General features: G+C 74.0%; 50 protein-coding genes (2 of these 50 cut by a window edge). 35 read left to right on the top strand and 15 right to left on the bottom strand.

Features of this window, described 5'->3' with window-relative positions:
* A protein-coding gene (locus tag GA0070613_RS01535; RefSeq protein WP_089010633.1) for a TetR/AcrR family transcriptional regulator crosses the window boundary here: on the top strand, nucleotides 1-299 show its 3' portion. It extends 295 nt beyond the left edge of the window; the window shows 299 of its 594 coding nt (coding positions 296-594); its start codon lies off the left edge, out of view; the stop codon is at nucleotides 297-299.
* 101 nt (nucleotides 300-400) lie between these two features.
* The gene (locus GA0070613_RS01530) at nucleotides 401-3,901 is read left to right on the top strand and encodes an ATP-binding cassette domain-containing protein (protein WP_089010632.1); all 3,501 of its coding nucleotides are present in this window, start codon (nucleotides 401-403) and stop codon (nucleotides 3,899-3,901) included.
* A 31-nt stretch (nucleotides 3,902-3,932) separates the two neighbouring features.
* Here GA0070613_RS01530 and GA0070613_RS01525 read toward each other — a convergent pair whose 3' ends face one another.
* The 4 genes from GA0070613_RS01525 to GA0070613_RS01510 form a co-directional block, all read right to left on the bottom strand.
* Nucleotides 3,933-5,000: an NADH:flavin oxidoreductase/NADH oxidase gene (locus GA0070613_RS01525; protein ID WP_089010631.1), complete on the bottom strand. Its 1,068-nt coding sequence runs from the start codon at nucleotides 4,998-5,000 to the stop codon at nucleotides 3,933-3,935.
* A 61-nt stretch (nucleotides 5,001-5,061) separates the two neighbouring features.
* The gene (locus GA0070613_RS01520) at nucleotides 5,062-6,348 is read right to left on the bottom strand and encodes a dicarboxylate/amino acid:cation symporter (RefSeq protein WP_172875948.1); all 1,287 of its coding nucleotides are present in this window, start codon (nucleotides 6,346-6,348) and stop codon (nucleotides 5,062-5,064) included.
* A 243-nt stretch (nucleotides 6,349-6,591) separates the two neighbouring features.
* A complete protein-coding gene (locus GA0070613_RS01515) occupies nucleotides 6,592-7,215 on the bottom strand; it encodes a DUF998 domain-containing protein (RefSeq protein WP_089010629.1) in 624 nt (207 codons plus the stop codon).
* On the bottom strand, nucleotides 7,208-8,173 hold the full coding sequence (locus tag GA0070613_RS01510) for a glutathione S-transferase family protein (RefSeq protein ID WP_089010628.1): 966 nt from the start codon (nucleotides 8,171-8,173) through the stop codon (nucleotides 7,208-7,210). The genes GA0070613_RS01515 and GA0070613_RS01510 overlap by 8 nt, the downstream gene beginning before the upstream one ends.
* Nucleotides 8,174-8,281: 108 nt before the next feature.
* Between GA0070613_RS01510 and pcaF the strand changes: the two genes are divergently transcribed.
* From pcaF to GA0070613_RS01455, 11 genes are all read left to right on the top strand, one after another.
* Entirely contained in the window at nucleotides 8,282-9,487 is a 1,206-nt protein-coding gene (pcaF, locus tag GA0070613_RS01505; RefSeq protein ID WP_089010627.1) for a 3-oxoadipyl-CoA thiolase, read from the top strand.
* A gap of 201 nt (nucleotides 9,488-9,688) precedes the next feature.
* Nucleotides 9,689-10,507, top strand: coding sequence for an SAM-dependent methyltransferase (locus GA0070613_RS01500; RefSeq protein WP_089015678.1), 819 nt, complete (start codon nucleotides 9,689-9,691; stop codon nucleotides 10,505-10,507).
* A 6-nt stretch (nucleotides 10,508-10,513) separates the two neighbouring features.
* Nucleotides 10,514-12,679 (top strand): putative bifunctional diguanylate cyclase/phosphodiesterase, encoded by a 2,166-nt coding sequence (locus GA0070613_RS01495; protein ID WP_089010626.1) that lies wholly within the window; start codon nucleotides 10,514-10,516, stop codon nucleotides 12,677-12,679.
* Nucleotides 12,680-12,734: 55 nt separating this feature from the next.
* Complete coding sequence (locus GA0070613_RS01490) at nucleotides 12,735-13,235, top strand: DUF456 domain-containing protein (protein WP_089010625.1); 501 nt, start codon at nucleotides 12,735-12,737, stop codon at nucleotides 13,233-13,235.
* An 18-nt stretch (nucleotides 13,236-13,253) separates the two neighbouring features.
* Nucleotides 13,254-13,853 (top strand): hypothetical protein, encoded by a 600-nt coding sequence (locus GA0070613_RS01485; RefSeq protein WP_089010624.1) that lies wholly within the window; start codon nucleotides 13,254-13,256, stop codon nucleotides 13,851-13,853.
* Between the two features lie 286 nt (nucleotides 13,854-14,139).
* Entirely contained in the window at nucleotides 14,140-15,732 is a 1,593-nt protein-coding gene (locus GA0070613_RS01480; RefSeq protein ID WP_089010623.1) for an amino acid permease, read from the top strand.
* A 178-nt stretch (nucleotides 15,733-15,910) separates the two neighbouring features.
* Complete coding sequence (locus GA0070613_RS01475) at nucleotides 15,911-17,275, top strand: glutamine synthetase family protein (protein WP_089010622.1); 1,365 nt, start codon at nucleotides 15,911-15,913, stop codon at nucleotides 17,273-17,275.
* A 113-nt stretch (nucleotides 17,276-17,388) separates the two neighbouring features.
* Complete coding sequence (locus GA0070613_RS01470; protein ID WP_089010621.1) at nucleotides 17,389-18,744, top strand: aldehyde dehydrogenase family protein; 1,356 nt, start codon at nucleotides 17,389-17,391, stop codon at nucleotides 18,742-18,744.
* 5 nt (nucleotides 18,745-18,749) lie between these two features.
* Nucleotides 18,750-19,517 carry a 3-oxoacyl-ACP reductase gene (locus tag GA0070613_RS01465; protein ID WP_089010620.1) on the top strand — a complete coding sequence of 256 codons (768 nt, stop codon included), beginning with the start codon at nucleotides 18,750-18,752 and terminating at the stop codon, nucleotides 19,515-19,517.
* Nucleotides 19,518-19,572: 55 nt separating this feature from the next.
* Entirely contained in the window at nucleotides 19,573-20,271 is a 699-nt protein-coding gene (locus tag GA0070613_RS01460) for a gamma-glutamyl-gamma-aminobutyrate hydrolase family protein (protein ID WP_089010619.1), read from the top strand.
* Between the two features lie 192 nt (nucleotides 20,272-20,463).
* Nucleotides 20,464-24,132, top strand: coding sequence for a SpoIIE family protein phosphatase (locus GA0070613_RS01455; protein WP_089010618.1), 3,669 nt, complete (start codon nucleotides 20,464-20,466; stop codon nucleotides 24,130-24,132).
* A 73-nt stretch (nucleotides 24,133-24,205) separates the two neighbouring features.
* On the opposite strand, the gene GA0070613_RS01450 is transcribed toward GA0070613_RS01455, so the two are convergent.
* Nucleotides 24,206-24,520 carry an STAS domain-containing protein gene (locus tag GA0070613_RS01450; RefSeq protein WP_172875737.1) on the bottom strand — a complete coding sequence of 105 codons (315 nt, stop codon included), beginning with the start codon at nucleotides 24,518-24,520 and terminating at the stop codon, nucleotides 24,206-24,208.
* A 95-nt stretch (nucleotides 24,521-24,615) separates the two neighbouring features.
* On the opposite strand from GA0070613_RS01450, the gene map reads away from it, so the two are divergent.
* Both map and GA0070613_RS01440 read left to right on the top strand, forming a co-directional pair.
* Nucleotides 24,616-25,473 (top strand): type I methionyl aminopeptidase, encoded by an 858-nt coding sequence (gene map / locus GA0070613_RS01445; protein ID WP_089010616.1) that lies wholly within the window; start codon nucleotides 24,616-24,618, stop codon nucleotides 25,471-25,473.
* A complete protein-coding gene (locus tag GA0070613_RS01440; protein ID WP_089010615.1) occupies nucleotides 25,470-26,186 on the top strand; it encodes a VIT1/CCC1 transporter family protein in 717 nt (238 codons plus the stop codon). Before map ends, GA0070613_RS01440 begins: the two co-directional genes overlap by 4 nt.
* Before the next feature lie 21 nt (nucleotides 26,187-26,207).
* Here the strand turns inward: GA0070613_RS01440 and GA0070613_RS01435 are convergent, their stop codons facing one another.
* The 8 genes from GA0070613_RS01435 to GA0070613_RS01400 all read right to left on the bottom strand — a co-directional run bounded on the left by GA0070613_RS01435 (nucleotide 26,208) and on the right by GA0070613_RS01400 (nucleotide 34,273).
* On the bottom strand, nucleotides 26,208-26,930 hold the full coding sequence (locus GA0070613_RS01435; RefSeq protein ID WP_089010614.1) for a hypothetical protein: 723 nt from the start codon (nucleotides 26,928-26,930) through the stop codon (nucleotides 26,208-26,210).
* A gap of 116 nt (nucleotides 26,931-27,046) precedes the next feature.
* Nucleotides 27,047-28,405 carry an RNA-guided endonuclease InsQ/TnpB family protein gene (locus GA0070613_RS01430; protein WP_231929623.1) on the bottom strand — a complete coding sequence of 453 codons (1,359 nt, stop codon included), beginning with the start codon at nucleotides 28,403-28,405 and terminating at the stop codon, nucleotides 27,047-27,049.
* Nucleotides 28,406-28,582: 177 nt separating this feature from the next.
* Nucleotides 28,583-29,077 carry a nitroreductase family deazaflavin-dependent oxidoreductase gene (locus GA0070613_RS01425; protein ID WP_089010612.1) on the bottom strand — a complete coding sequence of 165 codons (495 nt, stop codon included), beginning with the start codon at nucleotides 29,075-29,077 and terminating at the stop codon, nucleotides 28,583-28,585.
* A gap of 68 nt (nucleotides 29,078-29,145) precedes the next feature.
* Nucleotides 29,146-31,857, bottom strand: a complete 2,712-nt coding sequence (locus tag GA0070613_RS01420; protein WP_089010611.1) for an FtsX-like permease family protein — start codon at nucleotides 31,855-31,857, stop codon at nucleotides 29,146-29,148.
* Nucleotides 31,854-32,582, bottom strand: a complete 729-nt coding sequence (locus GA0070613_RS01415) for an ABC transporter ATP-binding protein (RefSeq protein ID WP_089010610.1) — start codon at nucleotides 32,580-32,582, stop codon at nucleotides 31,854-31,856. The genes GA0070613_RS01420 and GA0070613_RS01415 overlap by 4 nt, the downstream gene beginning before the upstream one ends.
* 115 nt (nucleotides 32,583-32,697) lie before the next feature.
* Nucleotides 32,698-33,282: a PadR family transcriptional regulator gene (locus GA0070613_RS01410; RefSeq protein ID WP_089010609.1), complete on the bottom strand. Its 585-nt coding sequence runs from the start codon at nucleotides 33,280-33,282 to the stop codon at nucleotides 32,698-32,700.
* An 80-nt stretch (nucleotides 33,283-33,362) separates the two neighbouring features.
* A complete protein-coding gene (locus GA0070613_RS01405; protein WP_089010608.1) occupies nucleotides 33,363-33,812 on the bottom strand; it encodes a ferritin-like domain-containing protein in 450 nt (149 codons plus the stop codon).
* On the bottom strand, nucleotides 33,809-34,273 hold the full coding sequence (locus tag GA0070613_RS01400; protein ID WP_172875735.1) for a hypothetical protein: 465 nt from the start codon (nucleotides 34,271-34,273) through the stop codon (nucleotides 33,809-33,811). The genes GA0070613_RS01405 and GA0070613_RS01400 overlap by 4 nt, the downstream gene beginning before the upstream one ends.
* A gap of 234 nt (nucleotides 34,274-34,507) precedes the next feature.
* On the opposite strand from GA0070613_RS01400, the gene rimP reads away from it, so the two are divergent.
* The 11 genes from rimP (at nucleotide 34,508) to GA0070613_RS01345 (ending at nucleotide 44,972) form a co-directional block, all read left to right on the top strand.
* On the top strand, nucleotides 34,508-35,230 hold the full coding sequence (gene rimP / locus GA0070613_RS01395; RefSeq protein WP_089010607.1) for a ribosome maturation factor RimP: 723 nt from the start codon (nucleotides 34,508-34,510) through the stop codon (nucleotides 35,228-35,230).
* Nucleotides 35,227-36,270 (top strand): transcription termination factor NusA, encoded by a 1,044-nt coding sequence (gene nusA / locus GA0070613_RS01390; RefSeq protein ID WP_089010606.1) that lies wholly within the window; start codon nucleotides 35,227-35,229, stop codon nucleotides 36,268-36,270. Before rimP ends, nusA begins: the two co-directional genes overlap by 4 nt.
* A 16-nt stretch (nucleotides 36,271-36,286) precedes the next feature.
* The gene (locus tag GA0070613_RS01385) at nucleotides 36,287-36,619 is read left to right on the top strand and encodes a YlxR family protein (RefSeq protein WP_089010605.1); all 333 of its coding nucleotides are present in this window, start codon (nucleotides 36,287-36,289) and stop codon (nucleotides 36,617-36,619) included.
* Nucleotides 36,620-36,712: 93 nt separating this feature from the next.
* The gene (gene infB, locus GA0070613_RS01380; protein ID WP_089010604.1) at nucleotides 36,713-39,724 is read left to right on the top strand and encodes a translation initiation factor IF-2; all 3,012 of its coding nucleotides are present in this window, start codon (nucleotides 36,713-36,715) and stop codon (nucleotides 39,722-39,724) included.
* A gap of 88 nt (nucleotides 39,725-39,812) precedes the next feature.
* A complete protein-coding gene (locus GA0070613_RS01375) occupies nucleotides 39,813-40,106 on the top strand; it encodes a DUF503 domain-containing protein (protein WP_089010603.1) in 294 nt (97 codons plus the stop codon).
* A 177-nt stretch (nucleotides 40,107-40,283) separates the two neighbouring features.
* A complete protein-coding gene (rbfA, locus tag GA0070613_RS01370) occupies nucleotides 40,284-40,775 on the top strand; it encodes a 30S ribosome-binding factor RbfA (RefSeq protein ID WP_089010602.1) in 492 nt (163 codons plus the stop codon).
* Entirely contained in the window at nucleotides 40,772-41,809 is a 1,038-nt protein-coding gene (locus tag GA0070613_RS01365) for a DHH family phosphoesterase (RefSeq protein ID WP_089010601.1), read from the top strand. Before rbfA ends, GA0070613_RS01365 begins: the two co-directional genes overlap by 4 nt.
* Nucleotides 41,810-41,874: 65 nt before the next feature.
* Nucleotides 41,875-42,282 (top strand): hypothetical protein, encoded by a 408-nt coding sequence (locus tag GA0070613_RS01360; protein WP_089010600.1) that lies wholly within the window; start codon nucleotides 41,875-41,877, stop codon nucleotides 42,280-42,282.
* A complete protein-coding gene (locus GA0070613_RS01355; protein WP_172875946.1) occupies nucleotides 42,282-42,491 on the top strand; it encodes a DUF6186 family protein in 210 nt (69 codons plus the stop codon). Before GA0070613_RS01360 ends, GA0070613_RS01355 begins: the two co-directional genes overlap by 1 nt.
* A 473-nt stretch (nucleotides 42,492-42,964) precedes the next feature.
* Complete coding sequence (locus GA0070613_RS01350; RefSeq protein WP_231929622.1) at nucleotides 42,965-43,477, top strand: P-loop NTPase family protein; 513 nt, start codon at nucleotides 42,965-42,967, stop codon at nucleotides 43,475-43,477.
* Between the two features lie 163 nt (nucleotides 43,478-43,640).
* Nucleotides 43,641-44,972: an MATE family efflux transporter gene (locus GA0070613_RS01345; RefSeq protein WP_089010598.1), complete on the top strand. Its 1,332-nt coding sequence runs from the start codon at nucleotides 43,641-43,643 to the stop codon at nucleotides 44,970-44,972.
* A gap of 38 nt (nucleotides 44,973-45,010) precedes the next feature.
* Here GA0070613_RS01345 and GA0070613_RS01340 read toward each other — a convergent pair whose 3' ends face one another.
* Nucleotides 45,011-46,036, bottom strand: coding sequence for a hypothetical protein (locus tag GA0070613_RS01340; protein WP_089010597.1), 1,026 nt, complete (start codon nucleotides 46,034-46,036; stop codon nucleotides 45,011-45,013).
* A 234-nt stretch (nucleotides 46,037-46,270) separates the two neighbouring features.
* Here GA0070613_RS01340 and truB point away from each other — a divergent pair, with 234 nt between their 5' ends.
* The 8 genes from truB (at nucleotide 46,271) to GA0070613_RS01300 (ending at nucleotide 55,175) form a co-directional block, all read left to right on the top strand.
* On the top strand, nucleotides 46,271-47,155 hold the full coding sequence (gene truB / locus GA0070613_RS01335; RefSeq protein ID WP_089010596.1) for a tRNA pseudouridine(55) synthase TruB: 885 nt from the start codon (nucleotides 46,271-46,273) through the stop codon (nucleotides 47,153-47,155).
* A 60-nt stretch (nucleotides 47,156-47,215) separates the two neighbouring features.
* Nucleotides 47,216-48,145 (top strand): bifunctional riboflavin kinase/FAD synthetase, encoded by a 930-nt coding sequence (locus GA0070613_RS01330; protein ID WP_089010595.1) that lies wholly within the window; start codon nucleotides 47,216-47,218, stop codon nucleotides 48,143-48,145.
* Between the two features lie 194 nt (nucleotides 48,146-48,339).
* Complete coding sequence (rpsO, locus tag GA0070613_RS01325; protein WP_089010594.1) at nucleotides 48,340-48,609, top strand: 30S ribosomal protein S15; 270 nt, start codon at nucleotides 48,340-48,342, stop codon at nucleotides 48,607-48,609.
* A 221-nt stretch (nucleotides 48,610-48,830) separates the two neighbouring features.
* Complete coding sequence (locus GA0070613_RS01320; protein ID WP_089010593.1) at nucleotides 48,831-51,206, top strand: polyribonucleotide nucleotidyltransferase; 2,376 nt, start codon at nucleotides 48,831-48,833, stop codon at nucleotides 51,204-51,206.
* Nucleotides 51,207-51,342: 136 nt separating this feature from the next.
* A complete protein-coding gene (locus GA0070613_RS01315; protein ID WP_089010592.1) occupies nucleotides 51,343-52,713 on the top strand; it encodes a M16 family metallopeptidase in 1,371 nt (456 codons plus the stop codon).
* A 135-nt stretch (nucleotides 52,714-52,848) separates the two neighbouring features.
* Complete coding sequence (gene dapB, locus GA0070613_RS01310; RefSeq protein ID WP_089010591.1) at nucleotides 52,849-53,622, top strand: 4-hydroxy-tetrahydrodipicolinate reductase; 774 nt, start codon at nucleotides 52,849-52,851, stop codon at nucleotides 53,620-53,622.
* Nucleotides 53,623-53,709: 87 nt separating this feature from the next.
* Nucleotides 53,710-54,633, top strand: coding sequence for a helix-turn-helix domain-containing protein (locus tag GA0070613_RS01305; RefSeq protein WP_089010590.1), 924 nt, complete (start codon nucleotides 53,710-53,712; stop codon nucleotides 54,631-54,633).
* Nucleotides 54,634-54,698: 65 nt separating this feature from the next.
* On the top strand, nucleotides 54,699-55,175 hold the full coding sequence (locus tag GA0070613_RS01300) for a GNAT family N-acetyltransferase (RefSeq protein WP_089010589.1): 477 nt from the start codon (nucleotides 54,699-54,701) through the stop codon (nucleotides 55,173-55,175).
* On the opposite strand, the gene GA0070613_RS01295 is transcribed toward GA0070613_RS01300, so the two are convergent.
* Nucleotides 55,097-57,283 (bottom strand): amylo-alpha-1,6-glucosidase, encoded by a 2,187-nt coding sequence (locus GA0070613_RS01295; RefSeq protein ID WP_089015675.1) that lies wholly within the window; start codon nucleotides 57,281-57,283, stop codon nucleotides 55,097-55,099. The genes GA0070613_RS01300 and GA0070613_RS01295 overlap by 79 nt on opposite strands.
* Nucleotides 57,284-57,461: 178 nt before the next feature.
* Between GA0070613_RS01295 and GA0070613_RS01290 the strand changes: the two genes are divergently transcribed.
* Nucleotides 57,462-57,671, top strand: the 5' portion of a protein-coding gene (locus GA0070613_RS01290) for a LacI family DNA-binding transcriptional regulator (protein WP_089010588.1). It continues 780 nt past the right edge of the window; 210 of the gene's 990 nt are visible here — the first part of the coding sequence; the start codon lies at nucleotides 57,462-57,464; its stop codon lies beyond the right edge, outside the window.

The following is a 57,671-nucleotide window of genomic DNA, read 5'->3' as shown; positions in this document are numbered from 1 at the left end:
GTCGGTACCGGGCCTTCGCCCAGCTCCTGCTCTCGGAGATGTGGCGGACCAACCGGGAGTGGCAGCAGACCCTGCGGCTGCTGCGCGGCGAGGCCATCGAGGTGATCGCCGAGACCGTCCGGGCCGGGGTCGCCAGCGGTGACCTCCCGGCCGACCTGGACGTGCGGACGGCCAGCTCCGCGCTGTTCGGCGTCGGGCTGGTGGTGGCCGTGGACTGGCTGGTCTTCCAGCCGGAGCGGCCGATCGAGGATGTGCAGGAGGCGCTGCTCGGTATCGTCCGCCGGGTCGCCCAGACCTGAGCCGGGGATGTCTGCCGCCGGCGTAAATGCGTTGAGCCGTCGCCGTCGGACGACCAGGCTGGGAGCACCGCCCCGCCCACCCGAGTCCGGAGGACCGTCCCATGCGCCTGCTCCGTGATCTCTGGGCCACCGCACCACGCCGGATGGCGGTCGTCGTCCTGCTGATCCTGCTCGGCGCCGGTGGCCAGGCCGCCGCCTCGGCGCTGGCCGGGCCCGTCCTGGTGCACCGCTCGTCCGGCTGGTTCGCGGCCCTGGCCGTGGCCCTGGTCGCCGCCGTGCTCACCGACCTCGCCGTCGGGCTGCTGATGGCCGGGCTGACCGCCGACTGGTCCGCCGACGTCCGCCGCCGGCTCTGCCGGGTGGCGCTCGGGCAGGACCTGCCCACCCTGGAGACCACCCCCGTCGGCGAGCTGCTCGACCGGATCGACAACGACGTCTACCAGGTCGCCGCCGAGATGCGGAACACCGGCGTCCGGCTGGTCCAGGGGCTCGCCGTCTGCCTGCTCGCCACCGCCAGCGCGCTGATCGTCTGGTGGCCGGCCGGGGTCGGGATGATCGTGCTGACCGCGCTGCTCGGCGTGCTGCTGCGCCGCCCCACCGCCCGGATCGCCCCCGCCCGGATGATCGAGGAGGAGGCCTGGTCCGACCTGGCCGCGGTGATGGAGGAGGCGGTGCACGGCCAGGACGACGTCCGGACCAGCCTGGCCCGGCCGTACGTGCTGCGCCTCTACGCCGGGCGGGCGGCCGAGGTGATCGCCCGCGGTGGCCGGGTGTTCCGGCTCTCCGCCCGGGTGACCGCCCTCGCCGCCGGCGCGGTCCGGGTCGGCATCGCCGCCGTGGTGCTCGGCGGGGCGTGGGCGCTGGCCGCCGACCGGATCGACGGCGCCCGGCTCACCGCGATCTGGCTGCTCGCCCTCGCCTTCGGCGCGACCGTCGAGCACATCGCCCGCTGGGTGCCGCACCTCCAGCAGGCACTCGGCGCCTGGGCCCGGGTGCAACTGCTCGCCGGCTCCCGGCAGGAACCCGCCGGTGGCGTCACCCCGGCCGACGGCGACCTGACCGTGCGCGGGCTCACCTTCCGCTACCCCGCCGGCGGGGACGAGCGGGGGCCGGCGCTGCGCGACATCCGGCTCACCTTCGCCCGCGGCCGGTCGTACGCCCTGGTCGGGCGGACCGGTTCGGGCAAGTCGACGCTGGCCAAGGTGCTCACCCGGGCCGTGGACGTGCCGCGCGGCACCGTCTTCCTCGGCGACACCGACCTGGTGGACCTGGACGTCGAGGCGCTGCGCCGCTGGATCGCTGTGGTTCCCCAGCGCACCGAGATCCTGGCCGGCACCCTCGCCGAGAACGTCGCCCTCTTCGACCCCGACCTGCTCGACGACGCCACCCGGGCGCTGGCGGAGCTGGGGCTGGCCGGCTGGATCGCCGAGCTCCCCGACGGCGTGGACACGAAGCTCGGCGAGGGCGGGCACGTGCTCTCCGCCGGGCAGGAGCAGCTCGTGGCGTTCGCCCGGATCCTGGTCCGCGACCCGCACGTGGTGATCCTCGACGAGGCCACCGCCCGGCTCGACCCGGTCACCGAGACCCGGGTCCGCCAGGCCACCGAACGCCTGCTCGCCGACCGGATCGGCATCGTCATCGCGCACCGGCTCTCCTCGGTGCGCCGCTGCGACGAGGTGGTGGTGATGGCCGACGGCGCGGTGCTGGAGGCCGGCCCGCTGCGCGAGTCGGAACGCTTCGCCGAGCTGCTGGCGACCAGCCACGCCAGCGCGTACGCCTCGGCCGGCGCCGGGCGCGGCGGGGTGGACCTGCTGCCCGGGCCCGACGAGCCGTGGGACGACGGCGAGCCGGCGTCCGCGCCGGCCGAGGCCGCCCGGCCGGCCCCGGTGGTCGTACCGAAGAGCGACCCGCCGCCGCTGCCCCCGGCGCCGCCCGCGCGGACCATGCGGGAGATCCTGCGGCTGGGCACCAACGACCCGCGGTACGGCCTGGTCTCCGTCTGCCTGTTCGTCGTGATGACCCTGCTCGGCCTGGACGGCTCGGTGCTGCCGTGGCTCTGGGCCGACGTGGTCGGCGGGGGCGACCCCTGGCTGCCGGCGCTGGGCATCGTCGCCGCGCTGCTGGTCGTCCTGCCGCTGCCCTACCTGACCAACCTGTGGTTCCCGCAGTGGTGGATCCGGCAGATGCTGCGGATCAGCCTGCGGCTGGTGCACGGGCAGACCGGGGCGCGCCGGGCCAGCGGGCACACCCCGGCCGAGGTGGTCGCCCAGGGCGGCGACACCGACCGGGTGGTGCAGCTCGCCGACAACCTGATGGACCAGTTCATCTCGGTGGCGATCGTGGTGACCATGACCGTGGTGACCGGCAGCATGGTGCCGGCGCTCTTCTTCGCCGGGACGATGCTGGTCTCCGGGTTGGCGGCGACGCTGTTCGGGCCGCGGCTGGAACGCACCGCCGGGGGCACCGTGAAGGCCCGGGCCGCCTTCGCGACCGCCCTGGTCTCCTCGCTCTCCGCGGCCCGTACGGTGAAGCTCGCCGGCGCCACCCGCCCGGTGCTGGACCACCTCGCCGCCCTGGACAGCGTCCGCAGCGACCGGCAGCGCCGGGAGATCTCCATGCAGGTGTGGGCGCGGTCCACCCCGTCGGTGGTCAGCGGCCTGCTGCCGATCGGCGCGTGGGCGCTCTACCTGGCCGGCGGGCTCTCCGCCGGCGCCACCCTGGTGGCGGTCTCCACCCTCGGGGCGGCCCGCTGGTTCGCCTGGACCACCGCGTCGCTGGTCTCGCACTACCCGTCGGCGCGAGTGTGGACCCGGCGGACCGTGGCGATGGCCGGGATCGGGGAGTACTCGGCGGCGGTGCCGGGGGTCGACCTCGCCGCCGGCCGCGCGCCCGCGCCCGAACCGCCGCCGCGGCACCCGCTGCGCCGGCTCGACCTCGCCGGCTTCGGGGCGCTGCACTCCGACGGCACCCTCGCCGTCCGGGACGTCGACCTGACCGTCGAACGGGGGCGGCTGGTGCTCGTCGTCGGCCCCGTCGGTTCCGGCAAGTCCTCGCTGCTGCGGGCCCTCGCCGGCATCGTGCACCACACCGGCACGCTGCGCTGGAACGGTGATCCGGTCACCGAGCCGGAGCTGTTCCTGCGCCCCGGCCAGGTCGGGTACGTCAGTCAACTGCCCCGGGTGCTCTCCGGCACGGTCGCCGACAACATCGCCCTGGGCCACGAGGTGGACGCCGCCGACGCGGTGTCGGCGGCGCAGCTGGAGCACGACCTGGCCGCGGCCGGCGGCGGGCTCGGGCTGCTGATCGGGCACAAGGGCACCCGGCTCTCCGGCGGGCAGCTCCAGCGGCTGGCGCTGGCCCGGGCGCTCGCGCCGCGTACCGAGCTGCTGATCGCCGACGACGTGTCGTCCGCGCTGGACGTCACCACCGAGCTGGCGCTGTGGGCGGCGCTGCGCGACCGCGGGGTGACCGTGGTCGGCTCGACGTCCAAGCGGGCCGCGCTGGTCCGGGCCGACCACGTCGTGGTCCTGATGGACGGGACCGTGGCGGCGCAGGGCCCCTGGCGGAACCTGGAGCCCCGCTGGTCCCACCTGGCCGGCTGACCCGGCCCGCGCCCCGGCGGCCCCGCCCGGGTCAGAAGGCGCGGGCGTACTGGTCGGGCCAGTGGGGTTCGGCGGTGAGCTTGGCGGCGGCGCGGCGGGGCCAGTAGGGGTCGCGGAGGAGTTCGCGGCCCAGCAGGACCAGGTCGGCCTCGCCGGCGGCGACGATCTGCTCGGCCTGCTCCGGCTCGACGATCAGGCCGACAGCGCCGGTGAGCACGCCCGCGTCACGGCGGATCCGGGCGGCGAGCGGCACCTGGTAGCCGGGGCCGATGGGGATGCTCGCCGCGGCCGAGGCGCCGCCGGAGGAGGCGTCGACCAGGTCCACCCCGGCGGCGGCCAGCTCGCCGGCGAGCGCCACGCTGTCCTCGACCGTCCAGCCGCCGGAGACCCAGTCGGTGGCCGAGATCCGGGTCAGCACCGGCACCGACTCGCCGACCGCGGCGCGGACCGCCCGCGCCACCTCCAGGGTGAGCCGCATCCGCGCGGCGCGGTCCCCGCCGTAGCCGTCCGTACGGTGGTTGGTCAGCGGGGAGAGGAACTCGTGCAGCAGGTAGCCGTGCGCGGCGTGGATCTCCACCGCGGCGAAGCCGGCGTCCAGCGCCCGGCCGGCGGCGGTGGCGAACGCGGCCACCACGCCGGCGATCCCGGCCTCGTCCAGGGCGGTCGGCTGCCGGTAGTCGGGCAGGAACGGCTCGGCACCCGGGCCGACCGGGGTCCAGCCGCCCTCGGCGTCCGGCACGCCGCCGCGCCGCTCGGCCCACGGCCGGTACGTGGCGGCCTTGAACCCGGCGTGCGCGAGCTGCACGGCCGGCACCGCGCCCTGCGCGGCGACGAACGCGGTGATCGGGCGCCAGGCATCGACGTGCGCGCCGGACCAGAGGCCGACGTCCTGCGGGCTGATCCGGCCCTCGGGGACCACCGCGGTGGCCTCGGTGACGATCAGGCCGGCGCCGCCGACGGCCCGGGAGCCGAGATGGACCCGGTGCCAGTCGGTCGGCAGCCCGTCCGGGCCGGCGCTGTACTGGCACATCGGGGCCATCGCGACCCGGTTGGGCAGGGTGACGCCGCGCAGGGCGAGCGGGGTGAACAGGGCACTCATGCGGTGATCCTCTCGAAGCACGAGAAGGGGAGGGCCCGAGGGCCCTCCCCTTTCAGGTTGCTCAGGCGGGGACGGGGGCCAGCTCCGCCGACCGCGTCTCGTCGGCGTCGACCAGCTCGCGCTTGCCGGCGGACTCGTACGCGGCCCGGTCGAGGGTGCCCTCGCGGGCGGCCACGATGGTCGGCACGAGCGCCTGACCGGCCACGTTGGTGGCGGTGCGGATCATGTCCAGGATCGGGTCGATCGCCAGCAGCAGGCCGGCTCCGGCCAGCGGCAGGCCCAGCGTGCTCAGGGTCAGGGTGAGCATCACGATCGCGCCGGTCAGGCCGGCGGTGGCGGCCGAGCCGACCACCGAGACGAAGGCGATCAGCAGGTAGTCGGTCACGCCGAGGTGCACCCCGAAGACCTGCGCCACGAAGATCGCGGCCAGGGCCGGGTAGATCGCGGCGCAGCCGTCCATCTTGGTGGTGGCGCCGAACGGCACCGCGAAGGAGGCGTACTCGCGAGGGACGCCGAGACGCTCGACGGAGCGCTGGGTCACCGGCATGGTGCCCACCGAGGAGCGGGAGACGAAGGCCAGCTCGATGGCCGGCCAGGCGCCGGCGAAGAAGCGCAGCGGGTTGAGCCGGCCGGCGGCGACGAGCAGCACCGGGTAGACCACGAACAGCACGATCGCGCAGCCGACGTAGACGGCGGTGGTGAACTTCGCGAGCGGGGCGAGCAGGTCCCAGCCGTACGAGGCGACGGCGTGGCCGATCAGGCCGAGGGTGCCGATCGGGGCGAGCCGGATCACCCACCAGAGCGCCTTCTGCACGATGCTCAGCACGGCGCGGTTGAACTCGACGAACGGCTCGGCGGCCTGGCCGACCAGCAGCGCGGCGGCGCCGACCACCAGGGCGAGGAAGACGATCTGGAGCACGTTGCCCTCGACGAACGCGCCGACCGGGTTGGTGGGCACGATGCCGGTGAGGAAGTCGGTCCAGGAGCCGGTCTTCTTCGGCGCGGCGGCGCCGGCGACGTCGAGGGTGACCCCCTTGCCGGGGTTGGTGAGCAGGCCGAGGCCGATGCCGATGCTCACCGCGATCAGCGCGGTGAGGCCGAACCAGAGCAGCGTCTTCAGCGCGAGCCGGGCGGCGTTGGCCACGCCGCGCAGGCTGACCACGCTGACCACGATGGCGGTGAAGACCAGCGGCGGGACGGCCAGCTTGAGCAGCTGGACGAAGAGGCCGCCGACGGTGTCGAGGGTGCTGGCCAGCCAGCTCAGGTCGTTGGCGCGGGCGAGGAAGCCCAGCGCGACGCCGAGCACGAGGCCGAGCAGGATCTGCACGGAAAAGGGGATCTTGCGCAGGGCGGAAGCCATGAGGTTGCGTCCAAGGTCTGTAAGAGGGTCGGTCGGGGGGCAGCGTCAGGAACGAGGCTGCGCCGGACAGACGCCGCTGGCCTGCAGTCGGAGGTCGACATACAGGCGCACGGTGAGGTGCCAGACGTTGGTCATCGCGTGCCGACGCTACTCCCAGCCGGCCCACAGTCGGAAGGAGTGATCGGCGTGACGATCCTTACATGACCGGTTCCCGCCCTGGTGATCCGTTCGTCACGACCCGCGCCGGGCCAGGCCGAGCGCGCTGGCGGTGGCGAGGCCCCAGCCGACCGCCACCGTCAACAGCAGCCGCTCCAGCACCCCGACCAGGCCGCCGCGCCCCACGATCAGCATGGTCAGGGCGATCGCCGCCGACAGCGGCAGGGCCGTCGCCGCGCCGAGGGCGGCGATCCGGCGCACCGCCGGGCCGGCGGCGGGGGAGCGGAGCAGGACCAGCATCGCGAAGACCACCGAGGCCGTCGCCGCGATGCTCGCGCCGCCGTGCACCAGGTCGGCCACGGTGGGCGTCTCGAACGGCGGCAGCGGGCAGCCGGCGCTGCACGTCACCGCGCCGGAGAGCAGCGTGAGGACGCTGCCGGCCGCGAGCAGCCCCCCGGCCACCCGCAGCGCCGTGGGCAGCGCCACCGCGAGCAGCAGCAGCGCCGCGGCCAGGGCGAACATCCCGATCCGGTACGCCGCGGCGTACCGGCTGTCGGTGACGCCGGCCTCGCTGACGTACCCGGTGGGGCCCGGACCGGGACCGGCGACCACGGCGACCGTCACCGCGACCGCGCCCGCGAGGGTGCAGCCGGCGGCGGCCGACGCGGCGACGACCCGGCCGAGGCCCGCCTCAGCCACGCCCGTGCGGCGTGGCCCAGCCGGACAGGTCCGGGCCGAGCGGCACGATCCCGGTCGGATTGATCTCCCGGTGCGTGCCGTAGTAGTGCCGCTTGATGTGGTCGAAGTCGACCGTGTCCCCGAAGCCCGGGGTCTGGAACAGGTCCCGGGCGTACGCCCACAGCACCGGCATCTCGGTCAGCTTCTGCCGGTTGCACTTGAAGTGCCCGTGGTACGCCACGTCGAAGCGGACCAGCGTGGTGAAGAACCGCACGTCCGCCTCGGTGATCGCGTCGCCCATCAGGTAGCGGCGGCCGGCCAGCCGCTCCGACAGCGCGTCCAGCCGGGCGAACAGCGCGAGGTACGCCTCGTCGTACGCCTCCTGGGAGGTGGCGAAGCCGCACCGGTAGACGCCGTTGTTGACGTCCCGGTGGATCTCCGCCATCAGCGCATCCAGCTCCGGGCGCAGCTCGACCGGGTAGAGATCCGGCGCGTCCGGCTTGTGGAACCGCCGCCACTCGGTCGAGAAGTCCAGGGTGAGCTGCGGGTAGTCGTTGGTGACCACCCGCCCGGTCAGCGTGTCCACCAGCGCCGGCACGGTCACCCGGCCGGTGTAGTCCGCGTCGGTCGCCAGGTACGCCTCGGAGAGGAAGCCGATGCCGAGCACCGGGTCGAAGCCGTCCGGGTCGAGGGCGAACCGCCAGCCCCGCTCGTCCCGGATCGGGTCGACCGTGCCCAGCGAGATGACGTCCGCCAGCCCCAGCAGGCCGCGCACGATCCGGGCCCGGTGCGCCCACGGGCACGCCCGGCACCAGATCAGCCGGTACCGGCCGGCCTCCAGCGGCCAGCGGTCCTGCTCGTCCGGCCCGCCGCCGGGCGGGGACGTCGAGTGCGGGGTGACCCGACCGGTGAACCGGTTGGGCTGGCGGACGAACTCCCCGCTGCCGGCGGTCTCTGCGCTGAACTGGGCCCGGGCCATGCCGTCAACCTAACCGTTCCGGGCCTGGATATCCTGGCTGCCGGGCGTCCCCGCGACCCGGCGGACGCCGCCGTCCGAGCCCCTTCCCACCCCCGAAGGACAGCGCCGATGACCGTGGCATACCTCGTGGCCGGAGTCCGTACCCCGATCGGCCGGTACGCCGGCGCCCTCGCCGGGATACGCCCCGACGACCTCGCCGCGCACGTGATCCGCGAACTGGTCGCCCGCCACCCCTCGGTGGACTGGGCCCGGACCGACGACGTGCTCCTCGGCTGCGCCAACCAGGCCGGCGAGGACAACCGCAACGTGGCCCGGATGGCGGCGCTGCTCGGCGGGCTGCCCGAGGAGGTCCCCGGCAGCACGGTCAACCGGCTCTGCGGCTCCGGCCTGGACGCCCTGGCCATCGCCGCCCGCGCCATCGTGGCGGGCGAGGCCGACCTGGTGGTCGCCGGCGGGGTGGAGAGCATGAGCCGGGCCCCCTTCGTCATGCCGAAGGCGGCCACGCCCTTCTCCCGCGCCGCCGAGGTGTACGACACCACGATCGGTTGGCGGCTGGTCAACCCGCTGATGAAGCAGCGGTGGGGGATCGACTCGATGCCCGAGACCGCGGAGAACGTCGCCGCCGAGCACGGCATCGGCCGGGCCGCCCAGGACGAGTTCGCGTACCGCTCCCAGCAGCGGGCCGCCAAGGCGCAGGCCGACGGCCGGTTCGCCGAGGAGATCGTGCCGGTGACCGTCCCCGCCGGGCGCCGCGAGACGAAGCTGGTCGAGGTCGACGAGCACCCGCGGGAGACCTCGCTGGAGAAGCTGGCCGCGCTGCCCACCCCGTTCCGTGAGGGCGGCACGGTCACCGCCGGCAATTCCTCCGGCGTCAACGACGGTGCGGTCGCCCTGCTGGTCGCCTCCGAGGCCGCGGTGTCCCGGTACGGCCTCACCCCGCTCGCCCGGATCAGCGGCGCGGCGGCGGCCGGCGTGCCGCCACGGATCATGGGAATGGGTCCGGTGCCGGCCACCCGCAAGCTGCTCGACCGGCTCGGCCTGGGGCTCGACGCCGTAGACGTGATCGAGCTGAACGAGGCGTTCGCCGCCCAGTCGGTCGCCGTGCTGCGGGAACTGGGCCTGCCCGAGGACGCCGAGCACGTCAACCCGAACGGCGGCGCCATCGCGCTCGGCCACCCGCTGGGGGCCAGCGGCGCCCGGCTGGCGCTCACCGCCGCGCTGGAGCTGCGCCGGCGGGGCGCCCGGCGGGCGCTCGCGACCATGTGCATCGGCGTCGGGCAGGGCATCTCCCTGCTGCTGGAGTCCGCCGCCTGACGAGGCTCCGGTCCGCCGCCGTCGCCGGCGGCGGACCGGAGCCTGTCCGGGCCGAAAAGCCGATCTCCCGTCGGTGGGCGGACGCGCCTAGAGTGGTCAGCACCACACGATCCGCGGGTCGGCCGGTGTCGCTTCCGCGTGCCCCCGCACGCCCGGACACCGCCGCTCTCCCGCGCCGCGGCGACGAACTGGGGCGACGTGATGCAGATGCCGGACGGACTTCCCGCCGAGATCGACCTGACCCGGCCGAGCGCGGCCCGGGTGTACGACTACTTCCTCGGCGGCGCGCACAATTTCGAGATCGACCGGCAGCTCGCCGAGCAGATCGCCAGCATGACGCCGAACCTCGCGGCCACCATGCGCTCGGGTCGGGAGTTCCTGCGCCGGGCCGTCCGGGCGCTGCTCGACGCCGGCATCGACCAGTTCCTCGACATCGGCTCCGGCATCCCGACGGTCGGCAACGTGCACGAGGTGGCCCAGGCGGCGAACCTCAAGGCGCGGATCGTCTACGTCGACATCGACCCGGTCGCCGTGGCGCACAGCCGGGAGCTGCTCGCCGGCAACGACCTCACCGCCGTCCTCCACGCCGACCTGCGCGAGCCGGAGCGGATCCTCGCCGAGGCCCGGGAGTCGGGTCTGATCGACTTCGGCCGGCCGGTCGGGATCCTGCTCGCCGGGGTGGTCCACTTCGTTCCGGACGCCGACCGCCCCTGGGACGTCCTGGCCACCCTGCGGGCCGCCGCCGCGCCCGGCAGCCATCTGGTCATCTCGCACTCCACGTTCGAGGACCAGCCGCAGGAGATGCTCGACGCGCAGCGGCTGTCGGCGCGGACCGACACCGAGATCACGCTCCGCTCGCGCGCCGAGATCAGCTCCTTCTTCGGTGACTGGACGATCCTCGAACCGGGCGTGGTGCACATGCCGCTCTGGCGGCCGGACTCGCCGTCCGACGTGGACGAACACCCCGAGCGGTTCGGGGCCTTCGGCGGCGTCGCCCGGCACGACCAGCCCGCCGGCTGAGTCGGCATGCACGCCGCGCCGGTGCCGGGCGGGGAGGACTTCAGCCGGCCGGGCGCCCAGGCGTACGCCGCCGAGTGGGCTCGGGCGGTCCGCCGGCTCGGTTTCGTGCCGCTGAGCGCGGCCGAGACGGAGCGGCTGCTGCTCGTGCACACCGTCCGGCTGGCCCAGGCGCTCCTCGCCCCGACGTTCTCCGCACAGGCGGCGGAAGAGGTCGGGCGGGCGCTGGTGGAGGCCCACCTCACCGAGCCCGGCGTGCTCGACTGGTCGGTACGCGCGCTCGGCGGCCACTTCCTGCCCCGGGTGCTGCCCACCCGGGTGGAGCGGCCCGAGGCGCGGGAGCGGGTGGCGGCGTTGCAGGGCGGGCTCTCCGCCGGCTTCGCCCGCGCGCTGCGCGACCGCACCTTCACCCAGCAGGAGCGGATCGCCCGCTCGGCGTGGCAGGCGCGGGACGCGGTCGAGCAGGCGCTGCGCGACAGCGAGGCCCGGTTCCGCACGGTGTTCACCGGGGCGGCGATCGGGATCGGCATCGCCGGCATCGACGGCCGGATCATCGACGTCAACCAGTCCTTCGCCGACATGCTCGGCTACACCATCGAGGAACTGCGCGAGATCACGGTCGACTCGCTCTTCCACACCGACGACGCGGCCGGCATGTGGGAGCTGTACCAGGAGCTGGTCGAGGGCAAGCACGACAGCGCCCGGGTGGAGAAGCGTTACCACCGCAAGGACGGCAGCGTCGTCTGGACCGACCTCGCCGTCTCGCTGATCCGGTACGACGACGGCCGGCCCCGGTTCACCGTCGCGATGATCGAGGACATCACCGAGCGGTACGAGCTCCAGCAGCGGCTGCGCTTCCAGGCGCTGCACGACCCGCTCACCGGCCTGCCCAACCGGACGCTCTTCTTCGAGACGCTGGGCAAGGTGTTCGAGACCGCCGGCGAGGAGCAGCGGGTGGGCATCTGCTTCCTCGACCTGGACGGCTTCAAGGCGATCAACGACAGCCTCGGCCACGACCTCGGTGACCTGCTGCTGATCGTGATCAGCCGGCGGCTCGCCGACTGCGTCGCCGGGCGCGGTCACCTGGTCGCCCGGATGGGTGGTGACGAGTTCGTCATCCTGGTCGACTCCGGCGGCGGCCTCGACGACGCGGTGGAGGTGGCCGAGCTGGCCCTGGCCGCGGTCTCCGCCCCGGTGCACGTCGGAGACCAGCAGCTCGCCGTCTCGGCGAGCATCGGCATCGTGGAGTGTCCGGCCGCGGAGACCAGCGTCTCGGAGCTGATGAAGGCCGCCGACACCACGCTGTACTGGGCGAAGGCGGAGGGACGGGGCCGGTGGGCGGTCTACGACCCGGAGCGCAGCGCCGCCGACATCGCCCGCTCGGCCCTGGCCGCCGGCCTGCCGGCCGCGCTGGACCGGGGCGAGTTCGTGCTGCACTACCAGCCCATCGTTTCGCTGCTGGACGACACGATGCTCGCGGTGGAGGCGCTGGTCCGCTGGCAGCACCCGGATCTGGGGTTGATCGGGCCGGACCGGTTCATCGGGCTGGCCGAGGAGACCGGGCTGATCGTCCGGCTCGGCGCCTGGGTGCTCCGGCAGGCGTGCCGGGACGCCGAGGGCTGGCGGCGGGCGTACCCGGACGCGCGGCTGGTGGTCAGCGTCAACCTGGCCGCCCGGCAGGCCGACGACCCGGCGATCGTGGAGACGGTGGCCGAGGCGCTGAGCCGGACCGGACTCCCGGCGGAGCTGCTGCAGCTGGAGCTGACCGAGAGCGCCGTGATGGGCACTGCCGGCGAGCCGCTGCGGTCCCTGCGGGAGCTGGCCGAGCTGGGTGTCCGGCTGGCCATCGACGACTTCGGCACCGGCTACTCGAACCTGGCGTACCTGCGCCGGTTGCCGATCCACTGCCTGAAGCTGGCCGGGCCCTTCGTCGAGGGGATCCGGGCCGACGGGGCGGACGTTGCGGCCGACCATCGGGACGAGCGGATCGTCGACGCGCTGGTCCGGCTGGCGCACGCGTTGGAGCTCTGGGTCACCGCCGAGGGGGTGGAGACCGAGGCGCAGGCCGAGCGGTTGCGCGCGCTGCGCTGCGACACCGGGCAGGGGCGCTGGTTCGGCGCGCCGGTCCCGGCCGCGCAGATCCGTGCCCGGCTCGCGGGTGGGGAGGTGCCGTGAGCGCGAGGAGCGAGCCGGTGTTGCGAGCCCCGCAGTCGCGAACTCAGGAGGTCCCGTGAGCCTGACCGACACGCAGGCCGTGGTCTCGGTGGTGGCCGCGCTGGCCATCCTGGCCGGGCTGGCCGGGGTGGTGGTGCCCGGGCTGCCGGCCCTGCCGCTGTGCTGGGGCGGGGTGCTGGTCTGGGCGCTCTTCGGCGGTGCCGGCCCCGGCCGTTGGGCGGTGCTCGTCGCCGCCACGGTGGTCGCCGCCGCCGGCACGGTGGTGAAGTACCTCTGGCCCGGGCGGAACCTGAAGAGGACCGGGGTGCCCACGTCGTCCCTGCTGGCCGGGGGCCTGCTGGGGCTGGTCGGTTTCTTCGTCATCCCGGTGGTCGGCCTGGTGATCGGCTTCGTGGCCGGGGTGTGGGGCGCGGAACGGCTGCGGCTGCGCAGCAACCAGCTCGCCTGGCCGGCCACCGTGCAGGCGCTCAAGGCGGCCGGTCTGTCCATGCTGGTGGAGTTCCTCGCCGGCGTGGTGATCGCGGCGCTCTGGGTGGCCGGGCTGCTGCTCGCCTGACAGTGAGGTAGCGGGTCGATGGCTTCGAGGTTCCGGATGGGCAGCCGCCTCCAGGAGCTCAGCGGCGAAACGACGCTCTGGATCGTCGCCGTGAATCTGGACGTCCTGTCGGGCTACACCCTCTGGGGTGGCGATGACCCAGATCGATTCCTGACGGTGGAGGATCGCCTGGTCCTGGCTCCAGACGTGGAAACGCTGATCTCACACCTCCCCAGGTCCGGCCGTCACTCGTTCTCGGGCGACGCCCGCTACGGGAGATTCCGGCAGGAGGTGACCGGCGCCTACTCGCCCGGGGCGGCGGATGGCGACGAGAGCGGGCTCTACGACTTCACGGGAACTCTCGCGGCACTCCGCGACCGCGACGTTCTCTACGCACCACACTCCGGGATGGCGGCGGACTGCCTGGGAGCCGCGCTCGATCTCGGCCTCCAGTTCGGCGCGGAGTCAGTGGGCTACCAGCTGGCCCGGCACGGTCCACTGGATCGGCTGTACCGAGCGATATGGAAGGAGATCGACGAGTCGGAGCTCGACTACCTGGAGTGCGAGGCGGCGCTCGTCCGACTGATCGAGTGGATGGAGTGCCTGGCATGGGGCCGGCCTGCTCGCACCTCGACGTGATGGTGCGGCGGCGCGGGGTGCCCGGAAGGTACGGCGGATCGCCGCACGAGTGAGAGAGAGGTGAGCACCCCGCGCCGTCGCGGACCGGGCGTTGCCGAGCGCCCGGCGGTGGCCCGTCGTGATCGGGCCTGGTCACGGGGTCAAGGATGCGGCCGGGAGGGCCGGTCCGGCAACGGAATTAGCCGCCGCGGCGGTGAGATTCCCACGGCCGTCTTATTGACCGCCTTGATCGGCAGGACCACACTTTGCCCACTCGTACCGGGGATCCACCTCGAGGAGGTGTGCAGTGGCCACTACGCCCGCGCCGACCGCCGAGCAACCGACGGACGACGACGCCCGACGGCTCGCCGAACTCGGCTACAAACAGGAGCTGCACCGCAAGTGGAGCGGCTTCTCCAACTTCGCCATCTCGTTCTCGATCATCTCGATCCTGGCCGGCTGCTTCACCACCTTCGGTCAGGCGTGGAACAACGGCGGGCCGGTCGCCATCTCCTGGGGCTGGCCGCTGATCTCGCTGTTCATCCTGATCATCGGCTTCTGCATGGCCGAGCTGGTCTCCGCGTACCCGACCGCGGGCGGGATCTACTGGTGGGCGGCGACGATGGGCCGCCCGGTGCACGGCTGGTTCACCGGCTGGCTCAACCTGATCGGGCTCGTCGCGGTCACCGCGTCGGTGGACTACGGCTGCGCCACGTTCCTCAACCTCACCCTGTCCGCGCTCTTCGACGGCTGGGCCGGCACGCTGCACCAGACCTTCTTGCTCTTCGTGGTGATCCTGGCCCTGCACGGGCTGATCAACATCTTCGGCCACCACATCATCGACGTCCTGCAGAACGTCTCGGTCTGGTGGCACGTCGCCGGCGCGGCCGTGGTGGTGGCCATCCTGCTCCTCGTCCCGGACCACCACCAGAGCTTCCAGTTCGTCTTCACCGAGCGGTTCAACAACTCGGGCTTCGGCGACGGCGACACCGGCGGGCTGACCTTCTGGTTCTACGTGCTGCCGCTGGGCTTCCTGCTCACCCAGTACACGATCACCGGCTTCGACGCCTGCGCGCACGTCTCCGAGGAGACCCGCGGCGCCTCGCAGGCCGCCGCCAAGGGGCTCTGGCGGTCGATCTTCTACTCGGCGGTCGGCGGCTGGATCCTGCTGCTGGCCTTCCTCTTCGCCGCCACCGACGTGGACGCCATCAACAAGCAGCAAGGATTCTCCGGGGCGATCTTCGAGACCGCGCTGACCCCGTTCTTCTTCAAGGCGGTCATCATCATCTCCACCATCGGGCAGTTCTTCTGCGGGATGAGCTGCGTGACGTCGATGTCCCGGATGACCTACGCGTTCAGCCGGGACCGCGCGGTGCCGGGCTGGCGGCTCTGGTCCCGTGTGGACCGCAACGGCACCCCGGTCCACGCGATCATCGCGGCGACCGTGGCCGGCCTGCTGCTCACCCTGCCCGCCCTGTACAAGAACTCGGCGGGCATCCCGGTCGCCTTCTACGCGGTGGTCTCGGTCGCGGTGATCGGGCTGTACCTGTCGTTCCTCATCCCGATCTTCCTGCGGCTGCGGATGGGGGACCGGTTCGTCCCGGGACCGTGGACGCTCGGCCCGAAATACAAGCTCCTCGGCTGGATCGCGGTGATCGAGATCGCGATCATCTCGGTCTACTTCGTGCTGCCGATCGTCCCCGCGGGGGTGCCCGGCAACGCCGACTTCAGCTGGTCGGCGGTGAACTACGCGCCGCTCGCGGTGGGCGGGCTGCTGCTGGGCGTCGCCGTCTGGTGGTACGCCTCGGCCCGGAAGTGGTTCACCGGCCCCCGCCGTACCGTCGACCTCCCGACGCCGCGCCCGGCCCCGGACGGCGCCCGGGCCGACGAGCCGGCCTGACCCGCGACGTCCCGGTCCGCCGGTCACCGGCGGACCGGGGCGTCCGGGGCCAGCGCCGCCGTGTCGGTATTGACGCACACCGGGTCCGGTCGGGCGAGCGGCGTTTGCCGGGGCCACCGCCCGGGGCATTGACGATGATCGGGTTCGGCCGGTAGACCTTGGTGATGGAGGCTCGCCCATGAGGAAAGCTCCGCTCACGCTGGAAGAACTGCGGGTCGCCATCCGGGGCGGCGAGATAGACACGGTGGTGCTGGCCCTGACCGACATGCAGGGCCGGTTGCAGGGCAAGCGGTTCCACGCCCCGTACTTCCTAGACGAGGTGGTCTCCCACGGCAGCGAGGGGTGCAACTACCTGCTCGCCGTGGACGTCGACATGAACACCGTCGACGGGTACGCGATGTCGTCCTGGGAGCGCGGCTACGGCGACTTCGCGATGAAGCCGGACCTGGCCACCCTGCGCCGGGTGCCCTGGCAGCCGGGCACCGCGATGCTCCTGGCCGACCTGCAGTGGCTGGACGGCTCCGGGCCGGTGGTCGCCTCGCCCCGGCAGATCCTGCGCCGGCAACTGGACCGGCTGGCCGCCCACGGGCTGACCACGTACGCCGGCACCGAGCTGGAGTTCGTGCTCTTCCGCGACTCGTACGAGGAGGCCTGGCGGCGCGGCTACCGCGACCTCACCCCGGCCAACCAGTACAACGTGGACTACTCGCTGCTCGGCACCGCACGGGTGGAGCCGCTGCTGCGGCGCATCCGCACCGAGATGGCCGGGGCGGGGCTGACCCCGGAGAGCGCCAAGGGCGAGTGCAACCTCGGCCAGCACGAGATCGCCTTCCGGTACGACGAGGCGGTGGCCTGCGCCGACCACCACGTCATCTACAAGAACGGGGCCAAAGATATCGCCGCCCAGGAGGGCATGTCGATCACCTTCATGGCCAAGCCGAACGCCCGCGAGGGCAACTCCTGCCACATCCACTTCTCCCTGCGCGACCGGGACGGCCGCTCGGCCATGCTGGGCGACGGGCCAGCGAAGCTGAGCGTGACCGGGCAGCGGGTGCTCGCCGGGCTGCTCGACACCATGCGGGAGCTGAGCCTCTTCTTCGCCCCGAACGTCAACTCCTACAAGCGCTACCAGCCCGGCTCGTTCGCCCCGACCGCGCTGCGCTGGGGCACCGACAACCGCACCTGCGCGCTCCGGCTGGTCGGGCAGGGCCAGGGCATGCGGGTGGAGAACCGGGTACCCGGCGCGGACGTCAACCCGTACCTGGCGATCGCCGCCCTGGTCGCCGGTGCGGTGCACGGCATCGAGCGGGAGCTGGAGCTGGGCGACGAGTGCACCGGCAACGCGTACGACGACCCGCACGCCGAGCGCGTCCCCGCCACCCTCCGCGACGCCCTCGCCCTCTGGCAGTCCTCCACGGTCGCCAAGGACGCCTTCGGCGACGAGGTGGTCGCCCACTACGCCAACCAGGCGAAGGTCGAGCTGAGGTCGTTCGACGCCGCCGTCACCGACTGGGAATTGACCCGTGGCTTCGAACGCCTCTGACCCGCCCCCGACTTCCCCGCGATCTTGCGCTTGGGGTCCTCGGTTTGTGATGGTGAGCGGCATTTGTCGGGGCCGCAACTGCAAGATCGCGGGGGAGAGGGGACGGTGCGGGCGTGAGTGAGGTCAGGAACCCGGCGACCGGGGAGGTCGTGGCGAGCGTGCCGGCCACGTCCCTGGCGGAGACGGACGTGGCGATCTCCCGGGCTCAGGTCGCGTACGAGTCGTGGCGGGACGTCGCGCCGGGGGATCGGGCGCGGGTGTTGCGGCGGTTCGCGGCGGTGGTGGACGCGCATCTGGAGGAGCTGGCGCTGCTGGAGGTGCGCAACGCCGGGCACACCATCGGCAACGCGCGCTGGGAGGCGGGCAACGTCCGGGACGTGCTCGACTACTACGCGGGGGCGCCGGAGCGGCTGACCGGGCGGCAGATCCCCGTGCCCGGCGGGCTCGACGTCACCTTCCACGAGCCGCTCGGCGTGGTCGGGGTGATCGTGCCGTGGAACTTCCCGATGCCGATCGCCGGCTGGGGCTTCGCCCCGGCGCTCGCCGCCGGCAACACCGTCGTGCTCAAGCCCGCCGAGCTGACCCCGCTGACCGCGCTGCGCCTCGCCGAACTGGCCCTCGAGGCCGGCCTGCCGGAGGGCGTGCTCACCGTGCTGCCCGGCTCCGGCAGCGTGGTGGGGCAACGGTTCGTCACCCACCCGGCGGTGCGCAAGGTCTGCTTCACCGGCTCCACCGAGGTCGGGACGCGGATCATGGCCGGCTGCGCGGCGCAGGTCAAACGGGTCACTTTGGAGCTCGGCGGCAAGTCCGCCAACCTGGTGTTCGCCGACGCCGACCTGGCGAAGGCCGCCGCCACCGCGCCGTACGCCGTCTTCGACAACGCCGGCCAGGACTGCTGCGCGCGCTCCCGGATCCTCGTCCAGCGGCCGGTGTACGACCGGTTCCTGGAGCTCCTCGAACCGGCCGTGCGCGCGTTCCGGGTGGAAGACCCGGCGGCGGAGAGCGCCGAGATGGGTCCGCTGATCTCCGCCGCCCACCGGGACCGGGTCGGCGGGTACGTGGACGGCGCGAAGGTCGCCTTCACCGGCTCGCGTCCCGACGGCCCCGGCTTCTGGTACGCCCCGACCGTGCTGCTCGCCGACTCGCCGGCCGACCGGCACTGGCGGGAGGAGGTCTTCGGCCCGGTGGTGTCGGTGCTCCCGTTCGACGACGAGGCCGACGCGATCCGGCTGGCCAACGACACCGAGTACGGCCTCTCCGGCTCGATCTGGACCCGCGACGTGGGCCGGGCCGTCCGGGTGGCCCGGGCGGTCGAGTCCGGCAACCTCAGCGTCAACTCGCACTCGTCGGTGCGCTACTGGACCCCGTTCGGCGGGATGAAGCGCTCCGGCCTCGGCCGGGAACTGGGTCCGGACGCGCTGCACGCCTTCACCGACGTCAAGAACGTGTTCATCTCGACAGAGGAGTGACCGCAGTGCAGGGACGGCTGGAGGACCGGGTCGCGGTGGTGACCGGGGCGGGCAGCGGGATCGGATTGGCCACCGTGCGACGGTTCGCCGCCGAGGGGGCCCGGGTGGTGTGCGTCGACATCGACCCGGCGGCGGGCAAGCGGGCCGCCGACGAGGTGGGCGGGGAGTTCGTGGCCTGCGACGTGGCCGACGAGGCCGCGGTCCGCGACCTCTTCGACGGGGTGGTCGAACGGCACGGCCGGGTGGACGTCGCGTTCAACAACGCCGGCATCTCCCCGCCGGACGACGACTCGATCCTGGAGACCGGGCTGGACGCCTGGGAGCGGGTGCTGCGGGTCAACACCACCAGCGTCTACCTCTGCTGCAAGCACGTCATCCCGCACATGCGCCGGCAGGGCAAGGGCTCGATCATCAACACCGCCTCGTTCGTCGCGCTGATGGGGGCGGCCACCTCGCAGATCGCGTACACGGCGAGCAAGGGCGGGGTGCTGGCGATGACCCGGGAGCTGGGCGTGCAGTTCGCCCGGGAGGGCATCCGGGTCAACGCGCTCTGTCCCGGCCCGGTCGCCACCCCGCTGCTGCTTGAGCTCTTCGCCGCCGACCCGGAGCGGGCCGCCCGGCGGCTGGTGCACGTGCCGATGGGCCGGTTCGGCCAGCCGGAGGAGATCGCCGCCGCGGTGGCCTTCCTGGCCAGCGACGACTCGTCGTTCATGACCGCCGCGCAGTTCGTGGTGGACGGCGGGATCACCGGCGCGTACGTGACGCCACTGTGAGCGCGAGGAGTGAGCCGGGTCTGCGAGCCCCGCAGTCGCGAACGGTGCCGGCCCGGTGAGCCGGCCGCTCATCGGGATCACCGCGTACGTCGAGCCGGCCGGCTGGGCGGTGTGGCGGGACGTGCCGGCGGCGCTGGTGCCGCAGGCGTACGTCCGGGCGGTCACCGCCTGCGGCGGCCGGGCCGTGCTGCTGCCCCCGGACGACCTCGACGCGGACGTGGTCGGCGTGCTCGACGGTCTGCTCCTCGCCGGTGGCGCCGACGTCTGCCCGGAGCGGTACGACCAGCCGCCCGACCCGCGTACCGAGAGCCGCCCCGACCGGGACGCGGGCGAGCTGGCCCTGCTCACCGCGGCGCTCGCCGCGGATCTGCCGGTGCTCGGCGTGTGCCGGGGGATGCAGCTGCTCGCGGTCGCCCACGGCGGTGCGCTGCACCAGCACCTGCCGGACGTGATCGGTCACGACCGCCATCGCCCGGCGCCCGGGGTGTACGGCGCGCACCCGGTGCGGTTCGCCCCCGGCACCCTGGCCGGGTCGGTGCTGGCCGGGGTGGACCGGGTCAACTCCTACCACCACCAGGCCGTGGCCGACCCCGGCGACCTGGCGGTCACCGGGTGGGCCGACGACGGGGTGGTGGAGGCGCTGGAGGATCCGCGGCGGCGCTTCCTGCTGGGCGTGCAGTGGCATCCGGAGAACGATCCTGACCCGCTCCCGGTGGCCGCCCTGGTCCGGGCCGCCCGCGCCGCCCGCGGCTGACCGCGTCACGTGTTGCGCACATCACATCGACGCGGAGTGCCCGCCGGTGTCGGGTTACGTCAGGGTGAGGCGTAGGTAACCAGCGACCAACGGCCGCCATGCGTTACGTTGCTCCCCCATTGGGGTAGTAGGCGGGGACGGTCGGCGAGGTTTCGTCGGCCGTCGTGGACGTTGGCCGGAGCGGGAGGCTGCATGAGCTCGGCCGAGGGGGGCGAGGGCGGGCGACGTTCGTCCTCGGGGACCGGCGAGGCGGAGCTGCCACCGCTGCTGACCGCGGCCTTCGCCGCGGGTGGCGAGATGGGTGAGCGGCTGCGCGCCTTCGACTGGTCCACCAGCCCGCTGGGCGTCCCGGCGGACTGGCCCGCCGCACTCCGCCACGCCGTCAGCATGATGCTCTCCTCCCGCGCCCAGATCGTCATGTTCTGGGACGACGAGCACCGCGCCTTCTACAACGACGCCTACCGGCCGACCATCGGGGCGAAGCATCCGGCCGTGATCGGGCAGCCGGCCCGCGTCCACTGGGCGGAGACCTGGGCGGTGCTCGGGCCGCTGCTGGACGGTGTACGTCGCACCGGCGAGCCGTACCGGGGCGAGAACCATCCCTTCGTCATCGACCGGCACGGCTTCCTCGAGGATGTCTACTTCGACGTCTCCTACGACCCGATCCGGGACGCCGACGGCACGGTCGACGGCGTCTTCTGCTTCGTCAACGAGACCACCGGCCGGGTGCTCGGCGAGCGCCGGCTGCGGGGCCTGGCCGAGCTGGGCTCCCAGCTCGCCGACGTGCGGAGCACCCGGGAACTGGGCCAGGTCGCGGCCCGGGTCCTCGACGGATACCGGGCGGACGTGCCGTTCAGCCTGCTCTGGCTGTACGACGCCGAGGGCCGCCCGACGCTGGCCGGCTGCTCCGGCGTCGACCCCGGCCAGGTCGTCGGCGGGCCGCCGGAGCCACCGGTCGCCGCCGCGGACGCGCCGGAGAAGGCCCGACCGGTGCCGGTCGGCGACCTGCTCGGCGGGCTGCCACCGGACGCCGCCGAGCACGCCCTGGTGCTGCCGATCACCGCGACCAACGAGCCGGCCGGGGTGCTGGTGCTCGGGCTCGCCCGCCGGCTGCCGCTCACCGATGAGTACCGCGACTTCACCGATCTGGTCGCGGCGCAGATCTCCCGCGCGGTCGGCAACCAGCGGGCGTACGAGCAGGAACGCGCGCGGGCCGCGGAGCTGGCCGCGCTGGACCGCGCCAAGACCAACTTCTTCGCCAACGTCAGCCACGAGTTCCGGACCCCGCTGACGCTGGTCCTGGGGCCGCTGGAGGACCTGCTCGCCGACCCCGGCCTGCCCGCGGCTTACACCGAGCGGCTGACCATGATGCACCGCAACGCGCTGCGCTTGCTCAAGCTGGTCAACACCGTGCTGGACTTCTCCCGGCTGGAGTCCGGCCGGCTGGCCGCCCGGTACCAGCCCACCGACCTCGCCGACTACACCTCCCGGCTGGCCAGCACCTTCCGCTCCGCGATCGAGCGGGCCGGGCTCCGCCTGGTGGTGGACTGCCCGCCGCTGCCCGCGCCGGTCCACGTCGACCGGGACATGTGGGAGAAGATCGTCCTCAACCTGGTCTCGAACGCGGTCAAGTTCACCTTCGACGGCGAGATCCGGGTCCGGGTACGGGCGGTCGACGGCGCCGCCCGGGTGGAGGTCATCGACACCGGGGTCGGCATCGCGCCGGCGGAGCTGCCGCACGTCTTCGAGCGGTTCCACCGGGTGCCGGGCGTCCGGTCGCGCACCCACGAGGGCACCGGGATCGGGCTGGCGCTGGTCCGCGAACTGGTCGAGATGCACGGCGGCACGGTCGAGGTGCGCAGCCGGGTCGACGAGGGGAGCAGCTTCACCGTGACCGTCCCGTTCGGGCACGGGCACCTGCCCGCCGACCGGGTGGCCACCCTCGCCCCGGTGCCGCTGACCGAGCCGGAACAGGCCCGGCGCTACGTCGCCGAGACCGCCCTCTGGATCGACCAGGTCGAGCCGCCCGCCGGCCTGCCGGAACCGGCCGACGCGCCGGCCGGTGGCGGTCGGATCCTGCTCGCCGACGACAACGCGGACCTGCGCGAACACGTCACCCGGCTGCTCGCCCACTCCTACGAGGTGGTGGCCGTGCCGGACGGTGTGGAGGCGCTCCGGCTCGCCGTCGACGCCCCGTTCGACCTGGTGCTGACCGACGTGATGATGCCGCGGCTGGACGGCTTCGGGCTGGTCACCGCGCTGCGGGCGAACCCGCTCACCCGGCACGTGCCGATCGTGCTGCTCTCCGCCCGGGCCGGCTCGGCCGAGGCGGTCGCCGGGCTCTCGGTCGGCGCCGACGACTACCTCACCAAGCCCTTCTCCAGCCAGGAGCTGATCGCCCGGGTCCGGGCCAACGTCGAGCTGGGCCAGCTGCGCGGCCAGATCATCCGGCGGCTGCGCGCCCTGGCCGACGCGGCCGTGGCGATCAACAACGCCCGCTCCACGGCCGACGTGGTGCGGGTCGCCGCCCGGCACGCGCTCAGCCTGACCGAGGCCGCCCGGGTCGTGGTCACCGCCACCGGGGCCCGCTATGAGGCGGACGGCGGCGGCGAGGCCGCCGCCGAGCCGTCGGCGGTGCTGCCGCTCAGCGGCACCACCGGCGAGCAGCTCGGGGAGCTGCGGGTCTGGCGGCGCGAGCACGACCGCACCGAGGAGGCGGCGCTGACCCAGCTGGCCCGCCTGGTCGGCGTACGGCTGGAGAACGCCCAGCTCTACGAGGCCGAGCACCGGATCGCCACCACCCTCCAGCACAGCCTGCTGCCGCGTACGCTGCCGCAGCTGCCCGGCGCCGTGGTGGCCAGCCGGTATCTGCCGGGCAGCGCCGACGTCGAGGTCGGCGGCGACTGGTACGACGTGATCGGCGCCGCCGGCGACGAGCTGGTGCTGGTGATCGGCGACGTGGTGGGCAAGGGCGTCCGGGCCGCCGCCGCGATGGGCCAGCTGCGCAACGCGCTGCGGGCGTACGTCCTGGAGGGCTTCGACCCGGGCCAGGCGTTGACCCGGCTGAACCGGCTGGTCGGCTCCACCGAGGGCGGCTCCTTCGCCACCGTGGTCTGTCTCTGTTTCTCCCCGCGCACCGGCCGGCTGCGGTACGCCAGCGCGGGTCACCCGTCCCCCCTGCTGATCCGCGGAGACGACGTGGCGTTCCTGCACGATCGGGCCCTGGGACCGCCGATCGGGGCGATCCCGGAGGTGGCGTACCCGTCCGTCGAGGGTGAGCTCGCCCCCGGCGGTCGCCTGCTGCTCTACACCGACGGCCTGATCGAGGACCGGCAGCTCGCCATCGACGCCGCGCTGGACCAGCTCCGCCTGGACGCCGCCACCCGGGGCGAGCACGTGGCCGACCTGGTCGACGCGGTGGTCGGGCGGGTCGCCGGGCGGCCCCGGCACGACGACGTGGCCGTGCTGGCCCTGGAAGCGGCCGAGCTGAACCGGTTCGCGCTGCGGCTGCCGGCCGACCCGACCCGGCTCAGCGCGCTGCGGAAGCGGCTGGAGGACTTCCTCATCGCCCACCAGGTGGGCGAGGACGACCTGTTCGACCTCACCGTGGCGATCTCCGAGGCCGCCGCGAACGCCATCGAGCACCCGGTGTCGCCGGCCGAGCCGGTGATCTGGGTGGAGGTCATGATCGAGGACCGGACGGTGATCGCCACTGTCCGCGACAGCGGGCTGTGGCGGGAGTCCGCCGGCTCGGGCTTCCGGGGTCGGGGCCTCGCGCTGATCAAGGCGCTCGGCGACCTGACGCTGCGGCGTACCGCCGAGGGCACCGAGGTGACGCTGCGCCGGCAGCTGCGCGACTGAGCCGGACCGGCCGGTGGCGTGGGCTGCCGGGTGGTCGGTGGCGCGGGATGAAGGGCTGGTCGGCGGCGTGGGCTCAGGCCGGCTGGAGCCACTCCTGCTCGCCGAGCCCGGAGATCTCCAGCACCCGGCGGACCTGCCGGGACGGCAGCACGGTCAACGTGCCGGGGCAGCGCTGGGCGAGCCGGACCAGGGCGTGGATGGCCGCCGAGTCGAAGAAGGTGACCGCGCGGAGATCGAGCGTGACGTGCCCGGCCGGCTCACGGAGGGCGGTCTGCAGCATGGTGTCGGCGGTGGCCATGTCGACCTCGCCGGTCACCAGCACACGGAGCTGATCACCGTCGACCTCCGCCGTGGCGGAGAAGACGGGAGGTGTGCCCCCTTGATCCACGCAGCCACAATGGCACAGCCGGCCGGCTGCGGCAACAACCCACGCGAGCAGGCCGTGGGCGGGGTCACCCCGACCCGCGGCGATAGGCTGTCCGCATGACCGTCCGTGCGCCGCTGACCCCAGGCACGCTCTCCCCGTGGCGACCGGTGCCTGCCCACATCACCCGACCGGAGTACGTGGGCAAGAAGCGCCCGCGGGAGTGGCGCGGCTCGCACGTGCAGACGCCGGAGACCATCGAGAAGATGCGTGTTGCCGGCCGGCTCGCCGCCCAGGCCACCCAGCTCGCCGGGGAGCACTGCAAGCCGGGCGTGACCACCGACGAGATCGACCGGGTGGTGCACGAGTTCCTGGTCGACCACGGCGCCTACCCGTCGACGCTGGGCTACAAGGGCTTCCCGAAGTCCTGCTGCACCAGCCTCAACGAGGTGATCTGCCACGGCATCCCCGACTCCACCGTGCTCGCCGACGGCGACATCATCAACGTCGACGTCACCGCGTACATCGGTGGGGTGCACGGGGACACCGACGCCACGTTCTGCGTGGGCGAGGTGAGCGAGGAGGCGCGGCAGCTGGTCGAGCGGACCCACACGGCGATGATGCGGGGCATCAAGGCGGTCGCCCCGGGCCGGCAGATCAACGTGATCGGCCGGGTCATCGAGTCGTACGCCAAGCGGTTCGGCTACGGCGTGGTCCGCGACTTCACCGGCCACGGCATCGGCGAGACGTTCCACAGCGGCCTCTACGTGCCGCACTACGACAGCCCCCGGCCGACCGACATCATGGAGCCGGGGATGACCTTCACCATCGAGCCGATGATCACCGTCGGCACGTACCAGTACGACATGTGGGACGACGGCTGGACGGTGGTCACCAAGGACCGGAAGTGGACCGCCCAGTTCGAGCACACCATCGTCGTGACCGACGACGGCTACGAGATCCTCACCCTGCCGTGACCGAGACCCCGGCGGCGCTGCGCGAGGCGCACCACGCGGACGTGTCCGGCGGCTGGCTGCGGCCGGCCGTCTTCGGCGCGATGGACGGCCTGGTCACCAACATCGCGCTCATCGCGGGCGTCGGCGGCGGTGGCGTCTCGCCGCGCAGCATCGTGCTGACCGGCGCCGCCGGACTGGTCGCCGGCGCCATCTCGATGGGCCTGGGGGAGTACACCAGCGTCCGCTCGGCCAACGAGCAGGTCGCCGCCGAGGTGGCCAAGGAGCGGCGCGAGCTGGAACGGCACCCGGAGGCGGAGGCCCGCGAGCTGGCCGAGGCGTGGGTGGCCCGCGGCCTGCCCCGGGACCTGGCCATGCAGGTCGCCGACGCGGTCCGCCGCAACCCGGAGGAGGCGCTGCGGGTGCACGTCCGGGAGGAGTTGGGCGTCGACCCCGACGAGCAGCCCAGCCCCTGGGCCGCCGCGATCTCGTCGTTCCTCTGCTTCTCCGTCGGGGCCCTGGTCCCGCTGCTGACCTACCTGCTCGGCTTCACCAGCCTCTGGCTGGCGCTCGGCGTGGGCGGGGTGGGGCTCTTCGTGGCCGGGGCGGTCGTCGCCCGGTTCACCAACCGCCCCTGGTGGACCAGCGGCCTGCGCCAGCTCCTGCTCGGCGCCGCCGCCGCCGCCGCGACGTACCTGGTCGGCGCACTGATCGGCATCCAGGGCGGGATCGGCTGACCCGCCCCTGGCCGCGCGCGGTCAGCCGTCGAGCAGGTCGTCGACGGTGCCGTCGACCGGGCGGCCGCGGGCGGCCAGCTCCTCGGCCTGGCGCGCCAGCACCGCGGCGACCTCGGTCATGTCCGCCCCGGCCAGCCCGGTACGCCGGACCGCGTCCCCCGGGTCTCGGAAGTAGGTGCGGCTGAGCAGCCCGTCCACCGTGGCCGCCGCCAGCCGTGCCTCGCCGAGCATCAGCAGCGCCTGGTCGGTCTCGTACCACTCGGCGAGCCGGGCGGCGCGGGCGTGCGCGGCGCTGCCCCGGTACCACGCCTGCCGGGCGGCGGCGCTGAACTCGGCCGGTCTGGCCCGGGCCAGCCGGGCCAGGTGCTCATCGCGCAGGGCGCGCAGCCACCCGGTCGGGTCGTGCAGCGCCCGGGTGGTGACGTACCGGTCGGCGGTCAGCGGCCAGAGCGCGGAGACGGTGCGGGCCTGCCGCAGGTAGTCGTCGGCCCCGGCGACGGTCAGGTCGACCAGCACCCCGGCCACCCGCCGGGTGGCCGGCGCCGGACCGTTGCCCGGCCGGTAGGTGGCCAGCAGCAGCCCGACCTCGCCGTCCCCGCCGCCGTCGTCGTCGCCGTGGGCCAGCGGGCCGTGCACCGCGACGGCGAGGATGTCGGCCGGGAACCGGCGCAGCGCCGCGGCGGTCACCCGCTCGGCGACCCGCCACCGTGGATCGTCCAGGTGCGGGTCGGTCCCCAGCTTCATGCCGCTGGTATCCACCGGTCACCTCCGTCCACGCCGGGACCGACGGCCCGGGGCGTCGCCGGCCGGCCGCCGCTTCGCGCCAGCCGTCCGCGCTCACCACCCTAGTGCGGTGTCCACTAACGTTCACCGGGTTTGCGGTGGGTGTTGTGGATCCTCGCCGTGTGGGCGAGCGACTCCCCACCGGGTGGTGGGGCGGGCCTCCGCGGGCCAACTGATCCTCGCGCCGCCCGGGGTGGGCGGCGGGGGTCACGTCGGGACCTTCCGGCACCGGGCAGGTGCCGGCCGGCTCGACGGTGCGTGACCACCTCCGGCAGCACGACGGCTGCCGGGGTGGTGGATCCGCTACCCGGGATACGGGTGGCGATGCTGGCGGCCGCGACGAGGTCGCGGTGACCGGAGAACGCGCAGTGCGGGCAGGACAGGGTTCGCCCACGAGGTTTCGGCACCCGCTGGTGGCAGGCGGGACAGGTGGAGGACGTGCCCCGCTCATCGACCAGCCGGACGGTGATGCCGGCCAGGGTGGCCTTGTCGGTGAGGACCTGCAGAAGCCGGCCGATCTGCCACTGCCGTAGCCGCAGGTTGTGCCGCCGCCCAGCAGGAATGTCGAGCACGCCGCGGGGGTCGCCGACGTGCAGGACACCGACCCGCTGCCGCACCGCCCACGAGACGACCGTGCGGGCGGCTTCGTGCTGGGCCTGACGCACCCGCCGCCGGTGCCTACCCTGCACCAGGCGGGCCCGACGGCGGTACTGCCGCCACCGGCGTGACCCCTTCTGACCCGGCTTCGGCGCCCGCCGGGCCACGGCACGGCGGCGGCCCTTGGTGTCGGCCAGGTGCATGCGGTGTTCGGCGCGGATCGCCCGCCCCGACACCAGCAGCCCTTCGCCGTCGGGGCCGGCCACGGCGTAGGGGTGGATGATCCCCAGGTCCACCCCGGCGACCCGGCCCGGATCCGGTTGTTCACCGGGCGGGTATACCGCCACCGGCACCTCGGCGGTCACGTCGAGGAACAGCCGGCCGCCTTCACGCAGCAGGGTGATCGAGCGGACCTGCTCGGCCGGGTACGGCACCTCCCTGGCCAGGCGCACCCACAACGGCGCACTGCCTTTGGCGGTCGGGATCCGGACCCGCCGGCCGTCGAGGGTGAACGTGCCGTGATACCAGCGCACCGGCACCAACCCCCGCCGCCGACGGGGGAAACGCGCCGACGGCTCACCGGCTGTGCGGCGTTTCGCCGCCGCGAACCACGCGTCGGAGAACCGGCGCAACACCGACCGGGCACCCGTGGAGTCCAGTTCGGCGAACGTGCCCGGCCCCGACGCGGACAGCTCCCGACACAACTGCTGATAACCGACCAGCGGCGCGTCGCCGCGGCGGCGGCGCCACGCGTTGACTTCCAGCACGCACGCCCATACGTCACCGGCGGAGCGGAGCAGGCCAAAACACCGCCGCCGTTGGCCGGCTGTCGCCCGCACAGCGATACGGGCCGTGCGATGCACGACCCGCGTAGCGCCAGGATCTCGACGACGAGGCACAACCCAAGCCAACACCACCCCTACGACACTTTCCCCACCGGCGACCAACCCGGCCAACGTTTGTGGACACGGCACTAGCCACGCCCGTCCGCCATGCCGGCGTGGCGCGCCCGGAAGTCAGGACGGGTCGGCGCCGACCCGTTCCGCGCCGACCGGGACCAGCCGGAAGATCCGGATCTCCCGGCCGCCGGCCCGCTCCACGTACGTCCGGTACGCGGGCCACTCCGTGAGCAGCAGCTGCCACAGCCGTTCCCGCTCCGCGTCGGTGGCCACCTCTGCGCGCACCGGGACGCGGCGCCCCTCGACGTCCACCTCGGCGGCCGGCTGGGCCAGCAGGTTCATCGCCCAGCCGGGCTGGTGCCGCTGCCCCCAGTTCGACCCGATCACCACGTACGCGTCGCCGTCCGGCACGTACAGCAGCGGGTTGCTGCGGGGTTGGCCGGAGCGGCGGCCGGTGGTGGTGATGACCAGGGAGGGCACCAGGCCGAGCGCGACCACCCGGCCCCTGGTGAGTCGGCCGACCAGCCGGTCGGCGGGAACGAGCAGGCGCATGGTGGCGCCGAACCACTTGTGGTGGCCGAGTCGGCGCGTGAGGGTTCCCAGGACGGACACCGGCCCAGTCTGCCTGCTCAGCCGCCGCGGCGGCACCCACCGAGCAGGTTGGTCCACATCGGAGCCGATCAGTCCAGCCGGCGCTCCACGGGCAGCCGGGACCGGGTCACCAGCCCCGCCCCGAGCATCGCCAGCAGCGGGACCGCCACCAGCACGCCGAGGGTCAACCAGGGCACCACCACCGGGTACGGCGTCTCGACCGGCCAGGCCGTGGCGTACCGGCGGTTCACTGAGGAGAGGATGATCACCGCCGAACCGAGGCCGGCGACGATGCCCAGCGCCGAACCGAGCACCGCGATCACGCCGGCCTGGCAGAGCGAGAGCACCCGGCGTACCCGGGGGCTGGCGCCCACCGCGGCCAGGGTGGACAGGTCCCGGCGGCCCTCGGCGGCGGCGAGGCCGGTGGCCACCCCGGCGGCGCCCAGGGTGATCACGCCGGAGCCGATCGCCAGCAGGAGCAGCAGCGGCCGCCGGTCCGCGTCCGGCTCGCCCTGCTCCACCTGCACCTGCATCGGGGCGAGCCGCGGCAGGTCGGCGGCGAGCCGTTGCTGCTGCGCCGCCGTCGGCGGCCCGGTGGTGTCCACCACGTAGCCGAGCTGCTCGCCCACCAGGCCGATCCGGGCCGCCGCCGCGGCGGAGAGGAAGAGCCGGTCGACCGGGACGCCCGCGCGCAGCGCGTACCCGGGCAGGGTGGCGGTGACGGTGGACGGCGCATCCTGCCCGTCGGCGGTCCGGCTGGCGGCGACGGTCACCCACCCGTCGACCACCTGCCGCGGGTCGGTCACCACCACCCCGCCGGCCCGGAGCACCCGCGTCGCGGCGGCCACCTCGGCGGCCGGTGCGCCGGTGAGCGCGGGCAGCGCCGAGCCGTCGTCCACGGACGCCGGCAGGTAGAGGCCGTCCGGGCTGCGCGACGGCCGGGCGCAGCGCGGGTCGGCGAGGGCCCGCCGGCGGCCGTCGGCGGTCGGGTACCCGGTCAGCTCGTACGGGCACTCCCGGTCGGGCGGGACCACCGCCACCGCGAGGCAGTAGTCGTCCGGGGACGTCGGCGCGGCGCAGGCGGGCAGATCGAGCCGGGCCACCGTGCCGTCGGGCAGGACGGCCCGGACCCGCTCGGCGACCTGCGCCGCCGGGGGCAGTTCGGCGCCGGAGGCGTCCGACCGGAGCAGCAGCACGTTGCCGGGTGGGATGCTGGGCTGCCAGTCCGCCCGGGCGCGGGCTTCGTCGCTGGCCACGTAGACGCCGAGGGCGACGCTGCCGGCGACCGCGGCCATCACGGCGGAGATGGCCGGCGCGGCGGAGGCGCGGTTGCGGCTCGCGTCGCGCAGCGCGAGCCGCGGCGCCAGCGGCAGCAGCCGGCCGGCCCCGGCGAGCAGCCCGATCAGCGTCGGGGTGCCGAAGACCAGGCCCAGCTCGCCGAGGATCAGGCCGGCCAGGATCACCGTCGGGGTGGTCCGGGCCGCGCCGAGCGCGGCGACGGCGGCGCCGCCGAGGGTGAGCAGCACCCCGATGACCAGCCAGCGCCGGCGGTGCCGGGGCGGGCTCCGCCGTCCGGCCAACCCGGCCACCACGTCCTCGCGGGCGGCGGCCCAGGCCGGAGCCAGCGCGGCGAGCACCCCGGCCAGCACCGCGACCGCGGCGATCGCGGCCAGCGCGGCCGGGAAGATGCGGTACCCGCCGGACCGGGCGGCGGTGACGTACTGCTCGACCAGCGGCCGGCCGGCGAACGCCGCGGCGGTGCCGAGCAGCAGCCCGACCGCGGCCCCGCCCGCGCCGAGCACCACCCCGTCGGCCAGCACCACCCGCCGCAGGTGCACGTGGTCCCCGCCGGCCACCGCGACCAGCGCGAGGTCCCGGCGCCGCCGCCGTACGCCGACCGCGAAGGCCGGCCCGACCAGCAGCACCACCTCCAGCAGCCCGAGGCCGCCGACCAGCACCGCGTCGCCGGCCTCCGCCGCGTCCGGCACCGACGTGACGTCGGCGGCGTCGTCCCGGCCGGGGACGGCGGTGCGGGCACGCACCGTCACGCCGCGCGCGTTCAGCCGGTCGACCAGCGCCGGGTCCAGCCGGCCGGGCACGTCCACCAGCCAGCTCTCGTCGGGCGGGGTGACCGGCCCGGCCGGCGCCTCCGGCGGCAACGTGACCACCTCGCGCAGGTTGTCCGGGAACTCCACCACCCCGACCACCCGGTACGGTCCGCCGCCGTCCGCGGTGCGGACCGTGCCGTTGAGCGGTACCTCCAGGCGGCGCATGGCCGCCGGGCTGACCGCGATCTCGGTGGGCGCGGCCGGCGGCCGGCCGGCGCGCAGCCTGGCCAGCGGCCGGGCGACGGGATCGGTCAGGTCCACGCTCCGCGCGTCGAACGACACGTTCCGGCCGTCGAGCCGTACCTCGAACGGCACCCACCAGCGGACCCGGCTGACCCGGCTACCGGGGGGCAGCAGCGCGGTGATCTCGGCGGCGGTCACCGGGCGGGTACGCGGCACCGTCTCGCCCTGGGCCGGCCAGGAGCTCTCCCCCCAGGCGTCCTGGACCAGCGCGTTCTCGGCCGACCAGCGCAGCTCCGCGTCGGCGCCCCCGAGCCGCCGGTCCACCTTCTCCGCCCGGGTCAGCTGCGCCATGTCCCAGCTCACCGCGGTGAAGCTGAGCGCCAGCACGGGCAGCGTGATCATCGCCAGCACCAGCGCGGTACGACCGCGTGCCCGCCGCGCCTCCCGCCGCGCGATGCGCAGCGCGACCAGCCACGAGCCGACCGCCCCGGCGAGCCGGCCCCGACTCACCGCCCGCTGCCGGTCAGCAGCTGCTCGACGCCGATCAGCGGCGCCGTCGAGTCGACCAGGACCCCGTCCCGGAGGAAGACCACCCGGTCCGCCCAGCCGGCGTGCCGCGCCTCGTGGGTGACCAGTACCCCCGCCGCGCCGGCGTCCACCCGGCGGCGCAGCAGGTGCAGCACCGCCTCCCCGGCCTGCGAGTCGAGCGCCCCGGTCGGCTCGTCGGCGAGCACCAGCCGGCGATCGCCCACCAGGGCGCGGGCGATCGCCACCCGCTGCTGCTGACCGCCGGACATCTGGTCCGGGAAGCGGCCGCCCAGCCCGGTCAGGTCCACCTCGGCCAGCGCGGCTAGGGCCAGCCTCCGGGCCTGCCGGACGCCCGTCCCGTCGAGTTCCAGCGGCAGCGCGACGTTCTCCGCCGCGGTGAGGCTGCCGAGCAGGTTGAGATCCTGGAAGACGTAGCCGATCCGCCGTCGCCGCAGCCGGGCCAGCTCCCGGCGGTCCAGCGCGCCGAGCGCCGCCCCCTCGACCAGCACCTCGCCGGCGGTGGGGCGGTCCAGCCCGCCGGCGAGCGCCAGCAGGGTCGACTTCCCGGAGCCGGAGGGGCCCATCACGGCGACCAACTCGCCGGGGCGGACCGTGAGGCCGACCCCGCGCAGCGCGTGCACGGTGGCTTCGCCGGCGCCGTGTGTCCGGTGCACGTCCCGCAGCTCCAGCACGGCCCCATCGCTCACCGGACCAGCTCCGCTCGCGACTGCGGGGCTCGCAGGCCCGGCTCGCTCCTCGCGCTCACGGTGCTGTTCTTCGTTCGCGACTGCGGGGCTCGCAGGCCCGGCTCGCTCCTCGCGCTCACCGGTGGACCTCCTGGTCGGTGCGGTCCACCGCCCTGGCGTCGGGCGCGGCGGGCCGGGACGGCGCGGGGCGGTAGCGGACCAGGCTCGTCTCGCAGTGGTCGAGCCAGCGGATCTCCGCCTCGGCCTGGAAGACCATCGCGTCCAGCACCAGCCGCCACGGGAGGTCCTCCGGCTTGTCGCTCGCGTACTTCAGCCGGGTCAACTCCTGCAACGCCCGCATGGTCGCGCTCCGCTGGGTCTGCACCACCGCGCGGACGTCCACTCCCGGGGTGGTCAGCGCCAGGGCCAGCTTGATCGCCAGCTCGTCCCGGGGTCGGTCGGTGCGACTGATCGGGGTGGCGAACCACAGCGCCAGGTCCGCCCGTCCGGCGTCGGTGATCTCGTACGGCCGCTGCCCGCCCTCGTGCTCCGGCAGCGAACGGACCAGGCCGTCCCGCTCCAGCCGGGAGAGGGTGGTGTAGACCTGCCCGATGTTCAGCGGCCAGGTCGAGCCGGTCGACTCCTCGAAGGCGGCGCGCAGCTGGTAGCCGTACATCTGGCCGCGTTCGAGCAGGGCGAGCAGCCCGTGACGGATGGACATGGAAACGGAGTATGCATACCTGGTATGCGACCCGCAACCGGAGCGCCCGCGCCGTGAGCTGGGACGTCGCCGGGCGCCGCTCAGACCGGGCGGCCGGGGAAGGGAACGGTGAGCGGGGTCACCCCGGCCGTACGCCGCCACCGGGTGGCGCGCAGCGCGCAGTCGGTCAGCGCGGCCAGGGCGCGGTTCCGGTCGGCGCCGGTGGTGTGCGGCAGGGCGGCCCGCCAGAACCCGGCGGTCCGCTCCTCCACCTCGATGGCCAGCTTGAGCGCGCTCGCCCGGTCGGTCACCGGATACGGCAGGGCGTACCCGGCCCGGTCGGCGGGGACCTGACCGCCGCCGGAGCTGAGCTGGAGGATCAGGGCGTCGCGGCGGGCCCGGTGGCCCGCCTCGGCGGCGCGGGCGGCGGTCCGGGCGGCGTCGGCGAGGCGTACGCCGATCACGCCGTACGCCCAGATCGCCGCGTACTCGGCGGTGAGGGCGGCGGCGAGGGCCTCGGCGGGCCCGGCGGGTGCGGTACGCGGGATCACTTCAGCGCCTCCAGGTGGGTCGCCCGGGCGGCGGCGATGGAGCCGAGCAGCGCGGCCCGCTCGGCCGGCGCTGCCGCGCACGCCTTCGCGGCGTTGTCCCGCCCGGCCCGCTCGGCCTCGCGCAGCCCGGCCAGGGGGTCGGCGGGGTCGGCGGGGTCCGCGGCGCCGGACGCGCCCGGCGTGCCGCTCGGCGCGCCGGACGGTGCCGGGCGGCCGATCACCCGGCGCAGCTCGTCGGCGTGGGCCTGGTGGGCGTCGGCGATCGGGCTGAGCCGGTCGGCCAGGCCCGGGTCCGCGGCGATCGCGGCCCGGTGCCGGGCGGACAGCGCGGCGGACTCGGCCGCGAGCGGCTCGAGCGGATCGGGCGGCGGCGGCTTGTCGTCGTCCCGGTCGAAAAGATCACAGCCGGTCAGCGGTACGGCCGCGCCGCCGACCACCACCAGCGCGCCGGCGCGCAGCACCTTTCGCCGGGAATATCCCGATGCACTGTCGCGCTGTGTCGTTCTGCCCGTCGCCACCCGACAAGTCAACACCATCCGTGGCCGGCCGTGGGCCACTGGCGTCGGTGCGCCGCCGGGTCCGCCACCCGCCCCGCGCGTTACGCTCTGCGCAGCCACCGGGCGCGATCGCCCCGGTGGCGTGCCGGCATGGCGGGCCGACCCGGCCCGGAGCGCGATCAGGAGAAGGGGCGCCAGATGACGCAGCGTGGCCGTGCCACCAGGCCGACCGGGCCGTCCGGGCGACCCCGGCGGGCCGACGGACCCCGTGGCGGGGACCGGGCCGGTGCACCGCGCGGCGGTGACCTCGGCGCCCGGCGCGCGCGGCTGCGCGAGGTGATCGAGCCGGTGGTCGAGGGCGCCAGCTACGACCTGGAGGACCTCTCCGTCTCCCGGGCCGGCCGTCGGCACGTCGTACGCGTGATCGTGGACGCCGACGGCGGGATCAACCTGGACGCCGTCGCGGACGTCTCCCGCGCGGTCTCCGCGGCGCTGGACGCCGCGGAGGAGGCCGGCGGCGACATCGTGGCGGGGGAGTACCAGCTCGAGGTCAGCTCGCCGGGCGTGGACCGCCCGCTCACCCTGCCCCGGCACTGGCGGCGCAACGTCGGCCGGCTGGTCAAGGTGACCGTGCGCGGCGCGACGGCGCTGCCCGAGCAGCGGGCCGCCGGGGACCGGCAGGTCACCGGCCGGGTGGTCGAGGCCGACGACGAGCGCGTGGTGCTGGAGACGGACGCCGGCCGCGCGGAGCACCGCTACGCCGAGCTGGGACCCGGTCGGGTCCAGGTCGAGTTCACCCGCCTCGACGAGATCGACGAGGCGGACGATTTCGACGACGCGGACGAAGCGGACGAAGCCGGCGAAGCCGGCGAAACTGACGACATCGACGACGAAGATGATGTGGAGGACGAGGAGAGGTGAACATCGACCTCGCGGCGCTGCGCGCACTCGAGCGCGAGCGGGAGATCCCGTTCGACACGATCCTCGCGGCGATCGAGACCGCGTTGCTGACCGCCTACCGGCACACCGACGGCGCCGAGCCGCACGCCCGGGTGGAGATCGACCGCAAGTCGGGGGCCGCCCTGGTCTACGCCCAGGAGCTGGACGACGACGGCACCGTGGTGCGGGAGTGGGACGACACCCCGCACGACTTCGGCCGGATCGCCGCCATGACGGCCAAGCAGGTGATCCTCCAGCGGCTGCGGGAGGCCACCGACGAGGTGCACTTCGGCGAGTACGTCGGCCGCGACGGTGACCTGGTCACCGGCGTGGTGCAGGCGCACGAGGCGCGCGCCGAGAAGGGCATCGTCAGCGTCGACCTGGGCAAGCTGGAGGGCGTCCTGCCCCAGTCCGAGCAGGTCCCCGGCGAGCGGTACACGCACGGCGAGCGGATCCGCTGCGTCGTGGTGCACGTGGCGAAGGGAATGCGCGGTCCGCAGATCACGTTGTCCCGTTCGCACCCGGCACTGGTGAAGAAGCTCTTCGCGCTGGAGGTGCCGGAGATCGCCGACGGCACCGTCGAGATCGGCGCGATCGCCCGTGAGGCGGGTCACCGTACGAAGATCGCGGTGCGCTCCACCACCCCGGGCGTGAACCCCAAGGGCGCCTGTATCGGCCCGATGGGGCAGCGGGTCCGGGCGGTGATGAGCGAGCTGCACGGTGAGAAGATCGACATCATCGACTGGTCGGACGACCCGGCCACCTTCGTCGGGAACGCGCTCTCCCCGGCCAAGGCGCTGCGGGTCGAGGTGGTCGACCTGGCCAGCCGGACGGCCCGGGTGACCGTGCCGGACTTCCAGCTCTCCCTGGCGATCGGCCGGGAGGGGCAGAATGCCCGGCTTGCCGCCCGACTGACCGGTTGGCGGATCGACATCCGCTCCGACGCGGAGCAGACCGAAACGGCCGGCCGGGGCGCAGCTGATCACGTGCCGGAGGCGGGCGACGCGATCTCGAGCAGCTAGGGGTAGACTTTCTCCAGTGGTACGACGCGCGCTGCCGGAGCGCACCTGTGTGGGCTGCCGGAGACGCGCGCCGGCCAGCGAACTGCTGCGGATCGTCGCGGTCGGCGACGAGGCTGGTCACAGCCTCCGGCCCGATCCGGCCCGCAGACTGCCGGGTCGGGGGGCGAACATGCACCCGGATCCGGCCTGCTTCGCGCAGGCGGTGCGCCGCCGCGCCTTCGGGCGGGCACTGCGCATCACCGGGGTCGTCGATCACGGTGAGCTGGCGGAGCATGTTGACGCGCCAACCACTACGTCCGGTCAGCCCGACCGGGCGAGGGTCGCTAGCAAGGTAGGACGACCGACATGAGCACACGATGAAGTCCCTGAAATGACCAGGCTTCAAGTGCACGAGTGAGGTCGCTGCGGGTACTGCCCGCACGACCTCGGAGTGAGGAGTGCAGTGGCAGGTAAGGCCCGCGTACACGAGCTTGCTAAGGAGCTCGGGGTCGAGAGCAAGACAGTGCTCGCCAAGCTGAAGGAAATGGGCGAGTTCGTCAAGTCCGCGTCCAGCACCGTCGAGGCGCCCGTCGCCCGACGGCTGCGTGGCGCATTCGTCGCGTCCGCCGGTGGCCCCTCGGCGCCGGCCGCCCCGCCGGCGGCCGCGGCCGCTCCGGCGACGACCCCGACGCCGTCCCCGACCCCGGGTGCCCCCCGGGTCTCGGCCAGGCCGATGCCGCCCCGGCGGCCGGCCGCGCCGACCCCTGGACCGAAGCCCAAGGGCCCGGTCCCCGGCCCGCCGCAGCCGGCGACCCCGGTCGCCAAGCCGGCGAGCGCGCACGACATCGAAGTTGCGGCCGCCGAGGTGCGCGCCGCTGCCCTCAAGGCTGAGCAGGAGGCCGCGGTCAAGGCCGCGCAGGCCGCCCGCCAGCAGCAGCGGGAGAACGTCCGCCGGGAGCCTCCGGCCGAGGGCGGTCCCCGTCCGGGTCCGGCTCCGCGTCCGGGTCCGAACGCGGTGCCGCCGCGTCCGACCCCGGCCGCCGGTCGTCCCGGTGGCCCGACCCCGGGCCCGGGTGCCCGGCCGGGCGGTCGTCCGCCGGCGCGCGGCGCCGGTAACAACCCGTTCGGTATTCAGGGTGGCCAGCAGCAGCGGCCCCCGGCTGCCGGCGGTCCCCGGCCGAGCCCGGCCGGCATGCCGCCGCGGCCCAGCCCGGCGTCCATGCCGCCGCGGCCCAGCCCGGCGTCCATGCCGAGCCAGCGGCCCACCACGGGTCGCCCCGGCGGCGGCCCCGGTGGCGGTCGTGGTGGCCCCGGTGGCGGCGCAGGTCGTCCCGGTGGCGGCGGCGGTGGCGGTGGCTTCCGTGGCGGTCCCGGTGGCGGCGGCGGTGGCGGTGGCTTCCGTGGCGGTCCCGGTGGCGGCGGCGGTGGCGGTGGCTACCGCGGTGGCCCCGGTGCCGGCGGCGGTGCTCCCGGCGGCGGTTTCCGTCCGGGTGCCCCGGCCGGTGGCGGCGGTCGCCCCGGTGGCGGTGGTCGTGGCCGTGGCGGTGGCGCCGCGGGTGCCTTCGGGCGTCCGGGTGGTCGGCCGACCCGCGGTCGCAAGTCCAAGAAGCAGCGCAGACAGGAGTTCGACAACCTGTCGGCTCCGACCATGAGCTCGGGTGCCCCCCGGGGTCAGGGTCAGGTCGTCAGGCTCTCCCGTGGCGCCTCGCTGTCGGACTTCGCCGACAAGATCAACGCCAACCCGGGTTCGCTGGTCCAGGAGATGTTCAACCTGGGCGAGATGGTCACCGCGACCCAGTCCTGCTCTGACGAGACCCTGCTGCTGCTGGGTGAGCACCTCGGTTTCGACGTGCAGATCGTCAGCCCGGAGGACGAGGACCGCGAGCTGCTCGCGCAGTTCAACATCGACCTCGACGCCGTGGTCGCCGAGGAGCGCCTGGTCAGCCGTGCGCCGGTCGTGACCGTCATGGGTCACGTCGACCACGGTAAGACCAAGCTGCTCGACGCGATCCGCAAGGCGAACGTCGTGGCCGGCGAGGCGGGTGGCATCACCCAGCACATCGGCGCGTACCAGGTCCACGTCCCGCACGAGGGCGAGGACCGCGCGGTGACCTTCATCGACACCCCGGGTCACGAGGCGTTCACCGCCATGCGTGCCCGTGGTGCCCAGGTGACGGACATCGTGGTGCTGGTGGTCGCGGCCGACGACGGCGTGATGCCGCAGACGATCGAGGCGCTCAACCACGCCAAGGCGGCGGACGTGCCGATCGTGGTCGCGGTCAACAAGGTCGACAAGCCGGAGGCCAACCCGGACAAGGTCCGCCAGCAGCTGACCGAGTACGGGCTGGTCGCCGAGGAGTACGGCGGCGACACCATGTTCGTCAACGTGGCGGCGAAGCCGGGCATCGGCATCGACGAGCTGCTCGAGGCGGTCCTGCTGACCGCCGACGCGTCGCTGGAGCTGACCGCTCCGATCGACGGGCCGGCGCAGGGTGTGGCGATCGAGGCGCACCTGGACAAGGGCCGCGGTGCGGTGGCGACGGTGCTGGTGCAGAAGGGCACCCTGCGGGCCGGCGACTCGATCGTCGCCGGTGGGGCGCACGGCCGGGTTCGGGCGATGCTCGACGAGAACGGCAACCAGGTCGCCGAGGCGGGTCCCGCCCGTCCGGTCCTGGTGCTCGGTCTGACCGCGGTGCCGGGTGCGGGTGACACCTTCCTGGCGGCCGAGGACGACCGCACGGTGCGCCAGATCGCCGAGCAGCGGCAGGCGCGGCGGCGGGCGGCGTCATTCGCCAACTCCCGTGGCCGGGCGACTCTCGAGACGCTCATGGAGCAGCTCAAGGAGGGCGAGAAGACCTCGCTCAACCTGGTGCTCAAGGGCGACGTCTCCGGTTCCGTGGAGGCGCTCGAGGACGCGCTGTTCAACCTCGACATCCCGGAGGAGGTCCAGCTCAGGATCATCCACCGGGGCGTGGGTGCGATCACCGAGAGCGACGTCATGCTCGCGAGCGCCTCGTCCGAGGCGGTCACGATCATCGGCTTCAACGTGCGGGCCGCCAACAAGGTCCGCGAGATCGCCGACCGCGAGGGCGTGGAGATCCGGTACTACACCGTCATCTACCAGGCCATCGAGGAGATCGACGCCGCGCTCAAGGGGCTGCTCAAGCCGGAGTACGAGGAGGTCGAGCTGGGCTCCGCGGAGGTCCGCGACGTCTTCCGCTCGTCCAAGGTCGGCAACATCTCCGGCTGTATCGTCCGGTCCGGCGTCATCCGCCGCAACGCCAAGGCGCGGCTGCTGCGGGACGGGGCGGTCGTGGCGGACAACCTCACGGTCAGTTCGCTCAAGCGGTTCAAGGACGACGCGACGGAGGTCCGCGAGGGCTTCGAGTGTGGTCTGACCCTGGCCGGTTTCAACAACGTCCAGGTCGGCGACATCATCGAGACCTTCGAGATGCGGGAGAAGCCGCGCGCCTGATCCGACGGTGACACAGTGATCAAGGGGTTTACGCCGAAAGGCGTAAACCCCTTGATCACGTCTGGGGGTGACCGTAATGTCCGGGGCGATGTTCACCGGAACCGCGGTCTTCGACCTGCTGCTGCCGGGCGACTCCCGGTCGCTCAAGGCGAAAAGATCATATGTACGGCCGATCGTGGCGGCGCTGCGCCGCTTCGAGGTGTCGGCCGCCGAGGTGGGGGCGCTCGACCTGCACGGTCGGGCCCAGATCGGGGTGGCCGTGGTGGCCGCCGAGGCGGCCCACGTCCGTGAGGTGCTCGACTCGTGCGAGCACCTGGTGGCCGACCGCCCCGAGGCCGAACTGCTGTCGGTGCGCCGCCGACTGTACGGCGACGAGGACTGACGCCGGGACGGCCGTCGGCCCCGACGCGGGCCGGATCCGGGGTGGCCGTCGCCACCGGCGGCCCGCCGCGACGGTCACGATCGCGCGGGTAGTGTTCGAGATGTCGGGCGGTCGGGCCCGGCAGCGCCCCGCGCCGCCGTTCCCGGCCGGAAGCAGGATGCCCTGGAGGTGGGGGAGATGACGGATCCGGCCAAGGTACGCCGGCACGCGGAGCGCATCCGTGAACTGGTCGCGTCGGTGGTGCGGAGCCAGATCAAGGACCCCCGGCTCGGGATGATCACCATCACCGACGCCCGGATCACCGCCGACCTGCGCGACGCCACGGTGTTCTACACGGTGCTCGGCGACGCGGCGGCCCAGTCCAGCACCGCCGCCGCGCTGGAGAGCGCCAAGGGCATGCTGCGCAGCACCGTCGGCAAGGCCCTCGGGCTGCGGCACTCGCCGACCCTGACCTTCGTCCTGGACGACGTGCAGGACCAGGTCAAGCACATCGACGACCTGCTCGCCGCGGCCCGCAACGCCGACGCCGAGGTGCAGCGGCTGGCCGCGAGCGCGAAGTACGCCGGCGAGGCCCAGCCGTACCGCCTCGAGGACGAGGTCGAGGACGCCGCCGCCGAGACCGGGGTTGCCGGGACCGAGGGCGAGCCGCGCGGCGGCGACCGCCCGTGACCGACGCCGCCGCGGGCGCCCCCGAGGCGCCCACCGGGGCCGAGTGGGCGGCTGCGGTCGCCGCGGTACGCCAACTCCCCGCTGACGCGCGGGTGCTGCTGATCTGCCACGTCAACCCGGACGGGGACGCGCTGGGCAGCATGCTCGGCTTCGGGCTGGGGCTGCGCCGGCTGGGCGTACGGCAGCTCCAGGCGACCTTCCCCGGGCCCCCGGAGGTGCCGGAGCCGTTCCGCTGGCTGCCCGGGCTCCACCTGCTGGTGCCGCAGGACGCCGCTTACCCGGACCCGGACCTGGTCATCTGCTTCGACGCGGCGAGCGAGTCGCGGCTGGGTGACCTGCTGGACCGGCTCGGGTCGGCGGGCACGTCGCTGGTGCTCGACCACCACGCCTCCAACACCCGCTTCGGCGACATCAACCTGGTCGACGCGCACGCGGCGGCGACCTCGGTGGTCGCCGAGGGGCTGCTGGACCGGCTCGGGGTGCCGCTGGACGCGGACATCGCCGCCTGCCTCTATGTCGCGCTGAGCACGGACACCGGCTCTTTCCGGTTCGAGGCGACCACCCCGGCGGTGCACGAGATGGCGGCCCGGCTGCTGGCCACCGGCATCCGACCGGGGGACATCTCCCGGCGGATCTTCGACACCCGCCCGTTCGGCGCCGTCCGGCTCTTCGGCGAGGTGCTCGGCCGGGCCCGCCTGGAGCCGGGCGCGGCCGGCGGCCGCGGCCTGGTCTGGACGTACGCGACCCTGGACGACCTGGCCCGGCACGACCAGCCGCCGTACGTGCTGGAGGCGCTGATCGACTCGGTGCGCTGCACGGCCGAGGCGGACGTGAGCTGCGTGGTCAAGCAGACGGTGTCGGGGGAGTGGGCGGTGTCGCTGCGGAGCAAGGGCGCGGTGGACGTGAGCCGGGTCGCGGTGGCGCTGGGCGGCGGCGGTCACCGGTTCGCCGCCGGGTTCACCGGTCGGGGCAGCGTCGACGAGGTGGTCGACCGGATCCGCGCCGAGCTCGACGGGGCGCTGCTCGCGGCCTGAGATCAGGGTCGACTCCGGGGTGTGGCGGTCTTCCCGCGTTCCGTGACGGTGGGCACAATCGGGTGATGGATCACCCCCGAGAGCTCACCGCCGAGGCGCCCCGAGCCTGGGACCGTCCGGCCGTCTCCGTACCGATGCTGATCTGCCTCTCCCTGGTCGGTGGGCAACTGCCGTCCTTCTCCGCGCAGGCCAACCTCTACACCCTGGGCACCGGCGGGGCGCTGATCTGGCTCGGGCTGGGCAACCGGGTGCCCCGGCGGCCCGCTCCCCGCCGGCTGACCCCGGGCGCGGTCTGGTGGCTGCTGCCGGTGACCGTCTTCGGGGTCCTCGAGGGGGCGACCTTCGTGCTGGCGGTGGGTGACGACTTCCCCACCTTCTCCCGGCTGGCGGATCCGCTGCTGGAGGACCACCTGGTCCGGTCCACGGCCTGGTTCGCCTGGCTGGCCGCGTTCTGGGGACTGGTCCGGCGATGATGCGGGCACTGGCGATCGGTGGCTTCCTGACCGCGGTGCTGCTCTTCGCGGCGGTGGAGTGGGCGTCCCGGCGGGCGGGTTCCCGCGTCCCGTCGCTCGGCGACGTCTGCGCGTTCGTGATGCGGTACGAGGTCGGCCCGGTGCCGGTGGGGCGGATCGGCCTGTTCGGCTTCTGGTGGTGGCTGGGTTGGCACTTTCTCGCCCGGTGACCCGCCGCTTGTCCAAATGTCGGGAACACTGGGCAGTATGTGGAACTGAACGATAGCTTGGGAAAGGACCGGCGCCGCGCCGCGACGCAGGTCGTGGGCGGTGGCGCCGCACCAGGTGCCGCCTCCCTCCAGGGTCAGACCGACCCGGGCTCACGCTGCCAGGCGAGCCGCTCCGGTGATCCCGGACCGCCGCCGGGCGCTCAGCAAGACCGCCCGCAGGGCCACCGCGCCGTGGTGGTCCGCACCCTGGAAGGGATCTGGAGATGGCGACCAAGCCCACCCGCAAGCCGCAGCCCGAGACCACCGACGAGGCCCGCGAGCAGATGCGCCGCGCGCTGCAGACCTCGATGGACACCCGTCAGTGACGTACGCCGTCCGGCGGTGACGCCGCCGACGTCGCTCCGTCGCCAGCGTCACCGCCACCCCGGCCGCCCCCGCTCCCATCGCCGGCCTTCCGGCGCTACCGTCGCCCGGTGCGCCGCATCCTCATCGTCGGCAGCGCGGGCGCCGGCAAGAGCACCCTCGCCCGCGAGCTCGCCCGCCGGCTCGACCTCCCGCTGATCCACCTCGACCGGCACTACTGGCGGCCCGGGTGGGTCGCCCCCGACGACGCCGGCTTCCGCGCCGAGATCGCCGCGCTCGCCGCCCGCCCGGCCTGGGTGATGGACGGCAACTACGGCGCCACCCTCGACCTCCGCCTGCCCCGCGCCGACCTGCTGGTGCTCTGCGACCCGCCCCGGCTGCGCTGCCTCGCCCGGGTGCTCCGCCGCCGCTGGGCCCACCGCGCCACGCCCCGCCCCGACCTCCCCGAGGGCTGCCCCGAGCAGGTCGACCTGGAGTTTCTCCGCTACATCTGGCGCTACCCCCGGCACTCCCGCCCGCGGGTCCTCGCCGCGGTCGCGTCGGTCGCCCCCGCCCTGCCGGTCGTCCGCCTCCGCACCCGCGCCGACCTCCACCACTGGCTCACCACCCTCCCCCGACCCTGACCCACGGCCCCCTCCCACCCCCATTGGGCGTTGATCATGAAGTTGTTGTCGCCCGCGCCGACGTGTCGGGACAACCTCCTCGTGATCACCGACTCGGGCTTGGAGAAGTAAGTGGCGGTGTGGGGTTGCGGCCGTTACGGGAGGCGTGCCAGGATCGGCGGCGATGAGTCAGACCGTCGCCACCTCGCCCGCGTCCGACGCCGCGTCGCCGCGGCGGATCGCCGCCCTCGCCCTGCCGGCGCTCGTGGTGCTCGCCGCCGAGCCGCTCTACGTCCTGGTCGACACCGCGGTGGTCGGGCACCTGGGCCGGGTGCCGCTCGCCGCGCTCGCCGTCGGCGGCACGGTCATGACGCTGACCGCCTGGATCGGCACCGTCGTCGCGTACGGCACGACGGGGCGGTCGGCCCGGCGGTTCGGGGCCGGCGACCGGGCCGCGGCGGTGGCCGAGGGCGTGCAGTCGTCCTGGCTCGCCCTGGCCGTCGGGGTGCTGGTGGCGCTCGCCATGCAGGTCGGCGGCGGGGCGTTGGCGGGCACCCTCGTCGGCGGCTCGGGCGACGTGGCCGACGCGGCCGCGCAGTGGCTGCGGATCGCGGCGCTGGGCGCCCCGGGCCTGCTGCTCGCCGCCGCCGGCAACGGCTGGCTGCGCGGCATCCAGGACACCCGACGGCCGCTGCTCTTCGTGCTCGCCCCCAACCTGCTCTCCGCGCTGCTCTGCCCGCTGCTGGTCTATCCCGCCGGGCTCGGCCTGGCCGGCTCGGCGGTGGCGAACGCCGTCGCGCAGACCCTCTCCGGTGGTCTCTTCGCGGCGGCGCTGGTGCGCGAGCGGGTCTCCCTGCGACCCCGTCCGGGGCTGATCCGGCAGCAGCTCGTGCTCAGCCGGGACCTGCTGATCCGGGGCGTCGCCTTCCAGGCAAGCTTTCTCTCCGCCACCGCCGTCGCCGCCCGGTTCGGCGCCGCCGCCGTCGGCGCCCACCAGATCGCCCTCCAGCTCTGGTTCTTCACCGCCCTGGTGCTGGACGCGCTCGCCATCGCCGCCCAGTCTCTGATCGGCGCCGCGCTCGGGGCCGGCGACGCGGCCGGCGCCCGCGCCCTCGCGCGCCGGATCGCGCTGCTCGGCGGCGCCTGCGGCGTCGCCTTCGCGCTGCTCATCGCCGCCGGCGCCGGGGTCGTGCCGTCCTGGTTCAGCTCCGATCCGCAGGTACGCGAGCAGGCCATGGTGGCCTGGCCGTGGTTCGTGGCGTTGCAGCCGATCGGCGGGGTGGTCTTCGCCCTCGACGGCGTGCTGATCGGCGCGGGAGACGTCCGCTACCTGCGCAACCTCACCATCGTGGCGGCGCTGGGCGGGTTCCTGCCGGCGATCTGGCTCGCCTACGGGCTCGACCTCGGCCTCGGCGGGATCTGGGCCGGGCTGACGCTCTTCGTGGTGCTCCGGCTGGCCGCGCTGCTGCTGCGGGTGCGCTCCGGCGGCTGGGCGGTGGTCGGCGCGGTCCGCTGACCACGGGAGGAAGCCTTCCTGTCGTCAGTGGACCGCTGTCAGCACTCCTCGCCGTCGCCCGGCCGCCAACTGTCGTCGTAGACGTCGCCGGTCGGCTGGGGCTTCAGTCGGCGCAGCAGCGCCGGTTCGGCCTCCAGCGCGATGAAGCCCTTGTCGAGCGCGGCGCAGGTGGAGTTGAGGATGGTGACGTCGGCGTCGGCGATCCAGAGCCCCCGCGAGCTGGGGCGTACGTCGTCCGGGTGGGGCAGTTGCCAGACCACCTGGTCGCGCAGCGTGATCAACTCAGCCCCCGGCGGGTACGTCTGTGCCTGGAAGAGATCGAACGAGTAGACCCAGAAGAACCGGGTGGTGATCGACAGCACCCGGATGCCGTCGCGGTCGGTGGTCGCCGCGTACTCGATCGTGCCCCTGACCCGGATCCCGTCCTCCGGCACCCACGCCGGGTTCGCGTCACGGGCGATGCGGGTGGCGTAGCCGAGGCTCGCGCCCTTGGCCAGGTCGGCCCGGACCGCCGTCCGGGCGTCCGGCGCGAGCCGGGCAAGGAACCGGTCCTGATCGTCGAAGTGCAGCATGCCGGGCTCCAGCCGGCCCTCGACCAGCGCCGCGCGGACGGCGGCCAGCCCGTCGGCCACCTGCTTCGCGGTGAACGGCCCGGAGGGCCGGGCAGCCGGCAGGGTGATCCCCGCCTCGCACTCGGCGAACCGTTCGGCCGGGGTGCCGACGAAGACGCCCAGGGTGTTGCCGTCGGCGTCGACCGGGCGGGGCGCGGTGGTCGCCCGGGACCGCACCGGCAGCACGACCTCACCGTGGTTGACCTTGTCGACGAAGCGGTAGCCGGCGGTGCCCAGGAACCCGAGGAAACCGACGACCAGCAGCAGGCCGACGGCGCCGAGCAGCTTGCCGCTGTGCTTCTCCCAGCCGAGGCGGAGCCGCTCGGCGCGGGTCAGCTCGTGGTCCGTCGCCGGCTGGCGCATCCAGTCCGGGATGCGGATGGGTTCGGGGTCGGCGGCGAAGAGGTTGTCCAGGCGGCGCGGAGGCGCGGAGGTGGGCTCGTCGTCGGTCATGTCGGGGTTCCAAGGTAGGGAGGGACAGCGGCGGATGATCTTTGCACGCGTCGGACCGACCACGCTGCCCCGTTCGCGTAGCGGCCGCCCACCGTGCGGGCCGGCGGTCCGCACGGGTCAGAGCTCGCCCGCAGGAGCTTGCCGTACAGGTACAGGACCCCGGCGACCAGCAGCGTGGCCACGACGGCGACCACCCGCGGGCATCGGAATCCTCCTCTGGCAGGCTTGACGGTCGTGAGCACAGACGGACTGATCGTGGTCGACAAGCCCGGCGGCATGACGTCGCACGACGTGGTGGCGCGGATCCGGCGGTTGGCGCGGACCCGCCGGGTGGGGCACGGGGGCACGCTCGACCCGATGGCCACCGGCGTGCTGGTGATCGGGGTGGGTCGGGCCACCCGGCTGCTCACCTACGTGATCGGCGCCGGCAAGAGCTACACCGCGACGATCCGGCTCGGCCAGGCCACCGTCACCGACGACGCCGAGGGCGACGTGATCGCCACGACGCCGGCCGGCACGGTGACCGACGAGGCGGTGCACGGCGCGCTCGCCGCGCTGACCGGGGAGATCGACCAGGTGCCGAGCGCGGTCAGCGCCATCAAGATCAACGGCGAGCGGGCGTACAAGCGGGTCCGCGAGGGGGCGAGCGTCGAGCTGCCGGCCCGCCGGGTCACCATCTCCCGGCTGGACGTCCGCTCGATCCGTCGGGACCAGACTGACGTGGTGGACGTGGACGTGGACGTGACCTGCTCGTCCGGGACGTACATCCGGGCCATCGCCCGGGACGCGGGCCTGGCGCTGGGGGTCGGTGGTCACCTGACGGCGCTGCGGCGGACCGCGGTGGGCGGCTTCACCCTGGCCGAGGCGGCCACCCTCGACGAGTTGGAGCAGCGCGCGCCGGAGGTGGTCAACCTGCCGCTCGACGCGGCCGCGGAGCGGTACTTCCCGCGCCGGGACGCCACGCCGGAGGAGGCGCGGATCCTGTCCCACGGCGGGCCGCTGGACCCGGCCGGCATCACCGGGCCGTACGCCGTCTTCGGCCCGGACGGCGGCCTCATCGCTATCGTCAGCGAGCGGGACGGGCGGGCCCGCGCGGAGATCGTGCTCGCCCCGGCCTGACGGCCGGGCGCGGAGCCACCCGGCCGGCGCCGGCCGGCGGGACAGCAGGGGAGGAGCGGCATGCAACGGTGGCGGGGGTACGAGGCAGCGCCCGGTGGCTGGGGGCGGTCGGTCGTCACCATCGGCGTCTTCGACGGCGTGCACAAGGGGCATCAGGCGACCATCGGCCACGCCGTGGCGCGCGCCCGCGAGCTGGGCGTCAAGTCGGTGGTGGTGACCTTCGACCCGCACCCGGCGGAGGTGGTCCGCCCCGGCTCGCACCCGGCCGTGCTGACCGAGCCGGCCCGCAAGGCGGAACTGATCGAGGCGCTCGGCGTCGACGTCCTCTGCGTGGTGCCGTTCACTCCGGAGTTCTCCCGGCTGCCGGCCGAGGAGTTCGTGCACGACATCCTCGTCGAGCACCTGCACGCCGCGCTGGTCGTGGTCGGCGCCAACTTCCGGTTCGGGCACCGGGCCGCCGGTGACGTGGCCCTGCTGGAGCGGCTCGGCCGGACCTTCGGCTTCGGGGTGGAGTCCGGGCCGCTGGTGGCCGAGGCGGGCACCGTCTTCTCCTCCACGTACATCCGCTCCTGCGTCGACGCGGGCGACGTGGTGGCGGCGGCCGCCGCGCTGGGCCGCCCGCACCGGGTGGAGGGCGTGGTGGTCCGCGGCGACCAGCGCGGACGTGAGCTGGGTTACCCGACCGCCAACCTGCTCTGCCACCGGTACGCGGCGATCCCCGCCGACGGGGTGTACGCCGCCCGGCTGGTGCGCCGGGGGCAGCGGGAGCCGCTCGCCGCGGCGGTGTCGATCGGCACCAACCCGACCTTCTCCGGGCGGGAGCGCCGGGTGGAGGCGTACGCGCTGGACTTCACCGGTGACCTGTACGGCGAGCGGCTGGCCCTGGACTTCGTCGCGCATCTGCGCGAACAGCGGACGTACGACTCGATCGAGCCGCTGGTCGCCCAGATCGCCGAGGACGTGGAGCGGACCCGCCGGGCCCTCGGCTGAGCGCCCCGCCGTCCCGCCTCGCGGCCCTTCACCGGGCGGCCCCGCCTCAAGCTGGTAGGCTGGCGGGGACGTCGGCTGACCGACGTGGGGCCTCGCGTGCCTGCACGACGCCGCGGGTGCGAGGTTCGTCCGTCTCCGGTCCCCCGGACCCCGACGACGGACATCAGTGATCAACCCATCGAAACAGGGAGAACATGGCGCTCGACCAGGAAGACAAGGCCAAGATCCGCGCGGAGTACGCGACCGCCGAGGGCGACACCGGTTCGCCGGAGGTGCAGGTCGCGGTCCTCACCAAGCGGATCGCCGAGCTCACCGAGCACCTGAAGGTGCACAAGCACGACCACCACAGCCGCCGTGGGCTGCTGCTGCTGGTCGGCCGTCGCCGTCGGCTGCTCAACTACGTCCAGAAGAAGGACATCAACCGCTACCGGTCGCTCATCGAGCGGCTCGGCCTGCGCCGATGACGTGACGGGGGAGTGGCCACACGGCCGCTCCCCCGTTCCGGTACCACAGAAGAACAGGGCCGCTCGACCACCCGAGAGGGAGCCGGTCAGCGCACCGGTCTCCGGTAGTGGCCCCCGGGCACCCCGGCATCATGCCGGCCATCCGGGCGCTTCGATCGAAGACCGGCCGTCTGAGCAGCTCCCGTGTCGTGGGCCCCCGACGCGAAGGAGCACGACAGCACATGACCGAGACCAACCTCGGCACCGAATCCCGCACCGCTGTGATCGACAACGGGTCCTTCGGCACCCGTGAGATCACCTTCTCCACCGGCCGGCTGGCCCGTCAGGCCGCCGGCTCCGTCGTCGCCCAGCTGGGCGAGACGGTGGTCCTCTCCGCCACCACCGCCGGCAAGCAGCCGAAGGAGCAGTTCGACTTCTTCCCGCTGACCGTCGACGTCGAGGAGCGGATGTACGCCGCGGGCCGGATCCCCGGCTCGTTCTTCCGCCGCGAGGGTCGCCCCAGCGAGGACGCCATCCTCACCTGCCGGCTGATCGACCGGCCGCTGCGCCCGTCGTTCGTCAAGGGCCTGCGCAACGAGGTCCAGGTCGTCGAGACCATCCTCGCGCTCGACCCGCAGCACCCGTACGACGTGGTGGCGATCAACGCCGCCTCGATGTCGACCAAGCTCTCCGGCCTGCCCTTCTCCGGCCCGATCGGCGCGACCCGGGTCGCGCACATCGACGGCCAGTGGGTCGCCTTCCCGACCCTGGAGGAGCTGGCCCGGGCCACCTTCGACATGGTCGTGGCCGGCCGGGCGCTCGCCGACGGCGACGTCGCGATCATGATGGTCGAGGCGGAGGCGACGCCGCACGCCGTGGCCCTGATCGCGGCCGGCGCCACCGCGCCGACCGAGGAGATCGTGGCCAGCGGCCTGGAGGCCGCCAAGCCGGCGATCCGCGAGCTGTGCCGCGCGCAGAGTGAGCTGGCCGAGGTGGCCGCCAAGCCGGTCGCCGAGTTCCCGGTCTTCCTGGACTACCAGGATGACGCGTACGACGCGGTGGCCGATCTGACCCGCGCTGAGGTCGCTGAGGCCCTGAAGATCGCCGGCAAGGCGGACCGCGAGGAGGCCCTGGACCGGGTCAAGGCCAAGGTCGCCGCGGAGCTCGGCCCGCGCTTCGAGGGCCGGGAGAAGGAGTTGAGCGCCGCCTTCCGGTCGCTCACCAAGTCCGAGGTGCGCAACCGAGTGCTGCGCGAGCAGGTCCGCATCGACGGCCGCGGCCCGCGCGACATCCGTCCGCTGACCGCCGAGGTCGGCGTGCTGCCGCGGGTGCACGGCTCGGCGCTGTTCGAGCGGGGCGAGACCCAGATCCTGGGCGTCACCACGCTGAACATGCTGCGCATGGAGCAGATGATCGACACCCTCTCTCCGGAGAACCGCAAGCGCTACATGCACAACTACAACTTCCCGCCGTACTCGACCGGTGAGACCGGTCGGGTCGGCTCGCCGAAGCGGCGCGAGATCGGCCACGGCGCCCTCGCGGAGCGGGCGCTGATCCCGGTGCTGCCGTCGCGCGAGGAGTTCCCGTACGCCATCCGGCAGGTCTCCGAGGCGCTCGGCTCCAACGGCTCCACCTCGATGGGTTCGGTCTGCGCCTCGACGCTGGGCCTGCTCAGCGCCGGTGTGCCGCTGAAGGCGCCGGTCGCCGGCATCGCCATGGGTCTCATCTCCGACGAGGTGGACGGCAAGACCCAGTACGTGACGCTGACCGACATCCTCGGCGCCGAGGACGCGTTCGGTGACATGGACTTCAAGGTCGCCGGTACGCCGGAGTTCGTCACCGCACTCCAGCTCGACACCAAGCTCAACGGCATCCCGTCGGACGTGCTGGCCGCCGCGCTGCAGCAGGCGAACGAGGCTCGGCAGACCATCCTCGACGTGATGAAGCGGGCCATCGAGGCGCCGGCCGAGATGTCGGAGTTCGCGCCGCGGGTCACCACCGTCAAGATCCCGGTGGACAAGATCGGCATGGTGATCGGCCCGAAGGGGCAGACCATCAACGCCATCCAGGACGAGACCGGCGCCGAGATCTCCATCGAGGACGACGGCACGATCTACGTCGGCGCCACCAACGGCCCGTCCGCCCAGGCGGCGGTGGACCGGATCAACGGCATCGCCAACCCGACCTTGCCGAAGGTGGGGGAGCGGTTCCTCGGCACGGTGGTCAAGACCGCCGCGTTCGGCGCATTCATCTCGCTCCTGCCGGGCCGCGACGGCCTGCTGCACATCTCCAAGGTGGGCGACGGCAAGCGGGTCGAAAAGGTCGAGGACTTCCTCAACGTCGGCGACCGGGTCGAGGTGGAGATCGCGGATATCGACGCCCGCGGCAAGATCTACCTGGACAAGGTCCGCCCGGAGGGCGCCGAGGCGCCGGCCGCCGGTGAGGCCGAGGGTGGCGAGCGTCCGGCCGGCCGCGGTGGCGACCGTGGCCCGCGGGACCGCGGCGACCGGGACCGCGAGCGCGGCAGCCGGGGCCCGGAGCGCGGCGAGCGCGGCCCGGGCGGCGGCGAGGGTGGCGAGGGCGGCGAGCGTCCGCGCCGTCGGACCCGCCACAGCTGAGCAGTGACCGGCCGGGTGGGGACGTCGTCCCCACCCGGCCGGCTTGTGACACCGCACCACCCACCCCTCGTCGAAGTGAGAGCAGGTTTCCGTGAGTCGGGCCCAGCGTTCGTCTTTTCCTGCGGGTCGACGGGGGGTGGCGCCGTCCGGCACCGTCCGGCACGCCACCGGGTCGCAGCCCGGACGCGCCGGTGGGTCGGCCCGGGCGGTCACCCGCACCCTGAGTGACGACCCGCTGGGTGGCACGGTACGCCGTACCGTGCTGCCCAGCGGTCTGCGCGTGCTGACCGAGGCGATCCCGGCGATGCGCAGCGTCTCCTTCGGCATCTGGGTGGCGGTCGGCTCCCGCGACGAGACCGGGCCGCAGGCCGGCGCGGCCCACTTCCTGGAGCACCTGCTGTTCAAGGGCACCAGGAAGCGGAGCGCGCTGGAGATCTCCTCGGAGATCGAGGCGGTGGGCGGCGAGACCAACGCCTTCACCACCAAGGAATACACCTGCTACTACGCCCGGGTGCTCGACGAGGACCTGCCGCTGGCCATCGACGTGATGTGCGACGCGGTCGCCGACTCGGTGCTGGAACCGGCCGACGTGGAGACCGAGCGGGGCGTCATCCTCGAAGAGATCGCCATGCACGACGACGAGCCCGGGGACGAGGTGCACGACCTGTTCGCCCGGGCCGTCTACGGTGACCATCCTCTCGGCCGGCTGATCTCCGGCACCGAGGAGACGGTCACCCCGATGACCCGGCGGCAGATCCAGAGCTTCTACCGGCGTCGCTACACCCCGCCGCAGATCGTCATCGCCGCGGCCGGCAACCTCGACCACGCCGCCGTGGTCAAGCTGGTCCGCCAGGCCCTGCGCGGCACCCCGCTGGACGCCGACCCGGCCACGCCGGCCCCGCACCGCCCGGCCACCCCGGCGGTACGCACGAAGCCGGCCACCACCCTGGTCGAGCCGAAGGAGACCGAGCAGGCGCACGTCATCCTCGGCTGCCCCGGCATCGACCGCACCGACGAGCGACGCTTCGCCCTCGGCGTGCTGAACAACGTCCTCGGCGGCGGGATGTCGAGCCGGCTGTTCCAGGAGATCCGGGAGCGGCGCGGCCTGGCCTACTCGGTCTACTCCTACGCCAGCCAGTACGCCGACAGCGGCCTCTTCGCGGTCTACGCCGGCTGCGCCCCGGGCAAGGTGGACGAGGTGCTGGAGCTGACCCGCGCCGAGCTGCGCCGGGTGGCCGCCGACGGGATAACCGCCGACGAGCTGGCCCGGGGCAAGGGCATGTCGAAGGGTTCCTTCGTGCTGGGCCTGGAGGACACCGGGTCGCGGATGAGCCGACTGGCCAAGGGGGAGCTGCTCTACGGCGACCTGATGCCGGTGGACGAGCTGCTCGCGCGGGTCGACGCGGTGACCCTCGACGACGTCAACGCCCTCGCCGCCGAGCTGCTCAGCCGGCCGATGTCCCTGGCTGTGGTCGGCCCGTTCGGGGAGAACGACTTCACCGGCTGACTCCGTGTCCCGGCCCGCGGGCCGGTGGGATGCGGCATGTCGCGGGTTGCCGCAACCGGAGTCGATCATGGTCGTCCGTGGGACGGGCATGGTCCCGGCGGGTGACCCCGTCCCGATTGGGATAGGTTGTGCCCCGTGACTGACGAGCAGGAGAAGGGCCCGGCCGAGCCGATCCGGGTCGGCGTGCTGGGGGCCCGCGGCCGGATGGGCATGGAGGTCTGCAAGGCGGTCGACGCGGCCACCGACATGGACCTGGTGGCGATGATCGACCAGGGCGACTGGCTGTTCAACGCCTCCGACGCGGGCGCCGAGGTGGTCGTCGACTTCACCACCCCGGACGCCGTCATGGACAACCTGCACTGGTGTATCGACCAGGGCATCAACGTCGTGGTGGGCACCACCGGCTTCACCGAGCAGCGGCTGGAGCGGGTGCGCGGCTGGCTGGAGCGCAAGCCCGGCGTGGGCGTGGTGATCGCCCCCAACTTCGGCATCGGTGCAGTGCTGATGATGCAGTTCGCCGCCCGTGCGGCCCAGCACTTCGAGTCGGTCGAGATCATCGAGCAGCATCACCCACGCAAGCTGGACGCCCCGAGCGGCACGGCGACGCACACCGCGCGGCGGATCGCGGCCGCCCGCGCCGAGGCCGGCCTCGGCCCCGTGCCGGACGCCACCAAGGACGAGGTGCCGGGCGCGCGGGGCGCCGAGATCGACGGGATACGTGTCCACGCGGTCCGGGCCACCGGGCTGGTCGCCCATCAGGAGGTGCTGCTCGGCACCACCGGGGAGACGCTGACCATCCGGCACGACTCGTACGACCGCGCCTCCTTCATGCCCGGCGTGCTGCTGGCCGTCCGCGCGGTGCGCCACCGCCCGGGCCTGACCGTCGGCCTGGATGCGCTGCTCGACTGACTCCGCACCGTTGCCCGGCCGCGGCCGGGCAGCAGGTGCGCAACGGCGATCAAGCACCGGACCGGGTCCACGGTGCACGCTGGAGCCATGACCACGACGGACGGGCTGACCAGCATCCTCGACTGGGTGCAGACCGGTCTCGACGACCCGGCGATCAGCCCGGTCGATCTCGCGGCCCGGGCCCATCTCTCCCGGTTCCACTTCGACCGGCTGATCGCCGCGGCGACCGGGGAGCCCCCCGGCGCGCTGCGGCGGCGGCTGCTGCTCGAGCGGGCGGCCCACCGGCTCATCACCACCGACCGCACCGTCCTGGACATCGCGGTCGAGGCCGGGTACGGCTCGCACGAGGCGTTCACCCGCGCGTTCCTGCGGGCGTACGGCCGGGTTCCCACCGCCGTGCGACGGCGCCGACCGCTCACCTTTCGGGAGCTGGAGCTGCCCTGTCCCAGTGGTGTCCACTTCCAACCTCCCGGCGGCCTGCGGCTGCCGGCCGCGCACCAGGAGACCCCAATGAACGTGCTGCAGCATCTGGTCGACCACCACGTCGAGACCCTGACCGCGGTCATCGACCGGGCCGCCGGGCTGGGCGAGGAGATCCTCGACCGGCCGGTCACCGTCTCGGTGGAGACGATCGACGACCGGCCCACCCTCCGTTCGCTGATCAACGCGATGGTGACCCAGGAGGAGCACTGGCTCTCGGCGCTGCGTGGCGGCGACTGGCCGGACGAGAGCGATCAGTCGATCGAAGGGCTGGCGGCCCGGCACGCGGCGGCCGGTCGGGACTATCGGGCCTTCGTCGCGCGGACGCTGGCCGACGGCACCCTCGGCGACACCTTCGTCGACACCACCTGCACGCCGCCGACCACCCACACCCTGGGCGGCACCATCGGCCATGTGATCACCTTCGCGGCGGTCCGCCGGACGCTGGCCATCGGCGCCCTGCACACCGCCGGCATCACCGACCTGGGCGCGGGCGACCCCCGGCCGTACCTCGACGCCCGCGCCGGCTGAATCTCCGCCGGCGGCGCCGGCCGAAAGCGGTCGCCCGCGCGCGGGCGACCGCCTAGGCTGCTCCGATGATCGATGCCGGGTTGCGCGACCGCGCCGGCCGCCACGTCACCCTGCGGTCGGTGGACGACGGGAACTGGCGGGCCGTCGCCGACGTCGCTCCCCGCGACGACCAGCGGGACTGGGTGCCCGCCCTGGCCGCCCGGTACCTGGTGCTGACCATGCGCTCGGACGTCTGGACCTCGCTGGCCGTGGTCGCCGACGAGGCGGTGGTCGGGCACGTCATGTGGGGCGTGGACGACGACGGCTCCCGCTGGATCGGCGGCCTGGTGATCGACGCCGCGGAGCAGGACCGGGGCGTGGGGCGGGCCGCCGTCCGCACCCTGGCTGACTGGCTCGCGGCGCAGGACGGCGGCCACCCCGTCCGGCTGTCGTACCACCCGGACAACACCGCCGCCGCCCGCCTCTACGAGTCCATGGGCTTCGTTCCCACCGGCGCGATGGAGGGCGACGAGGTCGTCGCCGAACTGTCGCCGGCCTCCTGACCCCGGCGGGGGGAGGGGACCGGGCCGCCGGTCGGTCGGGCGTCCACGGTCAGGGTCAGGCCGGCCGCGAGGCCGGTGACCGTCGGGTGGCCGGAGCGGTCGACGTGGACGTCGACCGGGGTGCCGGCGACGCGGAACCGGTCGACGGCGAGCGCGCCCAGCTCCGGGCCGGCCAGCGGTCGTACCGTCACCCGGCCGGCGGGCACGTCGGGGTAGAGCCCGACACCGGCCTGGAGGAGCATGACCGCGGCCGCCGCCGACCAGGCCTGCGGCCGGCAGGCCGCCGGGTACGGCACCGGGCGGCCGACCACCGCGCGGTCGTCCCCGCCGTACAGCTCGGGCAGCCGGTAGTCGAACGCCTCGGCGGCGGCGAGCAGCCCCTCGGCCAGGCCGAGCGCGGCGTCGGCGAAGCCGGCCCGGGCCAGCCCGGCGAGGACGATCGCGGTGTCGTGCGTCCAGATCGACCCGCAGTGGTACGACAGCGGGCTGAAGCCGGCGTCGTCGGTGGACATGGTGCGCAGCCCGAACCCGCCGGCCAGCGCGTCGCTGGTGAGCAGCGCCGCCACCTGCGCCGACTCGTCCGCCGACAGCAGCCCGGTGCCGAGCAGATGGCCGATGTTGCTGGTCAGTGAGTCGACCGGGCGCTTGTCCCGGTCTAGGGCCAGGGCCGGCTGGGGGCCGTGCCGGCCGTCCACCCAGAACGTGGCCCGGAACTTCCCGGCCAGCCGGTCGGCGTACCCGCGCCAGCGGTCGGCGCCGGGCCGGTCGAACGCGTCGAGCAGGGCCGCCCCGTCCACCGCCGCCCGGTACGCGTACCCCTGCACCTCGGCCAGCACGATGGGCGCCTGCGCGAGCCGGCCGTCGCGGAACCGGACCGCGTCGCCCGAGTCCTTCCAGCCCTGGTTGGACAGCCCGTGGCCGGTGGTGTCGACGTACTCGACCAGGCCGTCGCCGTCGGCGTCGGCGTGGTCGGCGAGCCAGCCCAGCGCGGCCTCCAGGTGCGGCAGCAGCGGCTCGACCTGGTCGGCGGCGAGACCCCAGCGCCAGGCGTCGTGCAGCAGGCTGATCCAGAGCATGGTCGCGTCGACCGTGCCGTAGTACGCCGGCGGCAGCCGCAGCCCCGCGTCGCCGAGGGCGAACTCGTGCCGGCGCAACTCGTGCAGGATCTTGCCGGGGGCCTCGCCGGTGGCCGGGTCGACCCGGGTGCCCTGCCGGCGCGCGAGGACCCGCAGCGTGCCGGCGGCCAGTTCGGTGCCGAGCGGCAGCATCATCCGGGCGGCCCACAGGCTGTCCCGGCCGAACAGGGTGAGGAACCAGGGCACGCCGGCGCCGAGGAAGACGTCCGCCGGTCGGGCGGGGTCGGCCAGCCGCAGCCCGCGCAGGTCGGCCAGCGACCGGTCAGCCAGCCGGACCAGCCGGCGGTCGTCGGCGCGTACTTCGGGGTCGGACCAGCTCGCCGGGCCGGTGGGGGCGGTCACCACGGCGTTCGGGTCGTCGACCGTGAGCCGCCAGCGCAGGGTCACCGTCGCGCCGGGGGCGAGGTCGACCGGCCAGCTCAGCCGGGGCGCGGTGGTCCGCTCGCCGGTGGCGTCCACCCGGGCCGCCTCGCCGGTGACGGTCACGGTGATCCCGTCGGCGGCCCAGCTGAGCTGCCCGGGCTGGCCGGCCTTCGCCTCGAGCGGCGCGGCGCCGCCGCCGGACTTGACCACCTCGATCGGGGCCAGGTCGCAGCCGAGGTCGACGCTGACCGTGGCGCGCACCGGGGTCGTCGCGGTGGAGACGACGTGCAGTTCCTCGCTGAGGCCCGTGGACTGGGCCCGGCGGACCCGGTCCACCCGGACGGTCGGGTCCGGTCCGGGGTCGCCGAGCCAGCGGGTGAGGCCGACGAAGCGGGTGGTGTGCGCGTCGACCTGGCCGCGGGTCAGCGCCTCGGGCTCCTGGTCGTCGACGCGCAGCTCGGCCCGGGACAGCACCCGGGCGTCGGCGTGGAAGACGCCCTGGACACCGCGCGGGCGGATCTGGCCGGCCGCGTCACCCAGCGCGCTGGTGGGGGCGAGGACCACCCCGACCAGGTCGTGCAGCAGGGGTTGCAGGTGGCGTTCGGTCACGGGGAACTCCAGGTGCTGATCGGTGGTACGGGGTGTCGCGACCGGGTCGTCCCGGGTGGGCACGGATGTCTTGACAGATCGTCCCGGCCGGTGCAAAGTGCGAAACATTCCAGAAACTTTGAACGATCTAATCCTGCCGTAAGGGAGTTGGATCGTTCAAGACGGCGAGAGGGATTTAGTGGCTGACAAGGTGACGATCGCGACGGTGGCCCGGCACGCCCGGGTCAGCCGGCAGACCGTCTCCAACGTGCTCAACGCGCCGCACATCGTCCGCGAGGAGACCCGGCAGCGGGTGCAGGAGGCGATCGCGACGCTCGGCTACCGGGCCAACCAGGCCGCCCGGCAGATGCGGACCGGCCGCTCGCGGCTGATCGCCGCCCGCATCGAA

The organism is Micromonospora inositola (genome assembly GCF_900090285.1).
In the GTDB taxonomy this organism is placed as follows: Bacteria; Actinomycetota; Actinomycetes; order Mycobacteriales; family Micromonosporaceae; genus Micromonospora; species Micromonospora inositola.
This window is presented reverse-complemented; position numbering and strand designations above follow the sequence as displayed.

What these genes read in the sequence shown, in the direction of transcription:
- GA0070613_RS01530 (WP_089010632.1), top strand. Translation starts at nt 401, where the DNA reads ATGCGCCTGCTCCGTGATCTCTGGGCCACCGCACCACGCCGGATGGCG.
- GA0070613_RS01525 (WP_089010631.1), bottom strand. Translation starts at nt 5,000, where the DNA reads ATGAGTGCCCTGTTCACCCCGCTCGCCCTGCGCGGCGTCACCCTGCCC.
- GA0070613_RS01510 (WP_089010628.1), bottom strand. Translation starts at nt 8,173, where the DNA reads ATGGCCCGGGCCCAGTTCAGCGCAGAGACCGCCGGCAGCGGGGAGTTC.
- pcaF (WP_089010627.1), top strand. Translation starts at nt 8,282, where the DNA reads ATGACCGTGGCATACCTCGTGGCCGGAGTCCGTACCCCGATCGGCCGG.
- GA0070613_RS01500 (WP_089015678.1), top strand. Translation starts at nt 9,689, where the DNA reads ATGCAGATGCCGGACGGACTTCCCGCCGAGATCGACCTGACCCGGCCG.
- GA0070613_RS01495 (WP_089010626.1), top strand. Translation starts at nt 10,514, where the DNA reads ATGCACGCCGCGCCGGTGCCGGGCGGGGAGGACTTCAGCCGGCCGGGC.
- GA0070613_RS01485 (WP_089010624.1), top strand. Translation starts at nt 13,254, where the DNA reads ATGGCTTCGAGGTTCCGGATGGGCAGCCGCCTCCAGGAGCTCAGCGGC.
- GA0070613_RS01475 (WP_089010622.1), top strand. Translation starts at nt 15,911, where the DNA reads ATGAGGAAAGCTCCGCTCACGCTGGAAGAACTGCGGGTCGCCATCCGG.
- GA0070613_RS01455 (WP_089010618.1), top strand. Translation starts at nt 20,464, where the DNA reads ATGAGCTCGGCCGAGGGGGGCGAGGGCGGGCGACGTTCGTCCTCGGGG.
- map (WP_089010616.1), top strand. Translation starts at nt 24,616, where the DNA reads ATGACCGTCCGTGCGCCGCTGACCCCAGGCACGCTCTCCCCGTGGCGA.
- GA0070613_RS01435 (WP_089010614.1), bottom strand. Translation starts at nt 26,930, where the DNA reads ATGAAGCTGGGGACCGACCCGCACCTGGACGATCCACGGTGGCGGGTC.
- GA0070613_RS01410 (WP_089010609.1), bottom strand. Translation starts at nt 33,282, where the DNA reads ATGTCCATCCGTCACGGGCTGCTCGCCCTGCTCGAACGCGGCCAGATG.
- rimP (WP_089010607.1), top strand. Translation starts at nt 34,508, where the DNA reads ATGACGCAGCGTGGCCGTGCCACCAGGCCGACCGGGCCGTCCGGGCGA.
- GA0070613_RS01375 (WP_089010603.1), top strand. Translation starts at nt 39,813, where the DNA reads ATGTTCACCGGAACCGCGGTCTTCGACCTGCTGCTGCCGGGCGACTCC.
- rbfA (WP_089010602.1), top strand. Translation starts at nt 40,284, where the DNA reads ATGACGGATCCGGCCAAGGTACGCCGGCACGCGGAGCGCATCCGTGAA.
- GA0070613_RS01360 (WP_089010600.1), top strand. Translation starts at nt 41,875, where the DNA reads ATGGATCACCCCCGAGAGCTCACCGCCGAGGCGCCCCGAGCCTGGGAC.
- GA0070613_RS01355 (WP_172875946.1), top strand. Translation starts at nt 42,282, where the DNA reads ATGCGGGCACTGGCGATCGGTGGCTTCCTGACCGCGGTGCTGCTCTTC.
- GA0070613_RS01345 (WP_089010598.1), top strand. Translation starts at nt 43,641, where the DNA reads ATGAGTCAGACCGTCGCCACCTCGCCCGCGTCCGACGCCGCGTCGCCG.
- GA0070613_RS01340 (WP_089010597.1), bottom strand. Translation starts at nt 46,036, where the DNA reads ATGACCGACGACGAGCCCACCTCCGCGCCTCCGCGCCGCCTGGACAAC.
- GA0070613_RS01330 (WP_089010595.1), top strand. Translation starts at nt 47,216, where the DNA reads ATGCAACGGTGGCGGGGGTACGAGGCAGCGCCCGGTGGCTGGGGGCGG.
- rpsO (WP_089010594.1), top strand. Translation starts at nt 48,340, where the DNA reads ATGGCGCTCGACCAGGAAGACAAGGCCAAGATCCGCGCGGAGTACGCG.
- GA0070613_RS01320 (WP_089010593.1), top strand. Translation starts at nt 48,831, where the DNA reads ATGACCGAGACCAACCTCGGCACCGAATCCCGCACCGCTGTGATCGAC.
- GA0070613_RS01305 (WP_089010590.1), top strand. Translation starts at nt 53,710, where the DNA reads ATGACCACGACGGACGGGCTGACCAGCATCCTCGACTGGGTGCAGACC.
- GA0070613_RS01300 (WP_089010589.1), top strand. Translation starts at nt 54,699, where the DNA reads ATGATCGATGCCGGGTTGCGCGACCGCGCCGGCCGCCACGTCACCCTG.